The 57,671-nt window shown below is 49.0% G+C and carries 57 protein-coding genes and 5 pseudogenes (1 of these 62 running past the window's edge); 52 read left to right on the forward strand and 10 right to left on the reverse strand.

From position 1 onward, the window contains the following. The first annotated feature begins 171 nt into the window (after positions 1-171). The 3 genes from J0X21_RS11300 (at position 172) to J0X21_RS11310 (ending at position 1,880) form a co-directional block, all read left to right on the forward strand. The gene (locus J0X21_RS11300; protein WP_206812317.1) at positions 172-927 is read left to right on the forward strand and encodes a class I SAM-dependent methyltransferase; all 756 of its coding nucleotides are present in this window, start codon (positions 172-174) and stop codon (positions 925-927) included. 269 nt (positions 928-1,196) lie between these two features. Then, complete coding sequence (locus J0X21_RS11305; protein ID WP_206812318.1) at positions 1,197-1,487, forward strand: hypothetical protein; 291 nt, start codon at positions 1,197-1,199, stop codon at positions 1,485-1,487. A 57-nt stretch (positions 1,488-1,544) separates the two neighbouring features. Beyond that, the gene (locus J0X21_RS11310) at positions 1,545-1,880 is read left to right on the forward strand and encodes a molybdopterin biosynthesis protein (RefSeq protein WP_206812319.1); all 336 of its coding nucleotides are present in this window, start codon (positions 1,545-1,547) and stop codon (positions 1,878-1,880) included. A 210-nt stretch (positions 1,881-2,090) separates the two neighbouring features. Here J0X21_RS11310 and J0X21_RS11315 read toward each other — a convergent pair whose 3' ends face one another. Further along, positions 2,091-2,681, reverse strand: a complete 591-nt coding sequence (locus J0X21_RS11315) for a poly-gamma-glutamate hydrolase family protein (RefSeq protein ID WP_206812320.1) — start codon at positions 2,679-2,681, stop codon at positions 2,091-2,093. A gap of 112 nt (positions 2,682-2,793) precedes the next feature. Between J0X21_RS11315 and mutT the strand changes: the two genes are divergently transcribed. The 6 genes and pseudogenes from mutT (at position 2,794) to J0X21_RS11345 (ending at position 6,691) form a co-directional block, all read left to right on the forward strand. Continuing rightward, complete coding sequence (gene mutT / locus J0X21_RS11320) at positions 2,794-3,210, forward strand: 8-oxo-dGTP diphosphatase MutT (protein ID WP_209011402.1); 417 nt, start codon at positions 2,794-2,796, stop codon at positions 3,208-3,210. Positions 3,211-3,484: 274 nt separating this feature from the next. Next, positions 3,485-3,607: a hypothetical protein gene (locus J0X21_RS15945; RefSeq protein WP_268939397.1), complete on the forward strand. Its 123-nt coding sequence runs from the start codon at positions 3,485-3,487 to the stop codon at positions 3,605-3,607. Then, positions 3,594-4,093: pseudogene (locus tag J0X21_RS15750) on the forward strand (plasmid pRiA4b ORF-3 family protein). The gene J0X21_RS15945 and the pseudogene J0X21_RS15750 overlap by 14 nt, the downstream one beginning before the upstream one ends. A gap of 38 nt (positions 4,094-4,131) precedes the next feature. After that, entirely contained in the window at positions 4,132-4,500 is a 369-nt protein-coding gene (locus J0X21_RS11335; RefSeq protein WP_206812323.1) for an ASCH domain-containing protein, read from the forward strand. A 291-nt stretch (positions 4,501-4,791) separates the two neighbouring features. Further along, positions 4,792-5,298, forward strand: coding sequence for a DUF3102 domain-containing protein (locus J0X21_RS11340; RefSeq protein ID WP_206812324.1), 507 nt, complete (start codon positions 4,792-4,794; stop codon positions 5,296-5,298). 208 nt (positions 5,299-5,506) lie between these two features. Continuing rightward, positions 5,507-6,691, forward strand: a complete 1,185-nt coding sequence (locus tag J0X21_RS11345; RefSeq protein WP_206812325.1) for a pyridoxal phosphate-dependent aminotransferase — start codon at positions 5,507-5,509, stop codon at positions 6,689-6,691. 309 nt (positions 6,692-7,000) lie between these two features. Here J0X21_RS11345 and J0X21_RS11350 read toward each other — a convergent pair whose 3' ends face one another. Continuing rightward, positions 7,001-8,137 carry an aldo/keto reductase gene (locus tag J0X21_RS11350; protein ID WP_206812326.1) on the reverse strand — a complete coding sequence of 379 codons (1,137 nt, stop codon included), beginning with the start codon at positions 8,135-8,137 and terminating at the stop codon, positions 7,001-7,003. 226 nt (positions 8,138-8,363) lie between these two features. Between J0X21_RS11350 and J0X21_RS11355 the strand changes: the two genes are divergently transcribed. Genes J0X21_RS11355 through J0X21_RS11365 form a run of 3 tightly spaced genes read left to right on the forward strand, consistent with a single transcriptional unit; the run spans position 8,364 to position 9,354 of the window. Further along, positions 8,364-8,702 carry a hypothetical protein gene (locus tag J0X21_RS11355; protein ID WP_206812327.1) on the forward strand — a complete coding sequence of 113 codons (339 nt, stop codon included), beginning with the start codon at positions 8,364-8,366 and terminating at the stop codon, positions 8,700-8,702. Positions 8,703-8,749: 47 nt separating this feature from the next. Then, positions 8,750-9,031, forward strand: coding sequence for a type II toxin-antitoxin system Phd/YefM family antitoxin (locus tag J0X21_RS11360; RefSeq protein ID WP_206812328.1), 282 nt, complete (start codon positions 8,750-8,752; stop codon positions 9,029-9,031). Then, entirely contained in the window at positions 9,028-9,354 is a 327-nt protein-coding gene (locus J0X21_RS11365) for a type II toxin-antitoxin system RelE/ParE family toxin (protein WP_206812329.1), read from the forward strand. The genes J0X21_RS11360 and J0X21_RS11365 overlap by 4 nt, the downstream gene beginning before the upstream one ends. A gap of 73 nt (positions 9,355-9,427) precedes the next feature. Here the strand turns inward: J0X21_RS11365 and J0X21_RS11370 are convergent, their stop codons facing one another. Next, complete coding sequence (locus J0X21_RS11370; protein WP_206812330.1) at positions 9,428-9,865, reverse strand: Hsp20/alpha crystallin family protein; 438 nt, start codon at positions 9,863-9,865, stop codon at positions 9,428-9,430. Positions 9,866-10,162: 297 nt separating this feature from the next. On the opposite strand from J0X21_RS11370, the pseudogene J0X21_RS11375 reads away from it, so the two are divergent. From J0X21_RS11375 to sfsA, 3 genes and pseudogenes are all read left to right on the forward strand, one after another. After that, positions 10,163-10,390 (forward strand): annotated as a pseudogene (locus tag J0X21_RS11375) (DEAD/DEAH box helicase family protein); the annotation flags it as partial. A 1-nt stretch (position 10,391) separates the two neighbouring features. After that, positions 10,392-10,620 (forward strand): annotated as a pseudogene (locus J0X21_RS16245) (IS1634 family transposase); the annotation flags it as partial. A gap of 191 nt (positions 10,621-10,811) precedes the next feature. After that, positions 10,812-11,549 carry a DNA/RNA nuclease SfsA gene (gene sfsA, locus J0X21_RS11380; RefSeq protein ID WP_328812825.1) on the forward strand — a complete coding sequence of 246 codons (738 nt, stop codon included), beginning with the start codon at positions 10,812-10,814 and terminating at the stop codon, positions 11,547-11,549. A 12-nt stretch (positions 11,550-11,561) separates the two neighbouring features. Here the strand turns inward: sfsA and J0X21_RS11385 are convergent, their stop codons facing one another. Next, positions 11,562-12,422, reverse strand: coding sequence for a patatin-like phospholipase family protein (locus J0X21_RS11385; protein WP_206812331.1), 861 nt, complete (start codon positions 12,420-12,422; stop codon positions 11,562-11,564). A gap of 224 nt (positions 12,423-12,646) precedes the next feature. Between J0X21_RS11385 and J0X21_RS11390 the strand changes: the two genes are divergently transcribed. Then, complete coding sequence (locus J0X21_RS11390) at positions 12,647-12,994, forward strand: cupin domain-containing protein (RefSeq protein WP_206812332.1); 348 nt, start codon at positions 12,647-12,649, stop codon at positions 12,992-12,994. Positions 12,995-13,122: 128 nt separating this feature from the next. Next, the gene (locus J0X21_RS11395) at positions 13,123-14,247 is read left to right on the forward strand and encodes a hypothetical protein (protein ID WP_206812333.1); all 1,125 of its coding nucleotides are present in this window, start codon (positions 13,123-13,125) and stop codon (positions 14,245-14,247) included. Positions 14,248-14,307: 60 nt separating this feature from the next. Here J0X21_RS11395 and hepT read toward each other — a convergent pair whose 3' ends face one another. Together hepT and mntA are read right to left on the reverse strand one after the other, a co-directional pair. Then, entirely contained in the window at positions 14,308-14,718 is a 411-nt protein-coding gene (gene hepT, locus J0X21_RS11400; protein WP_206812334.1) for a type VII toxin-antitoxin system HepT family RNase toxin, read from the reverse strand. After that, entirely contained in the window at positions 14,711-15,172 is a 462-nt protein-coding gene (mntA, locus tag J0X21_RS11405; protein WP_206812335.1) for a type VII toxin-antitoxin system MntA family adenylyltransferase antitoxin, read from the reverse strand. Before mntA ends, hepT begins: the two co-directional genes overlap by 8 nt. A gap of 213 nt (positions 15,173-15,385) precedes the next feature. Here mntA and J0X21_RS15755 point away from each other — a divergent pair. From J0X21_RS15755 to J0X21_RS11440, 7 genes and pseudogenes are all read left to right on the forward strand, one after another. Further along, a pseudogene (locus J0X21_RS15755) lies at positions 15,386-15,658 on the forward strand (toprim domain-containing protein); the annotation flags it as partial. 607 nt (positions 15,659-16,265) lie between these two features. Continuing rightward, positions 16,266-18,032 (forward strand): annotated as a pseudogene (gene recQ, locus J0X21_RS11415) (DNA helicase RecQ); the annotation flags it as partial. A 402-nt stretch (positions 18,033-18,434) separates the two neighbouring features. Next, positions 18,435-19,802 carry an ammonium transporter gene (locus J0X21_RS11420; RefSeq protein WP_407947649.1) on the forward strand — a complete coding sequence of 456 codons (1,368 nt, stop codon included), beginning with the start codon at positions 18,435-18,437 and terminating at the stop codon, positions 19,800-19,802. Positions 19,803-19,820: 18 nt separating this feature from the next. Further along, positions 19,821-20,159, forward strand: a complete 339-nt coding sequence (locus J0X21_RS11425; RefSeq protein ID WP_206812339.1) for a P-II family nitrogen regulator — start codon at positions 19,821-19,823, stop codon at positions 20,157-20,159. A gap of 209 nt (positions 20,160-20,368) precedes the next feature. After that, positions 20,369-20,539 carry a hypothetical protein gene (locus tag J0X21_RS11430; protein ID WP_206812429.1) on the forward strand — a complete coding sequence of 57 codons (171 nt, stop codon included), beginning with the start codon at positions 20,369-20,371 and terminating at the stop codon, positions 20,537-20,539. A 6-nt stretch (positions 20,540-20,545) separates the two neighbouring features. Further along, on the forward strand, positions 20,546-21,649 hold the full coding sequence (locus J0X21_RS11435) for a hypothetical protein (protein WP_206812340.1): 1,104 nt from the start codon (positions 20,546-20,548) through the stop codon (positions 21,647-21,649). A gap of 106 nt (positions 21,650-21,755) precedes the next feature. Next, on the forward strand, positions 21,756-22,337 hold the full coding sequence (locus J0X21_RS11440) for a GDSL-type esterase/lipase family protein (RefSeq protein ID WP_206812341.1): 582 nt from the start codon (positions 21,756-21,758) through the stop codon (positions 22,335-22,337). Here the strand turns inward: J0X21_RS11440 and J0X21_RS11445 are convergent. Together J0X21_RS11445 and J0X21_RS11450 are read right to left on the reverse strand one after the other, a co-directional pair. Beyond that, entirely contained in the window at positions 22,278-23,096 is an 819-nt protein-coding gene (locus J0X21_RS11445) for an ABC transporter permease (protein ID WP_206812342.1), read from the reverse strand. The genes J0X21_RS11440 and J0X21_RS11445 overlap by 60 nt on opposite strands. Before the next feature lie 91 nt (positions 23,097-23,187). Continuing rightward, a complete protein-coding gene (locus tag J0X21_RS11450) occupies positions 23,188-24,168 on the reverse strand; it encodes an ABC transporter ATP-binding protein (RefSeq protein WP_206812343.1) in 981 nt (326 codons plus the stop codon). 341 nt (positions 24,169-24,509) lie between these two features. Here J0X21_RS11450 and J0X21_RS11455 point away from each other — a divergent pair, with 341 nt between their 5' ends. Both J0X21_RS11455 and J0X21_RS11460 read left to right on the forward strand, forming a co-directional pair. Beyond that, entirely contained in the window at positions 24,510-25,808 is a 1,299-nt protein-coding gene (locus J0X21_RS11455) for an aminotransferase class I/II-fold pyridoxal phosphate-dependent enzyme (protein WP_206812344.1), read from the forward strand. A 5-nt stretch (positions 25,809-25,813) separates the two neighbouring features. Next, positions 25,814-29,113, forward strand: coding sequence for a DEAD/DEAH box helicase (locus J0X21_RS11460; RefSeq protein WP_206812345.1), 3,300 nt, complete (start codon positions 25,814-25,816; stop codon positions 29,111-29,113). Between the two features lie 27 nt (positions 29,114-29,140). Here J0X21_RS11460 and J0X21_RS11465 read toward each other — a convergent pair whose 3' ends face one another. Continuing rightward, positions 29,141-29,548, reverse strand: a complete 408-nt coding sequence (locus J0X21_RS11465; protein WP_206812346.1) for a hemerythrin domain-containing protein — start codon at positions 29,546-29,548, stop codon at positions 29,141-29,143. Between the two features lie 317 nt (positions 29,549-29,865). On the opposite strand from J0X21_RS11465, the gene J0X21_RS11470 reads away from it, so the two are divergent. Further along, positions 29,866-30,621 (forward strand): N-acetylmuramoyl-L-alanine amidase, encoded by a 756-nt coding sequence (locus tag J0X21_RS11470; protein ID WP_206812347.1) that lies wholly within the window; start codon positions 29,866-29,868, stop codon positions 30,619-30,621. A gap of 139 nt (positions 30,622-30,760) precedes the next feature. Here the strand turns inward: J0X21_RS11470 and J0X21_RS11475 are convergent, their stop codons facing one another. Beyond that, positions 30,761-31,618 carry a zinc metalloprotease HtpX gene (locus J0X21_RS11475; protein WP_206812348.1) on the reverse strand — a complete coding sequence of 286 codons (858 nt, stop codon included), beginning with the start codon at positions 31,616-31,618 and terminating at the stop codon, positions 30,761-30,763. A 549-nt stretch (positions 31,619-32,167) separates the two neighbouring features. On the opposite strand from J0X21_RS11475, the gene J0X21_RS11480 reads away from it, so the two are divergent. From J0X21_RS11480 to J0X21_RS11600, 25 genes are all read left to right on the forward strand, one after another. After that, positions 32,168-32,923, forward strand: a complete 756-nt coding sequence (locus tag J0X21_RS11480) for a GntR family transcriptional regulator (protein ID WP_206812349.1) — start codon at positions 32,168-32,170, stop codon at positions 32,921-32,923. 288 nt (positions 32,924-33,211) lie between these two features. Beyond that, positions 33,212-34,822 carry an ABC transporter substrate-binding protein gene (locus J0X21_RS11485; protein ID WP_206812350.1) on the forward strand — a complete coding sequence of 537 codons (1,611 nt, stop codon included), beginning with the start codon at positions 33,212-33,214 and terminating at the stop codon, positions 34,820-34,822. Positions 34,823-34,922: 100 nt separating this feature from the next. Further along, positions 34,923-35,915 (forward strand): ABC transporter permease, encoded by a 993-nt coding sequence (locus tag J0X21_RS11490; RefSeq protein WP_328812827.1) that lies wholly within the window; start codon positions 34,923-34,925, stop codon positions 35,913-35,915. A 12-nt stretch (positions 35,916-35,927) separates the two neighbouring features. After that, complete coding sequence (locus J0X21_RS11495) at positions 35,928-36,863, forward strand: ABC transporter permease (protein WP_236006225.1); 936 nt, start codon at positions 35,928-35,930, stop codon at positions 36,861-36,863. Positions 36,864-36,881: 18 nt separating this feature from the next. Then, positions 36,882-37,874, forward strand: a complete 993-nt coding sequence (locus tag J0X21_RS11500; RefSeq protein ID WP_206812352.1) for an ABC transporter ATP-binding protein — start codon at positions 36,882-36,884, stop codon at positions 37,872-37,874. Positions 37,875-37,916: 42 nt separating this feature from the next. After that, the gene (locus tag J0X21_RS11505; protein WP_328812801.1) at positions 37,917-38,906 is read left to right on the forward strand and encodes an ABC transporter ATP-binding protein; all 990 of its coding nucleotides are present in this window, start codon (positions 37,917-37,919) and stop codon (positions 38,904-38,906) included. 55 nt (positions 38,907-38,961) lie between these two features. After that, positions 38,962-40,326: an acyclic terpene utilization AtuA family protein gene (locus tag J0X21_RS11510; RefSeq protein ID WP_206812353.1), complete on the forward strand. Its 1,365-nt coding sequence runs from the start codon at positions 38,962-38,964 to the stop codon at positions 40,324-40,326. A gap of 17 nt (positions 40,327-40,343) precedes the next feature. Beyond that, complete coding sequence (locus tag J0X21_RS11515) at positions 40,344-40,667, forward strand: DUF4387 domain-containing protein (protein WP_206812354.1); 324 nt, start codon at positions 40,344-40,346, stop codon at positions 40,665-40,667. Between the two features lie 30 nt (positions 40,668-40,697). Further along, the gene (locus J0X21_RS11520) at positions 40,698-41,426 is read left to right on the forward strand and encodes a gamma-glutamyl-gamma-aminobutyrate hydrolase family protein (RefSeq protein WP_206812355.1); all 729 of its coding nucleotides are present in this window, start codon (positions 40,698-40,700) and stop codon (positions 41,424-41,426) included. Further along, positions 41,356-42,306 (forward strand): DMT family transporter, encoded by a 951-nt coding sequence (locus J0X21_RS11525; protein ID WP_206812356.1) that lies wholly within the window; start codon positions 41,356-41,358, stop codon positions 42,304-42,306. Before J0X21_RS11520 ends, J0X21_RS11525 begins: the two co-directional genes overlap by 71 nt. Before the next feature lie 56 nt (positions 42,307-42,362). Next, positions 42,363-43,424 carry a 2,4-diaminopentanoate dehydrogenase gene (ord, locus tag J0X21_RS11530; protein WP_206812357.1) on the forward strand — a complete coding sequence of 354 codons (1,062 nt, stop codon included), beginning with the start codon at positions 42,363-42,365 and terminating at the stop codon, positions 43,422-43,424. A 2-nt stretch (positions 43,425-43,426) separates the two neighbouring features. Beyond that, a complete protein-coding gene (ortA, locus tag J0X21_RS11535; RefSeq protein WP_206812358.1) occupies positions 43,427-43,768 on the forward strand; it encodes a 2-amino-4-oxopentanoate thiolase subunit OrtA in 342 nt (113 codons plus the stop codon). 59 nt (positions 43,769-43,827) lie between these two features. After that, on the forward strand, positions 43,828-45,267 hold the full coding sequence (gene ortB / locus J0X21_RS11540) for a 2-amino-4-oxopentanoate thiolase subunit OrtB (protein WP_328812805.1): 1,440 nt from the start codon (positions 43,828-43,830) through the stop codon (positions 45,265-45,267). Beyond that, on the forward strand, positions 45,245-45,622 hold the full coding sequence (locus J0X21_RS11545; RefSeq protein ID WP_206812360.1) for an ornithine aminomutase subunit alpha: 378 nt from the start codon (positions 45,245-45,247) through the stop codon (positions 45,620-45,622). The genes ortB and J0X21_RS11545 overlap by 23 nt, the downstream gene beginning before the upstream one ends. Next, entirely contained in the window at positions 45,619-47,844 is a 2,226-nt protein-coding gene (gene oraE / locus J0X21_RS11550; protein WP_206812361.1) for a D-ornithine 4,5-aminomutase subunit OraE, read from the forward strand. The genes J0X21_RS11545 and oraE overlap by 4 nt, the downstream gene beginning before the upstream one ends. Positions 47,845-47,921: 77 nt before the next feature. Beyond that, entirely contained in the window at positions 47,922-49,283 is a 1,362-nt protein-coding gene (locus tag J0X21_RS11555; protein WP_206812362.1) for a glutamate mutase L, read from the forward strand. Between the two features lie 132 nt (positions 49,284-49,415). Continuing rightward, the gene (locus J0X21_RS11560) at positions 49,416-50,480 is read left to right on the forward strand and encodes an alanine/ornithine racemase family PLP-dependent enzyme (RefSeq protein WP_206812363.1); all 1,065 of its coding nucleotides are present in this window, start codon (positions 49,416-49,418) and stop codon (positions 50,478-50,480) included. A gap of 53 nt (positions 50,481-50,533) precedes the next feature. After that, positions 50,534-51,436 (forward strand): arginase, encoded by a 903-nt coding sequence (rocF, locus tag J0X21_RS11565; RefSeq protein ID WP_206812364.1) that lies wholly within the window; start codon positions 50,534-50,536, stop codon positions 51,434-51,436. Between the two features lie 275 nt (positions 51,437-51,711). Next, positions 51,712-52,287, forward strand: a complete 576-nt coding sequence (locus J0X21_RS11570) for an RNA polymerase sigma factor (RefSeq protein WP_206812365.1) — start codon at positions 51,712-51,714, stop codon at positions 52,285-52,287. Continuing rightward, positions 52,244-52,630: a hypothetical protein gene (locus J0X21_RS11575; RefSeq protein ID WP_206812366.1), complete on the forward strand. Its 387-nt coding sequence runs from the start codon at positions 52,244-52,246 to the stop codon at positions 52,628-52,630. The genes J0X21_RS11570 and J0X21_RS11575 overlap by 44 nt, the downstream gene beginning before the upstream one ends. 51 nt (positions 52,631-52,681) lie before the next feature. Continuing rightward, on the forward strand, positions 52,682-53,860 hold the full coding sequence (locus J0X21_RS11580) for a M20 family metallopeptidase (protein WP_206812367.1): 1,179 nt from the start codon (positions 52,682-52,684) through the stop codon (positions 53,858-53,860). A gap of 163 nt (positions 53,861-54,023) precedes the next feature. After that, the gene (argC, locus tag J0X21_RS11585; protein ID WP_206812368.1) at positions 54,024-55,052 is read left to right on the forward strand and encodes an N-acetyl-gamma-glutamyl-phosphate reductase; all 1,029 of its coding nucleotides are present in this window, start codon (positions 54,024-54,026) and stop codon (positions 55,050-55,052) included. Between the two features lie 43 nt (positions 55,053-55,095). Next, positions 55,096-56,382 carry a bifunctional glutamate N-acetyltransferase/amino-acid acetyltransferase ArgJ gene (gene argJ, locus J0X21_RS11590; RefSeq protein WP_206812369.1) on the forward strand — a complete coding sequence of 429 codons (1,287 nt, stop codon included), beginning with the start codon at positions 55,096-55,098 and terminating at the stop codon, positions 56,380-56,382. 21 nt (positions 56,383-56,403) lie between these two features. After that, the gene (gene argB, locus J0X21_RS11595; protein WP_206812370.1) at positions 56,404-57,297 is read left to right on the forward strand and encodes an acetylglutamate kinase; all 894 of its coding nucleotides are present in this window, start codon (positions 56,404-56,406) and stop codon (positions 57,295-57,297) included. Positions 57,298-57,352: 55 nt separating this feature from the next. Further along, positions 57,353-57,671, forward strand: the start of a protein-coding gene (locus J0X21_RS11600; RefSeq protein ID WP_407947650.1) for an acetylornithine transaminase. It continues 896 nt past the right edge of the window; 319 of the gene's 1,215 nt are visible here — the first part of the coding sequence; its start codon is at positions 57,353-57,355; its stop codon lies off the right edge, out of view.

A 57,671-nucleotide genomic window follows, 5' to 3' on the forward strand; every position in this document is an offset into this window, starting at 1 on the left:
GCATTAAAACAGATAACAAAATCTTTGGAAAATACGTTGTAGTGACAAAAATATTATTGATGTATGCCTCAAAGCCTTGCTACGACTGGTACTGGAAATTTTTTACGCCAAACTTGGGTTAATATATTACGCATTTTCTTCTTGATATCAAAGGGGGAGGGAAATTTTGGATTGGGTAATCAGGATGAGGTTCGGAAGAATTTTGGACAAAGAGCTTCAGAATACAGATTAAGTTCTACTCACGGCAATCGAACAGATCTGAAAAGGATGATCGGTCTTATTAATCCTTTTTCAGATGCGACTGCCTTAGATGTTGCCACAGGTGGGGGGCATACCGCTATCGCATTGGCCAAACACGTCAAACAGGTGGTCACGATTGATATTACTCCGGAAATGTTGGCAGAGGCGGAAAAGGCAGCAAGTCTGGAAGGTATCAAGAATATTACGTTTAGAGCGGAAGATGTACACAACTTAAATATTCCGGATTCCCAGTTTGACATTGTTGCATCCAGATTTGCAGCGCATCATTTTTCCGATATCAAACAAGCCCTTCGGGAAATGGGCAGGGTCTTGAAGCCTGGCGGGAAATTATATATTCTTGATTGTTCGGTTTGCGATGGGGAGGAGCCGGAAAGAGAAATGAACCGGATTGAGTTATTAAGAGACAGTTCACACCGGTGTTCCTACTCCTCGCGTTTATGGCATCAGTTATTAAATGAATTACCCTTAACCGTTAATCATACTTCTCTGTTAAAGGAACGGTATGAGCTGCCACAGTGGTTCGACAGGATGGGGACGAACCAAAATAATCGGGAAGAAATCTTTCGCATACTTAATGGATTATCTCAAGATTCTAAAATCCTTTATCCTTTCGGGGAAGATTACATAACAACTTACCGGTTTGAGCTTTTAGCAACTAAAATTTAAGTCATGGTTTATCGCATCAAATAAGACTGAACGCAGGGAATCAACAAAGCGTGACCGATAAGCTAAATCTCCATTTCGTCAGGGGAGATTTCGTCAGCCGGATTGTCAAAATATTTCTCCAGGAGCCGTAAATGGTTGAGATAATGTTGCAGGGTTTGAGGAGATAAACCGCGAAGTTTCATTTCGAACCTCATTTTTGGCTGAAAGAATGGGGTAACAATTGTAGACTACTTGAAACGTTTGCGAAATTGTTTTCTGGAGGTAGCGATTTGGAAAGTAATAATCGCAATCATTCAAAAGCCTTTATTATAAGAGTTTCAACTGCTGCGTTAGTTCTAGGATTAATATTGGGTGGATTTGCTGGTTTTTGCATAGGCTTTGTCGTATTATTTTTGCTCTTTGCTGATGGAACATCTTTTTATTTTCTTTTAAAAAGATATTTTCATGAACCTGAAACAGTAGTGTTGTTAGTGACAACAGTTTCTTTTGCATTAACGGTTGGAATCATAGCATTGATTAATTCTCTGCAAAGATTAAAATTTGATAGAAAACGTGTTTAACAAATGGTAATTTGATTTTTTTAATTGGTATTTAACTAAAACAGGAGTGTATTAGTTATGGTTAATGAAAAAATTAAAAAACCATCGCCGTCAATCGATGAATGGCTCAAAGAAGCAAAAACTGACCCGGCGGCTTTACAGGAAGGGATGTTTTTAGTTCATAACGGGGTTGTGCGCCAAACTCCCAAAACCAAGGTACGCCAAGGAATTGATGACGGTTCGATGGTAAAGGGAATGGAATTTGCTTATGATGCATCAAAGGTTGATGCGGCTGGCGACGATATAATGTATGTGCTGATAGGCGGGGACATCAGACCACATGTGGTTGATGCTCTGCAATTCCTGGTTGGAAAGATTAAAAGCGAATGTGTTACCGAAATTGAACAAAAATAGATATTTACTTTTAGGTTGCCGATTGTGACATCGGTTAAGTGAACTTGGGTGGTGATTTATAAGAATGACGGGAACTAATAGTTATCGAATTCTTTAGGGAATAATGCTTGTTTTCGGTGGATTGAACTGGCAACCTTTTGAGGAAAAGAATTATTCTTCTAGCAATATTTTTGGCTGTATTTAGTTCATCATGCGGCAATAAGGCATTGCTTACAAACTTCCTAATTCATCAAAGAAAACTAAACGCAAAGCATTAATAAAGCGCGAACGATAAGTTTCATCCCCAAATAAGTGCTTTCTCAATGCATAGGTGATTTCAAGCTGAACTCCCTTTTTCTTTATTCCCCGGTTGCAGATATTATTTGGATGTTTTCCGCTGTATTTAGCTTCACTTTTTCTGATTGCGAATCCGGCCTCAGTTAAAGCTGATTCAATTTTTTTGCAAAGCTCTAAATCTAATCCCCCGACCATAACGAACTCATCAACGGAATTGAGCAAGCCGTGGACAGTCAAAACCAGGTCCGCCTGGTTGAGTGCTTTTAGAGCCAGAGGTTCATCAAAATGATGACTTGTAATATGAAGGTCTTTAACATGATGATTTCTAATGCCCTCGAAAAGATATAATGAAAAATCCTCTCCGGCAATCCACTCGGAAATTTCAGACGTAAAGGGTTCAATCACCCCTCCATGCGGGGCCATGATTAAAACAGGGTATTTACCGGGAAAATAAGCTATTCTGTAATCACGACCCTCTTCTTCGGAGGCTTCCAACTCGCTAAAGTTAAGATAACGGTCTGTCATATGCATGCTCCTTAGATATCGGCTGACTGCATTCTTATTGATTTTAACATGGATTTAATTCGTAAGAGAAGGGAACTATAAAGTTTTAGAACCAGAGCAAAGGATTAAGATCATGAAAAAAGCGACAGCGGCAACCATAAAAGAAGTAACAGCAGCAATCATCCTAAAGGATAACCGTCTTCTGATAGCCCAACGGGCACCTGGGGACAAATTAGCAGGCAAATGGGAGTTCCCGGGCGGTAAAATCGAACCCGGGGAGACCCCGCAAGAGTGCTTGAAACGGGAGCTGAGAGAAGAATTAGATGTCGACGTCGAAGTGATGGATTTTTTTGGTCAAAGCATCTATGACTATACCAGCGGAACCATCAAATTGATGGCTTATCGGTGTCAATGGGTTTCCGGTGATATAACTTTGAAAGCGCACAGTGATATGGCATGGGTTAATCGCAATGAGTTGGATTTATACGAGTTTGCCCCGGCGGATATTCCATTGGTAGGGAAGTTGAAGAGTTTTCCGGCGTTTTTATAGTCATCAGTCGGTAAGCCTGGCGTAACGCCAAACAGCCGTTGAAATAGGCGAACTTGTTCCCATCACATGTATCAGGGTTATTTTGAGAGAGATTCTCGCAAAAATAAAATACGCTCTGTTTATTTTATGAAAAGGTATATTGAAGAACGAAGGGAAAGTAACTGCAGCCATTGCAAATTTTTGCCCTCAGCCAGGAAGAGGCGGAGTTCCAATGCACCCAGGCTTTCTCCTGCTGCGAGTTGGTCGATGAGGCCCACCGACTGGCGTTGATTCGGTGCATATTTTTCTGCTGCCTTTCATTAAGCCTGCTATGGTTCAGCCTCATTTTGCCGATCAGAGTACGGAGCCCTATGAGGATGCCGCCAAGGCGGTTGTTCAAAAATATGGAGATTACTAAGAAATGGCAACTACCCATTATCATCGTTTTTCAATGGCAGGACCATCACTTGCACGAATTTACCGTCTATAGCGGGAATAATCCTTTGGCGAGACTTTATTGCAGCCCGGAAGGCGATGACAATGGAGATGAAGTTCTCTTGATTCCTGAGACGGAAAAGCGTTTGACCGATTATATTCCGCAATCCTCCCGCATTATTTATGCCTATGATTTCGGCACTGGGAACACGAGATCATTGCGGAAAAAATGATTGATGCTTACGTTAAGAACTATCCCGAATGCCTTGAAGGGCTGGGCAATACGCCGCCGGAAGATGTCGGCGGGGAAGACGGGTATGATGAATTTCTGCAAGCAATATCCGACCCCTACCATCCGGAATACCAGGATATGCTCAGCTGGGGCAGGATGCAGCGCTATGAAAATTTCAACCTTGAATTCGTGAACAGACGGCTGAAAACAGTGCTGCGAGGGGTATGGGAGCGCTAAAGAGCCACGGGAAAAGGAGCTGGAGATGGGTGACATAGATGTGCAAAATGTTATTATCGATTAAGCCGGAGCATGTCGAAAACATATTCAATGGCAGTAAACAATTTGAGTACCGGAAAATTAAGTGTAAGCCTGACGTAGATAAGATTGTCATTTATTCAACCTCGCCGGTCATGCGTGTAGTTGGCGAAGTGGAAGTACTTGGAGTAATCGAAGATATCCCTGATAAGGTTTGGGATATAACGGCTGAATATTCAGGAATCACGAAAAGGTTTTATGATCAATATTTTGGGCATAAGCAAAAAGCTATCGCATACAGGTTAGGTAAGGTAAATAAATACCGGGAACCCTTAAAACTTTCGGATTTGGGGATCAGCTTTGCACCGCAGTCGTTTGTATATATTTGATAATTTGTTTGTTATAACCGCCTAATTTAGTATAGGAGCTAACCCTTGAAATTCCTACACATCGCCGACCTGCACATTGGTAAGCGCGTAAACGAATTCAGTATGCAGGAAGACCAAAGTTAAGCAATTAACGTGTAACCAAAAACTCTTTTAGCCCCTGCACCCGGCCCAGGCCTGTCCCGGATTCGAATGCGCCTTCGAATCCGGGACAGGCATTTTTATATAAGGTTTAGCACACTCGTGAGCCTGGCCACATATTCTGTGAATAAAGTAACAGAAAGGACAGGTAGTATGAATGAATTGATCACAGATCGCACGCCGCCCGTCATCGCGGCTGAAATAAACACGATTAAAGATCAGACCGGGAAAATTCTACTTGCCGGCGCTATTGAGATCTGCCGGCGCCTGAGGGAGGCCAAGGAGCTGTTTCCGTATGGGGAATGGGGCAAGTGGCTGGAGGAGTCGGTCAGCTATTCCCAGAAAACGGCCGAAAAACGGATGCGTATCTTCGATGCCTACGGGACTGGGCAGCCCGCCTCACTCGACGCCGGTGCGCAGGCGCAGGCGCTGCGGAATTTGAATTATACCCAGGCTTTTATCCTTTTAGGAGTTCCGGAGGAAGAGCGGGCTCAGTTCCTTGCGGAGATTAATGTTGAAAGCATGTCGACCCGTGAGTTGCAAAAGGCGGTTAAGGATCGGAACCAGGCCGTTAAGGAACGGGACCAGGCCCTTCAGGAACAAGCGGATCTCCAGAAGGCCCTGGATGACCAAGTGCCAAATAACCCTGCTGACCACTGAGCGCGACAACCTGGACTTGAGCATGTATGAAAAACTTGGAGTCACTGGAAGGAAAAGCGAGGAGTTGTGGCGAAAATAATAAGTTGTGGCCAAAATAATATAGGTAAAGTGTCTTATTCACAGATATTTTGTGAATAAATAAAGATGATGAATTTGGCTGGCAAGCCTTGGCTAAGCGGGAAAAGTTTTAATAGAAAGGTTGATCATCGTGATATCAAAACAAATGCAAAAGCAGGTCGAAGGAAGTTCCCTGATTCGGGCCATGTTTGAGGAAGGTAAAAAATTAGCGGCTATTTACGGAGCGGAAAATGTATATGACTTTAGCCTGGGAAATCCAAGTGTGGAACCTCCGGAAGAAGTAAAAGACGCCATCATCGAGATTCTCAATACGGAAGGTGCCATGGGTATTCACGGGTATATGAACAATTCGGGGTATGAAGATGTAAGAAAGACGATTGCAGACTCGATCAACGAAAAATTCGGGACTTCTTTTACCGACAAGAACATTATCATGACCGTGGGCGCAGCCGGCGGCTTAAACGTTCTTTTTAAAACTCTGCTTAACCCGGGGGATGAGGTAATGACCTTCGCTCCCTTTTTCGGAGAATACAGAGGGTATGTCTCCAACTATCTGGGCGAATTGGTGGTCGTTTCTCCTAACACCGTTGATTTCCAGCCTAATTTGGATGAATTTAAAACCAAGATTACCCCAAAAACCAAAGCGGTGATTATCAATTCCCCCAACAATCCAACAGGTGTCATTTATTCGGAAGAAACTATCATTAAACTCTCCGAAATTCTGAGGGAAAAGCAAAAGGAATTCGGGACCGACATCTATCTGATTTCGGATGAGCCGTACCGGGAGCTTGTTTATGACAATGCGGAGGTGCCTTATCTGACCAAGTATTATGCTAATACCATTGTCGGCTATTCCTTCAGCAAATCCCTATCCCTGCCCGGAGAAAGAATAGGCTACTTAGTGGTTCCGGATGAGGCGGCTGATTTTGAAAATCTGATTCTCGCAGCCAATATCGCGACTCGAATTCTGGGTTATGTCAATGCCCCTTCGTTATTTCAACGGGTTGTGGCTAAGTGCTTAACTGCTAAGGTGGATATCGAGACCTATAACCGGAACCGGGAACTCCTGTATAATGGGCTCACATCTTACGGTTATCAGTGTGTCAAGCCCGAAGGAGCCTTCTACATGTTTGTAAAGGCGCCGATCGCGGATGATGTGAAATTCTGCGACCAAGCGAAAGAGAAAAACATTTTGATTGTACCGGGTTCCGCTTTTGGCTGCCCCGGTTATGTCCGGATCGCCTATTGTGTGGCCCATAAGACCATTCAAGGCGCCTTGCCGGGCTTTAAGGCCTTGATTGAAGCAAGCAAATAAACTTTGGACTTGTATAATAACCAGGTTGCACGGAAAAATAACCACGGTACATTTAACGTACTGTGGTTATAGCTTTTTCGGGGGTTAATGAGCTTAAATCAGGCGGGTGTGGTTTTCATGAAGCAAAAACGTGCTCCGGTGTTGGCCGGAATTATGCTGGCTCCGGGGTGGAGGTGCTGAATTTCTACTGACCTCCAACTTATTGATTGAGCGTTAAGTCAATTAAAGAGCAAATTTAATATACAGTCTATCCGTTCGAAATCAAATTTTCTATCTTTTTTATCAACTGGATTCTTTTTTGCAATATTATTATCCACCAAAAGCCGAATGAACTGCTTTGAGGTGCTCGCGGATGCTTAAGTGCTGGGGACAGACATCCTCGCACTGCCCGCATTCCGTACAAGCCGAGGCGCGGCTGTTTTCCTGCAAGAATTGTTTATAGGCAAAGCGTGAAGCCCCAAAATCGTCGTAAATATGCGCGTCGTTATAGAGGGTAAAGTTGCGGGGAATTTCAACTCCTGAAGGACAGGGCTGGCAATAACCGCAAGCAGTGCAGTCGATTTTGGTTAAAGATTGGTACATGGATTTAACCTGCTCGATCAAGGACAGCTCAGCTTCCGTCAACGAGTTTGGCCTGGCTGTTCCGGCAGTGCGCAGGTTCTCTTCCACCTGGTCCATTGTGCTCATGCCGCTTAAGACCACGGATACTTCCGGGTGATTCCAGACCCAGCGCAAAGCCCATTCTGCCGGAGAATGTTTAACGGGTGACTTGTCCCAGAGCTTCTGGACGGCCGCCGGAGGATTTTTTGCCAGCTTGCCCCCTTTAATCGGTTCCATGATTACCACAGCCAAGCCTTTAGCGGCCGCATATTTTAATCCGGCCGTTCCGGCCTGAATCTGGGTATCCATGTAATTATACTGTATCTGGCAAAATGTCCAGGGATAAGCGTCCACAATCTCGGTGAAAACCGGGTACTCATCATGGAAGGAGAAACCGGGATAACGGATCCTGCCGTCGGCCAAGGCTTGCTCAAGGAATCGTTCAAAACCAAGCTTCCTGATATTATCCCAGGTGCGGCGGTTCAGACCGTGCATCAGATAAAAATCAATATAACCGGTATCTAGCTTCTGCAGCTGCTCGTTCAGGAGGCGGTCGAAGTCTTCATAAGTTTGCACTTTTCCGACGGGCATCTTGGTAGCAAGCTTTACCTTTTCCCGGTACCCGTCCTTAAGGGCCTTGCCGACTAAGATTTCACTCTGGCCGTTGTGATAGAAATAGGCCGTATCAATATAATTGACGCCTTGATCAATCGCATAACGAATCATATGTATTGCTTCGGCTTCGTTGATCTGACCCGGATCCTTGTTAAGAACGGGCAGGCGCATACAGCCAAAGCCGAGAGCGGATACCTGGAAATCGAGCGGGCCGAATTTACGGTAGAACATCTTTGCTTCTCCTTTCATCCGCGAATACGAAATGCATAGACGGGTATGAAACCCATAGGCTTACGAAACACTTGAGAATATTTTACTCCGTCTAAATCTTCTAATCAATTGTTCTTAGAGTTTATTTATTTCCTTGATTCTGAGATTGTTAACGTTGAGGTTAACCGCCCCCGGAGCGCAGTGAAGGGGGAATCAGGTATTATACTTCAGTATCTTGATTATTGGAATGGCTCAGCATTTGCCGGCGGCTATGTATCAAGGCCTTGTTCAGGCCGGAGTGCCTGCGGCGGCTGCGCAGGAGGTTTCCAATCTGCCGCCGACGGGAGCTTTATTTGCCGCTTTCTTAGGGTATAACCATATGGCACACCTCTTGCCTGCCCCGGTGCTGCAGCAGCTGCCCCAAGCCAGCCAGCAATTCATTTTAGGTAAAGTATTCTTTTCGGAACTAATCGCTCCGGCCGTGATGTCCAGTTTGCATAGCGCTTTTTATATTTCCGCGGCCTTATCCCTGATCGCGGCAGTGGCATCCTTTATGCGCGGCAAGAAGGCCGCGCCGGTCCATTGACGCGAAGGACTAAATTTGGTACTATATTTATACCGGTGGTGAGCGCGATGAATAGTAAAGAAGATATCAGACCTATTTCTTATGTTAAAGCCAACGCGGCTGAGATTTTAGAGCAAGTGAACGAAACCCGCAGGCCGGTTTATGTGACTCAGAACGGTGAGGCTAAGGCGGTGCTGCTTGATACTGAATCCTACGAAAAAATGAAGAAGGCCATAGGGTTATTAAAATTGCTGGCCCAAGGCGAACGCGATCTAGTGGAGGGAAAAGTTGTATCACAAGATGATTTATTCTCAGAACTGGATCAGCGTTTTGACGTGATCACACCATGACTTTAGCAGATTATGAGGTCTTCTGGACCCGGACAGCCCGGCAGGATTTAGAGAAAATCCTTGAGCATATCGCAGCCGATAGTCAAATTCGAGCTCGAAGAGTGTATCTCGACATTAAGGAAAAAGCAGCTGGCTTAAGACTATTCCCATTACAAGGAAGAATCGTTCCGGAATTAAGATATTATGGCATTGCACTCTACCGGGAATTAATCTGCGCGCCTTGGCGGATCATGTATAAAACTGAGGAAAATAGGGTCTGGGTGCTTGCGGTTATCGATGGCAGAAGAAATTCCGAAGATATCTTGCTTGATCGGTTTATATAATCGCGCTGTTGGCTCGGGAATTTGGTTATTAAAGAGCACACCGTCCGTTAAGGGCCCGGTGTGCTCTCTGTTTCTAAGAAATCTGAATGCGTTTGCCGCGGGCTGCGTTTTCGCTTTTGGGCAGGGTTACGTTTAGGACGCCGTTTTCATATTTTGCACTGATCTGGTCTTGGTTGACGTTTTCAAAGACAAAGGTTCTGGAAGTTGAGTAAAAGCGGCGTTCACGGTGCAGGTAATTGTCTTTGTCTGCTTTCAGCTCTTCGTTATGCTCGACCATGATGCTCAGGCGGCCGTCCTCGAACTCTAATTTAAGCTCATCCTTGTTGAGACCCGGGAGATCAGCTTCTAAGATATAGGCTTGCTCCGTATCCTTAATGTCCACTTTCATCGTTCCCACTTGCGGAAAAACCGAAGGCAGGAAAGAATCAGAAAAGAAATCCTCAAACAGACGTTCAATACCGAAAACAGGTTGTTGAATTGAATTTCTGCGATAGGGCGTTAAACCAAACATATCTCGCACCTCCGATAATATTTATTTTGGGTCAGAGGGTTACTGACCTTTTCTGACCTTAATATACCCTAGGTGGGTTTAAGATGCAAAGCTGGTTTTTGACCTTTTCTGACCTTCCTGATTTCTCAGTCCTGAATTCTGGCAAAAAGATCGCAAAATTGCCCTAAATCTTTAGTTTGGGGCTTCTTACTTATGGCGGGGTATTTTACTTAATAGTAGGAAGGTTTTGGCCAAAAAACAGAGAATAACTAAATACGATGTTACTTCTTTATGATGAATTTGAGATTGGATGATAATAAGATTATTGAGCTTAGAGAGCACCAGCAATCTGCTTTGTCAAGCCTGCAGAATATGCGTGACAATGGCGAAAGTATAGCTCTGCTTTATCATGCCACCGGAACCGGCAAAACGGTTACAGCTGTCAGTGATGCCAAAATACTGGGCCGCAGAACTTATAAGAAGATTCTGGGTTACTTTAAACCGGAATTTACCTTGGGCCTTACAGCCACTCCGGACCGGGCGGATGTTGGCTCTTCTTCTCGTCCGACTGACCGAAGTGAACAACGCGCCAAACGTGGCAAAACTTACGTTCGGAGCTGGAAGATTTGCACTTGATAGAATACGAATCGATTGACGGAAAAGTATGGCAGAGAACAGAATTAACCGAAGCGCAAAAGAGAATTCTTTTCTTGCTTGAAATCCCGGAACCCGCGAAAATATGGGATATTTCCATTTTGAAGGGGTCAAAAACGTAGATACACGACATGTTATCCACAATTGCATCTAGCCCTTGGCCCACCAGGTTTTGAGGCGATTTTTTTGCCTACAGACTGTCGAACCCGAGTACTATGAAATTGCTCAACTTTATGGTGTTAAGCGTGACAAGCGCTATTTCGTCTTATGAAAGGATGTTCCGTTTATTAATAATAACGAAGCGCGAGCGACAATACCTTTTTCTGAAGAACTATATAGAACACGCTTTATCGAGCGGCCCAATAAATTTCTTCTCCGGTGTTCACCGGATGATCCGACAAAACCTGAGCTGAAGGACCAGGTCGTCGAAGCGCACTTGCCTGACCCGGGCCGGTTGAAGGAGTTGTTGATCCCTGGATGCTATGTCTGGCTGCGCCGGGCAATAGGACACACACGCAAGACGCAGTGGTCTGCAGTATTGTGTCAGGTTCCTGACAGAAATGAGTTGGTATCTCTTGACACAACCATGGCGAACCGTTTGGTGGCCGAAGCACTGACGGAAGGAGCTTTGACAGAACTGGCCGGCTGGGCTTTACATAAGGCTGAATTTAGTCATGGGAATTCCCGCTGGGATTTCCTGCTGACTAATGCTAGGGGGCAAAAACTCTTTCTGGAAGTTAAGAGTGTTACTCTGGTTGTTGACAGGGTGGGGCTCTTTCCGGATGCGGTTACAGCCCGGGGGGCAAAGCATGTACGCGAATTAGCCGCCATAGCCGGCGGGAAAGAGACACAAGCGGCGGTTCTATTTCTTGCTCAACGCGGGGATGTTGACCTTATTCGGCCGGCCACAGCAATCGATCCGCTATTTGCCGCGGAGTTGGTGCGTGCTGCGCAAACAGGAGTTCAGATCATGGGACGCAAGTGTCTGGTCAGTACGGCGGAAATTGCCTTGGGGGAGCAAGTCCCCATTTGGTTGCCCCCGGGACCATGATTTATCACGGCGTCAATGTTCGCTATCAATCCACTCCAGAATTCTCCAGTGCGCCGAACTGGCATCCTGATAACCTAAAGCAAAGAGCTCATTAAGTTTTTGCACATTCTTTTCCAGGCGGTCCACTTGTATCGGTTTACTGGGGCGGAGGACGATGGCTTTGCCTTCTTGCTCAAGGTTCTCGATCAAGTCCAGTGTATTGTTATATATTTGATGCCGGTTAACCATGGCTTGAACCAAACCGTCGTATTTTCTATATACTTTTTGGGCCAGCCATTTCTGTTTGAAGGCAGTTTTCCGGTAATCCCTCGGCCTTGTCAAAACGATGAGATGCTTCTCGTTTCCGTCAGCCATCGATCTTTTTATGGGAATAGGGTCTGTGATGCCCCCGTCCAGAAGATCGAGTCCATTGATGTTAACAATAGGAGAGACAAACGGCAAACTGCTTGAAGCCATGAGAACTTTGAGTATGAGATCTGGCCCGCATTCTTCTTTATTAAAGTAAACCGGTTCACCTGTTTGACAGTTTGTCGTCCCGATGACATACCTTTGCGGAGATTGATAAAAGGTGTTGTAATCAAAGGGAACGAGTTTGTTTGGGATTTCATTGAAGATGAAATCCATACCGAAGAGGCTGCGGGATTGTAAGAGATTGCGATAACTTAGATAGCGTGGATCCCGGATAAATCCTATGTTTACTTTCTTGTTGCGTCCATGTTGACGGGAAATATAAGAGGCTGCATGGCAGGCCCCTGCAGAGACACCAATGACATAAGGAAGATGAAACTCTTGTTCCAGAAAAAAATCAAGAACCCCGGCGGTGTATACTCCTCTCATTCCTCCGCCTTCAAGGACTAATCCTATCTTCTCCATTTAATCGATGAACCTTCTTTCTAAGCCTTGTGAGTCCAGCCTATGTGTTTTGCTTATACAAAATGTCCTTGTTCTTTTGATAATACTCCTAAAAGTTGACCTTTATCAAGTTGCATGGATTCACACGATGCTTGGGATTAATTCATTATCACATGGAAGGGAAAAGCGAGGAGCTTGGCGAAAAGAAAGATACATCTGAAATTGAGGTGCGGGAGGTAAAGAATATGATAGTAAGTCATGAACGGGACGTCTTAGGAACACGCATGGACAATGACCAAATCAAAAATGCCGTTAAGAAAGTGCTCATTTCCCCTGCGCATGGGTGGGAAGGCTATGTGATGCGTGAGTTTGAGCTAGGTGAGGGAGGTTATACTCCTCGCCACACTCACCCTTGGCCGCACATAAACTACATTCTGGAAGGCGAAGGGTCTTTGCATTTAGACGGCCAGGATTTTCTCTTGGAAGCAGGGTCGTTTGCTTTCGTACCCGGCAATAAGTTGCATCAGTTCACCAATACAGGCAAGGGTAGATTTGCTTTCATCTGTATTGTGCCTGAAGAAGGAGATAAATAGGATTTATCGTTTTTGACCTTCGAACCGCTCTCAATTAAGGTTGGGAGCGGTTCTTTGAATACTAAGGAAGGGTTTGAGTGGGAAATAGAGAATAACTAAGTTTAGGATGCCTGTTGGGGGGGAAGTTTTTGGTTAAAATCCGTGAGGTAGAATCACTAAGGGATCTGAAGAGATTCGTAAAATTTCCTTTTGACTTATTCGCCGGTGATCCCAGGTGGGTTCCTCCCCTAATCCTGGATGAACTGAATACCCTGCGCCGGGACAAAAACCCGGCTTTCACTTATTGTGAAGCCAAGTATTGGCTGGCTTACAAAGACGGTAAGCTGGCCGGACGGGTGGCGGGCATCATCAATCACAGCTATCTTGAAAAATGGCAGCGTCCCTTGGCTCGCTTTGGCTGGCTTGATTTCATCGATGACTTTGAGGTGTGCGAGACTCTCTTAGCTGCTGTAGAAACGTGGGCCAAACAAAACGGCCTCAGGGGTGTGCACGGGCCGCTGGGATTCTGTGACCTGGATAAAGAAGGAATGCTCGTTGACGGTTTTGACGAACGCGGTACGATTATTACCATTTATAATTATCCGTATTACCCGCAATACCTTGAGCGCTGCGGCTACCGCAAAGACGCGGACTGGGTGGAGATTGAATTTCAAGTGCCGCCGGCCGTTCCGCCTAAAGTGGCCAAAATCGCCGCCCTTGCAGCTGAAGCCGGCCGGCTGCGAGTCGTCAATGCCCGCAAGGCCAAGGATTTGCTTCCCTACGGCAGGGGTATTTTTGACCTGCTGAATGAGACTTACCGGGATTTGTACGGAGTCGTCACCTTGACGGAGGCCCAGATTGACAGCTATGTGAAGCAGTACATAGGGTTTGTTAATCCCCGCTATGTGCGGGTCTTGGTAGATGACCAGGACAAAGTTGCGGCTTTTGGGATTGCCATGCCTTCCTTGACTACTGCCTTTCAGAAAGCCAAAGGCCGGTTGCTGCCTTTTGGCTGGCTGCACATTTTACGGGCGATTAAGCAGAATGACCGTCTGGATCTGTATTTGGTGGCGGTGCGCCCAGGCCTGCGGGCACAGGGGGTAATTGCCTGGATTCTGCGGGATATCCATGAGGCTGCCGCTGCGGATGGGATTAAGATTGCAGAAGCGACGCCGATGCTTCAGTCGAACCTTAAGGTAACGAGTTTGTGGAAGCATTACGGGATGCGGGTTCACCGGCGGCGCCGGTGCTTTTATAAAGAAGTTGCGCCGTAGACCGAATCTAGTTCGAAAAAGGATTCAAAAAACAGGAATATCTTGGTTTGTGCCGAAAAGCTATAGCAATTTATATACACTTGATGCAAACTCCTTGAAATCATCCAAATGTTTCAAATTGGAATAAACAATCTTGTTATCGATTTCAAGATAATCGTGGACCAGAATATTTCGGAAACCGGCAACCATTTTCATCTTGTCAGCTAACCTGCCGGAAAGGATTCCTTCCTCAGCCAAAACTGAAAAACTTTCTGCATATCCCTGGGGAGTACGATAACCTCTGTCAGCAATAATATGGTTGGCTATATCAATGCAGGCTTGAGCCGCGACCTGGAGGTTGCGTTCCGCTCTGTCCCTGAGCGCCTCACTTTGGCAATATTCTTCCCAAGATTGTAAGGCTATTTCCTTAAGCTTGCGCAGCGCTTGCTCTAGTTTTACCAGCCTTTGTTCGATTTTCTCTCTATCAACCACCAAAACCACCCTCCTCTATGCGTCTGGCCAGACCCTCGGAAAATATCTTCTGTGCCGGTTGATAATCGAAATACCGGTCAAGTGTTTTCACCTTGAAATTTACAATCTGACTGTCTGCATTATTTCCGGCAAATAATAATTTGCCGTCTCTTAGCACTCGGTAGCCAAGGCTAGGAGGTGCCTCATTCAGCACGATCAGTTCAACGTTGTCTCTACCTAGCATACTCGATAGTTCCGCCAATAAGCGCAGCCGTTCTGGCAGGAACAATTCTTGAGCAACAGATTTGTCAAACAAGACGGCCAGGTCAATATCGCTTAAGAGCGTTGGCCGATTGGCGGCATACGAACCAAAAAGGTATAAAGCAACTATGTCTTGTCTATGCTTAATCCGTTCTATGAAACTTTGAAGTCGTTGATTTAATTCTGCCTTTGTAAAGATATCGTGATGAGCCACAAAAACACCCCCGCGAAACTCTAATTTTATTATACCTCGTTTTAGTTATTTTTCCCAGTTAATTCCTTGGCTGCTGCAATAAATAACATTAACCCCAAAGATTATGCAGATCTCTAGCACATTGACTTTTAAAAGCTCAAGAAGAAGAAACAGGCTGAATTGGACTGGGCTTAATAAATCGAAGGGCTGAGCAGCAAGAAAGAGGGGCCTGGCATGGGAAGAACATTGATTATCGCCGAAAAACCGGCTCAAGCCCGGGAATATGCCCGGAGCCTGGGAGTAAAGGATAAAAGGGACGGTTATCAGCGCTTACCGGTGCTGCCCGGCTTGCGGGAATTCCGCAGGACGGTGAAACCTGAGACCCGCAAACAGTACCAGGTCATTCAAAAATGGCTGAAGTCAAAAGAAATTGAGCAGGTGATTTGCGGTACAGATGCCGATCGGGAAGGACAATTGCTCTTTCAAGAGGTTTACGGATCGGAAGAAGATGAGGCAGGTTCCGCAAAAGACAGGAAGCCGGGAACTGAGAGGGAGCCGGAGTCGGCTAAAGACAGGGAGCTGACAAAAGATACGGAACAGGCTGATGGAGAGGACATAACTCTCCCGCCCTTGCAATTTGGAGAGAATGTACGGACGAACCGGGTCTTTGTCGAAGAAAAGGTGACCAAACCCCCGAAACATTCATGCTGAGTGTGGCCGAGGCCATTAAACGGATCATTGAGGAACTGCGTTCATTCGAACGGGCTTACGGAAAATCACCTTTAGCCCTTGCACCTTCCATGTCAGCCCGAAGGACTGGAAATATCCCAAAGGTAAGGAAGAGCCGCAAAAAGAGCGAAGGCCCGAAAGAATCCTCGAAGTCGAACCTCGTGTCCCGAACCTCGAACCTCGAGCTGGGTGTCTGTCCCAGCTGCGGGGGGATGGTGGTGGAAGGGAAGAAAGGGTATGGGTGTGCTAATTGAGCGGCAAAACATTCTCAGCTTATCTGACCTGGGAAGACCGAGAAAACGGGGCTTTGAAATTTGAGTTTACTTAATGAATTAACAATTGGTTGTCAGGACAAAGCAAGGTAAGAAAGGAAGGAGTTTAATCCATGATGGACAAGGCTCTCCGGGTGTTGCAGAAATATTTCGGGTACTCCCAGCTGCGGGAGGGCCAGGAAAAAGTAATCACGAGCTTGCTTCAAGGCTCGGACACGTTAGCCATCATGCCGACCGGAGCAGGGAAATCCTTGTCTTACCAGATCCCAGCCTTATTGTTCGAAGGGGTTACCCTTGTGATTTCTCCCCTGATATCACTGATGAAAGATCAAGTGGATGCGCTCAAAGAATTTGGAGTGTCTTCGACATTTATTAATAGTTCCCTAACTCTGCGGGAAACCCGCAGCCGGATCGAGCAGGCGGGCCGGGGGGAATACAAGCTGGTGTACGTCGCGCCGGAACGTCTTGAAACAGAGAGCTTCGGTGAGTTATTAGAATCCTTGCACATCTCCTTTGTGGCGATTGATGAAGCCCATTGCGTATCGCAATGGGGCCATGATTTCCGCCCGAGCTATCTGCGCTTGGGGCCGTTTATCCAGGGACTTCCCCGGCGGCCTTTGGTCGGGGCTTTTACAGCTACGGCGACTGAGGGAGTCAAACAGGATATCATCCGCCATCTGCGGCTGCATAACCCCAAGATCTTTGTCACCGGTTTTGACCGGCCGAATCTGACGTTTTCCAGCTTGCGCGGGGAGAACAAAAAGGTGTTTCTCTTAGAATACGTGCAGGCGCATCCGGAACAATGCGGGATTGTTTACGCAGCTACGCGCAAAGAGGTGGACGCGCTGCAGGCATTTTTGACCGGCAAAGGAATAAAAGCGGGCAGGTACCATGCCGGAATGAATGACATGGAACGGCAAGAGAGTCAAGAGGATTTTCTGTATGACCGAACTCCGGTGATTGTGGCTACCAATGCCTTTGGCATGGGAATTGACAAATCCAATGTGCGCTATGTCATCCATTTTAATATGCCGAAGACGATGGAAGCGTATTACCAGGAGGCCGGCCGGGCAGGGAGGGACGGCGAACCGGCGGAGTGCATCCTGTTGTTTTCTCCGCAGGATGTTGTCTTGCAACGGCACATGATTGAGCAGACAACCTTGCACCCGGAACGCAAGGTTAATGAACTGAAAAAGCTCCAGGAGATGGTGGACTATTGCCATACAACCCGGTGCTTGCGCAAAACGATCCTGGAGTATTTCGGGGAAAATGATGTTCCTGAAGAATGCGGCAACTGCGGTAACTGCAAGGATGACCGCGAAACAGTGGATATCACGGTGGAGGCGCAGAAGATTTTTTCCTGCATCTACCGCATGCGCGAACGCTTTGGCATGAATTTGGTGGCTGAAGTTTTGAAAGGTTCACGCGCCAAAAAGGTGCTTGACCTGAAATTTGATCAGCTCTCGACCTATGGCATCATGCGGCAGGCGGCAGTTCAGGATATCAAGGACTGCATGAACTACTTGATTACGGAAAACTACTTGCGCCTAACAGCCGGGGAATATCCCCTGATCAAGCTTGAGCCTAAAGTGGTGCCGGTGCTTAAGGGAGAAGCCAAGGTTTTCCGTAAGGTTGCCCGCAAAATAGAAAAGAAAAACATTGACCCGCAGAGCTTGTTTGAACGCCTGCGGGCCTTGCGCCGGACTATTGCGGCGCGGGAAAAGCTGCCTCCGTACATGATCTTTGCGGATAATACCCTGCGGGAGATGGCGGAAACCTGCCCGGGCGAGCGTACGGCCCTTCTCCGCATTAACGGCGTCGGGGAGAGAAAGCTTGAGAAGTACGGGCGGGAGTTTCTGGCCGAAATACAGGCGTATGTACAGGGACATTAAATTAGAATACAATATTCATGATGAAAACTATCTTGTAGTTTCTCAAAATTAGTGCTAAACTAACGTCAAGTATTTGAGGCCAAAGATGTCCTCAGGGATAACCTGAGGGCATTTTATTTTTATACCGCCGGAAAGTATAAATCTCTGGTGGCATAAGTGCAACTAGGTCTCCGCCTGCGCCTAAGGGCTCGGCGAAGACGAGTTTTCTATAAGGGGCAAAGGTGCCTATGAGAGCTTGTTCGGCTCTTGTAGGCACCTTCTGCTGTTGGCAATGGCGCCTGCGAAAGTGCAGCTAGTCTGCTCTGATCGTAGGCGCCTCTTTGTTTTTGAAAGGAGTGGTGCCTAAAAAAATGATTAAACATCAGCCGCAAATATCCATAATGAAAGGGGATGTCGAAAATGAAAAAAGGGTTAGTGCGTAAAATAATTTCTGGGGGGGCATTGACCTGTCTGCTTCTCTCAATTCCCACAGTGGCCTTAGCAGCTGATCCAACAGCTGAAAGTAATGCCATCGCGATTGACACAGTGTGGACTCTTATCACCGGATTCCTCGTCTTCTTTATGCAAGCGGGCTTTGCCATGGTGGAGACAGGGTTTACCCGGGCTAAAAATGCCGGCAACATTATTATGAAAAACTTGATGGATTTTGCAGTGGGGTCATTAATCTACTGGCTGGTAGGCTTTGCCATTATGTTTGGCGCGGATAAAGCGGGGCTGTTCGGAACCACAGGCTTTGGAACTACAGGAAGTTTCGAGCATTTGGGATTGTCAATCCCCCTGTGGGCGTTCCTTATGTTCCAAACCGTTTTTGCCGCCACATCAGCTACCATTGTCTCGGGGGCCATGGCAGAAAGAACCAAGTTTATTTCTTATATTATTTATAGTGTTGTAATTAGCGCTCTTATCTATCCTGTAGTCGGCCATTGGGTTTGGGGCGGAGGCTGGCTTGCGCAGCGTGGCTTTATCGACTTTGCAGGGTCGACTGTGGTCCACTCGGTTGGGGGTTGGGCAGCTCTTATTGGGGCACTACTCGTTGGGCCGCGCATCGGTAAATATGGCAAAGACGGTAAATCCCATGCCATTCCCGGACATAGCCTTACCCTGGGCGCTCTTGGCGTATTCATTCTTTGGTTTGGCTGGTTCGGTTTTAATCCCGGAAGCACCTTATCCGGAACCAACCCTGATATCGGCAGGATTGCGGTCACGACAAACTTGGCTGCAGCCGCCGGAGCGACCATGACCATGATTTTTACCTGGATTAAATACAAAAAGCCTGATGTATCCTTAACTTTGAACGGCGCTTTAGCGGGGCTCGTGGCTATCACTGCCGGTACAGCCGCGGTTAGTCCGGGCGGTGCGGCTATCATCGGCTTGGGGGCAGGAATCTTGATCGTGCTTGCGGTTGAATTCTTTGACAAAGTTGTCAAAATCGACGATCCCGTCGGAGCAATATCCGTACATGGTGTTTGTGGGGCCTATGGAACAGCTATGGTTGGACTCTTCGCCATGGATGGCGGCCTCTTCTACGGAGGTGGAACTCAGTTGCTGATTACTCAGCTGATAGGTGTTGGAGCTGTTTTCGCTTGGACAGTCTTGACCTCGTTGGTCCTGTTTGGAATCGTGAAAGCAACTATTGGGCTGCGTGTCAGCAAAGATGAGGAAGAGCTTGGTTTGGATATCGGCGAGCATGGCATTGATGCCTATCCCGGATTTGCCATGAAACCCGGTCAGTCAGTTGTACAGTATGGAGGCAAATAATGATTGGAGGAATTGTTTATGAAGAAAATTGAAGCGGTCATTCGACCGGGCAAGCTTGACAGTGTCAAAGATGCCCTTGACAAATTCGGAGTGAATGGTCTCACCGTAAGCCAAGTTATCGGCTGCGGGAATCAGAGGGGACATACCCAGGTGTACAGGGGTGTAGAGTATTCCGTATACTTGCTGCCTAAAGTAAAAATTGAAGTGGTCATCCCGGACAAGGCCGTGGAAGAGGTCATCAAGATTATCTCTGAAACGGCGCGAACCGGCGAAATCGGAGACGGAAAAATATTCATTTCACAGGTAGAAGACGCAGTGAAGATCAGAACAGGGGAAACGGGAGAAAATGCTCTGTAAAGAAAGAATTTTTCACGGATAATGAGGAGATAACCTGAGAACCTGGGTAACCGGGTTCTCTTTGTTTTTGCGGAGAACGTAGGCAAATAACACGCTCGCTGGGAGAATTCGAGACAAAAATCAAGGAGATTGGGCATTCGTGCAGAATTAATATACTTATGCTGTAAGCACAGCTAGTGTGGGATAATGTAGCAACAAAGATCCTTAGGATGCTAGAATATAGGCAGCCTGCGGCTACGGCGACCGAGGAGGTCAAACAGGATATCATCCGGCTTCTGCGGTTAAAGAATCCTAAGATCTTTGTTACTGGTTTTGACCGGCCGAATCTGACGTTTTCTACCTTGCGCGGGGAAAACAAAGGTGTTTCTCCCGGAATCTGATGAAAGATGCCTGCCTGGAGTCTGGAGCCGGATCGGGAAATGCGCTTGGTTTGTGCCGGAGGATGCCGGACGTCCCACGACTGGGACGAGATGACATTAATTGACCTGAAGGAGCATTTTACCATGAAAATTCAAGAAGTGCGTACTCTGGTAGCGGGATATTCCGATGAAACCCTCCGTCAATTAGTGAGTGAAATTTACAAGCGCCTTCCCAAGAAGGTTATTGAAGAAAAACAGATTGACAGTCTGCTCCAGAACCCCCAAGACATGGCGGCAAAAAACCGCTTGGTCAGGCAGAAGGAACTGCCGGATTTAGATGAGGTGTGCTGGGAAACGGAAAAATTCATCCGCGATGCCCGGGAACAGTATTATTCTGTTCCCAATCAAGTCATACATAAGAGTCAACGCCCGAAATGGCGTTTCGTGGCAAAACGCTTGTACAAGAGTCTGATAGACCTCAGCCAAGACACCGAAAATGTGCTGGAAACGAGCCGCCTTTTAACGGAACTCTATAAAGTGCTGTGCGAAGCCTACAGGGTATACCTTTTTAATACGACCAATCCATTTGCTTCCGTTGGGATAGAAAAATCGGAGTTTTACAGTAATGTTGTGTCTGTGATAGCCCAAACAGCTCTGCCTGAGCAATGGATTAAAGAGGCTTTAATGCTCACCCTTGAACCAACCGTAACGTTGGATCACTCTATAGGGGTTGCTCTGATAGAAAAGTTAAAGACCGCTCCCTTAAAAGAAATGGCGATTGCGATATCTGAACAACTACGAAAGCAAAATACCGTGCCAACCCTTTATCGCTCGAACCGAAGATACTACTTGGAACAACGTAATAACACTCTGACCGAGCTGATCTTCATGCTGCACATGGCCCTCAGCGAAAAAGAAGCGGCAATTGGAGATTTCAAGAGTCATTATAAAGACTCAGCGGCTGAAACTATTCTTTATGTGCTGTTGAGGCAATTATTTAACTACAGGGAAAAAGAGCTGTGGTTAAGGGAATATGAGTTGGGCTTACAGCAAATGCTGCAGCCGCATCACAACCTCGTCGCGATCTATACTCATTTGAAGGAAACAGGGGATTTCCCGCAGTATTTCTGATTAAGCTGCAATCCCTGCTAATTCCCCGCCGGGTCACTTTCCCCAGGCTTTGCGGGGCTGCCTCTTTTAGTGCCTGAGCAGTGGACCGGGAAGGGCGTGTAAAGATATGAAACTAGTTGCGATCGGGGATTCGATTACGGAAGGATATCCTTATAGCAATAGAGAATCCTGGGTGGAATATCTGGCCCAGGAGCTGAAACTCGATATATTGAATCAGGGAATCTGCGGAGACCTTACCCACGGCATGCGGGCACGTTTTCCGCAGGATGTGCTGGCCCACATCCCGACTCATGTGATCATTCTCGGAGGGGCTAATGATGCATATGCCGGCTATTCTTTAGCTGAGGTGAGCGCAAATATCGAGACGATGGTCAACATGAGCCGCGAGCATGGTGTTCAGCCCATTCTAGGGTTGCCGACTCCTTCTCTCTTGGCATCAGAAGAGAAACTCCTGATGCAATACCGTACTTGGCTTAAGGACTACGCAGCCGGTGAAGGTATTGTGTGGGTTGATTTTTACACCCCGTTTGTGGCGGTGATTAACCAAGGGCAAGCGAATAGGATTTTCGTAGATGAGGTACATCCGAGCCTAGAAGGGTATCGATTGATGGGAGAAACAGCAGTGCGCTTACTTAATCAGCTTATTCTTTACCATTACCAGCGGCAAACGGATCGTGACCAAAGTTAAAGCAACCAGCCACGCCAAATGAATGAGCATTCCCCAGTATACCTTACCCAGGATAAGCGGGCGGATGACTTCGACGGCGTGATAGAGCGGGGTCATGGCGGGAAGAAATTGAATCGCGGGCGGGAGGTTGTCAATCGGGAAGAAGATGCCTGCGAACAGAAACATGGGAGAGATAAAAAGGGTAAAGAAATAGCCGAAAGAGTCATAATTGGGGGCAATCGCGGTCCAGACCAGGGAGATGATCGAGAAGACGGCTGACATAAAGAAGAGAGGGATAATAGCCAGGAGAGCCAATGGGGATTTGGCAATGCCAAATAAAACCACCACGGTGAAAAAGACGAAGCCGTAGAGCAGACCTTTAAAAGTACCGTACAGGATTTCGCCCATAAGGACGTCGTCCATGCTTACGGGTGTCGCCACCATGCCGTGAAACACTTTCTGATGGCCCATGCGGGTAAAACTCCCATAAGTCATTTCGTAAGTGGTGGCAAACATAGCCGAGGATGCGATCAGGCCGGGAGCGAGAAAATCCAGATAAGACAAGCCTTGAATCTGGGTCACATACACCCCGAGCCCAAAGCCCATCGCCCAGAGATAAAGCAAGGGTTCCACGAAGTTGAACATGATCGTGGCCACCCAGGTTTTGCTGAATACCTTGAGATTACGCAAAAAGACACTGAAGACCAGGGGCCAGGATAGATCCGGTTTTTGACTGATGCCGTGCAGCAGGGACAGCCTGCTTGGCTGGGTGTTCTGCATGCTTTGCTACTCCTTTTCTCCAATTGCCGGTGCATTTTTCTCAGCTCATCTCTTTTCTTCCGTATGCTCATTCCTTTTCTTCTGTACTGATTTATTCCAGTTCTCTTCCTTTGCCATCCGGTGCATCCAGGTACTCGCCGGTCAGCTTCAGGAATACATCCTCAAGCGTGGCGGGGCGAAGATTCTGGTAAGCCAAAGGAATTTTGGCGACGGCAGCCTGTTTTCTCAGCTTCGCGGACAAAAATTCCCCCTGTTGGGTAAAGATGATGAGATCAGTTCCCAACACCTGGTGGGATTTAACTAAAGGGCCTCCCCAATTAAGAAACCTATTAACTAATTCGGCAGGTATTTTTTGTTTTTGGGTAAATCCAATTTCCACGGCATCGCGCCCGACATGCTTTTGCACCAGTTCAGCCGGGGTCCCCTGCTCCAGGATTTCCCCGTGGTGCATAATAATCAGCCGGTCACACAGCTGGCTGGCTTCCTCCAGATAGTGGGTCGTAAGGAGCATCGTTGTGCCCTCCTCTTTAAGCTGGCGCAGGCGCTGCCAGACAAGGCGGCGGGCATGAGGGTCCAAGCCGGTGGTGGGTTCGTCTAAAATCAGAATGCCGGGATCATTGATCAACGCCCGGCCTATGGTCAAGCGGCGCTTAAGCCCTCCGGAAAGGTTTTCCACCACGTCATTGGCCTTGTCTTCCAGCCCCATGAAGGAGAGAATCTCATCCGCCCGGGTACGCGCCGTTTTGCGGTCCAAACGGAAATAGCCGGCATAGACCAGCAGGTTTTCCCTCACGGTCAGTTCAGGGTCCAGGTTGTCCTCTTGCGACACAATCCCCAACAAAGACTTGGCATCACGGGCGTTGGTCATGATATCCATGCCCAAAACCTCAAGCTTGCCCGAGGTAACCGGAGAAAATCCATAGATCATTTTGACAGTTGAGGTCTTGCCGGCACCATTCGGGCCCAGTAATCCGAAACATTCCCCGTACTTCACGGAAAAGTCTATTTCGTTGACGGCAGTAAAATGGCCGAAACGTTTTGTTAATTTCTTGGCTTCAATGGCAAATTCCATAAGACGATGCCGCTCCTCCAAAGCCGGTGGTTAAATAGCCGACAAATTGAGTATAACCTAAATCTGGAAATGGGACAAGCAGATTATTCACTGGTTCAGGAAGATTGCTAAAGTAGTTTTTTCATTTGGACACTAACTTGGTAATTTAGTTCTTTCTCCGTCTTTCATATTCCTGCAAAAGGCGTCATCCTGGCTTCCGACCTTCAGAAGAGCGAATCCTTGCATACAGAAGAATACCTGCTTGGCGGAGTGCGTGAATCAGACGTAATCCCGGATAGACCGGCCCTGGTTTTTTTGGTAAACTAAGCAGAGAAAACATACCGGAAGGTGGAATCTTATCCATGAACCCTCTAGCCCAACAGCTTAATCAGGAACTTCAGGCCGCCAATCCTTACATTTATGACATGCTGTCTGATTTAGGAAAAAGCCTTTACTTTCCCAAGGGTATCCTGACCCAGTCTGCGGAAGCGAGACAAAAGGCCCACCGCTTCAATGCCACCATCGGGATTGCCACGGAAGAGGACGAACCATTATATTTGCCGGTGATTCAAGAAACCCTGACGGCGTATAAGCCCCAGGACATCTATACTTACGCCCCTCCGGCAGGCAAGGCGGAACTGAGGAAGGCCTGGCGTGCCAAAATGCTCCAGGAAAACCCCTCCCTTCAAGGGAAGAATTTCAGCAATCCGATTGTGACTAATGCCCTAACCCATGGCTTAAGCATTGTGGCGGATATGTTTATCGAGGAAAATGACGCCTTGATTTTGCCGGACAAAATCTGGGGCAACTATAACCTGATCTTCGGTGTGCGCCGGGGAGCGAAAACCGTTACCTATCCTTTTTTTACAGATCAAGGGAAATTTAATGCCAAAGGAATGAAAGAAGCCTTGCTTTCCCAAAAGGAGCAGGGCAAGGCGCTCTTGCTTTTAAACTTCCCGAACAATCCCACTGGCTACACCCCTACGGAAGCGGAAGCCGCCGAAATTGTACTGGCCGTAAAAGAGGCGGCAGACCAGGGCGTAAATGTGGTTGCTGTGACGGATGATGCCTACTTCGGCTTATTCTATGAAGACTCAATCACGGAATCGTTGTTCGGCAGGCTGGCCGGTATTCACCCGCGAGTCTTGGCGGTTAAAGTGGATGGGGCCACCAAGGAAGAGTATGTATGGGGTTTCCGGGTTGGGTTTATCACCTTCGCCGCAGGTACCGCGGTGCTTAATGCTTTAGAAAACAAAGCGCTGGGCCTTATTCGCGGCGTCATCTCCAGCGTCACCCACCCCTCTCAGACCTTTATTTTGCACGCCTTGCAAGCTCCTGAGTTTGCGGCGCAAAAGCGCGCGAAGTATGAAGTCCTCAAACGACGCGCCGTAAAAGTTAAAGAGGTGCTTGACAGCGGTAAGTATAATGACGTGTGGGAGTACTATCCTTTTAATTCCGGCTATTTTATGTGCTTAAAGCTCAAGCGCGTGCATGCGGAAAAGCTGCGCCTGCATTTGCTCGAACACTATGGGGTCGGGGTCATTTCCTTGGGCGAAAAGGATGTGCGCATTGCTTTTTCCTGTGTTGAGGAAAGGGATCTCGCAGAACTATTTGAGCTTATCCATAGAGGGGTTAAGGATTTAGAAGCTAAAGGAGTATAATTTCCATGTCCCCATTAGAGATCAGCAACAATGAAATCATGGCTATTGCCACCAATAAAGCGGTCTATAGCCATGGGTTGGCGTATTATATGGCTCAGAGGGTAAAGGATTTTGTGTTCGACCCGGAGACAGGTGTTGCCAGCGCGACGGTTAAGGGGTCGGAGCTTTATCGTGTCCTCGTGGGTTTGAACAAAAACAGCACAATCAGACAGTATCAATGTACCTGCCCGGCTTACAATCTCTACCCCGGGGCATGCAAACATATCGTGGCAGTGCTTAAAACCCTTCAACTGCGAATGAACCCGGCGAAAATCAAACGTGAAGCCAAGGAGCGCGCAACCAGTGAATTGTTGTCATTTTTTGCTGCTCAACGCCAGGACCTGCCTAAGGAAGAGATCAATTTAAGTGTGGAACTGGATATTGTACGTATGTCCGGTAAAGCTGCGGGACGCTTGCAGCTGAAAGTGGGGCAGCAACGCCTGTATGTAGTGAAGAGCATTGGGGAGTTTCTGAGACGTATCAGAGACGGAAGATCTTTGGAATTCGGCAAGCAATTCCACTATGACCCGTCCAGACATACCTTCAGAGAAGAAGACCGTCCTTTGATTGCCATGTTGCTGGAAATCCTTGAACAATATGAAGCGCTGGAGGAAATGAGCAGTTTCTATTACCAGGAAAGGATTTTTAACCAGAGGGATTTATGGTTAAAAGGGTCTAATCTGAAAAGGCTGCTGGATGCTCTGGGAGACAAAGAGTACTCCCAGGGAAACAATACCGGCTCCCCAGGCTCCAATTCCAGCCGGACTGCTACAATCAGCCGGGAGGGGCTGCCCCTGGAGTTTTCACTGCGCACAGAAGCTCAGGATCTGGCCTTGGTCTTGGAAACGGATGAATGGCCGCTCCAACTGACGCCGGACGGTAGTTATTACCTATATAAGGACCGGATCTACCAGGCCTCTCCGGCCCAAAAAGAGAGTTTGCCTTCACTCCTTAAGGCTTACGAGCAGGGATTCAGCAACGACATTCTCCTGCCGGCGGCACGCAAGGAGTTTTTCGTGTCTGAGGCTTTGCCCCGCATTGAAAAAGTGGGTAAGGTCAAAATTGAACCCGAGCTTGCCCGGAAATTTAGGCGCCAGGATCTGGTTTCTAAAATTTACTTTGACCGTTCAGACACGGACGGAATCAGAGCGCGGGTGGAATTTCACTACGGAGAAACGGTCATCAATCCGTTCGCGGGCACCATGGCCTCCGCCATGGCCTCCGCCTCGGCTGCCGGCACCTCTACCCAAGCAACAGGTGAGATAATTCTGATTCGGGCGGTAGAGCAGGAACGCAAGATTTTAAGCATCCTGGAGCAGGCGGAGTTCAGTGTCCATCAGGGCCGGATTCACCTGGAAGACGATGAGCAAATATATGACTTTATTATGTCCTATTTGACACCGCTCCAGGAATTAGCCGAACTTTACTATTCGGATGAGTTTAAGCTGACCGTCCGCTCGTCGACCTCTTTTTCCGGGCGGGTGCGTTTGGATGAGAATTTGGACCTTCTGGAAGTATCGTTTGAGTACAGCGATATTGATCAGGGGGAACTGGGAGATATTTTTAGATCCCTGAGACTGAAGAAAAAATATTACCGCCTCCGCGACGGTTCATTTCTGAACCTGGAGCAGCCTGAATTGGAGCAATTCGCCAAACTCGCGGATACCTTGAACCTCAAGGCGGATGATCTAAATCAGAAGGTGTTCAAGCTCCCGAAATACCGGGCGCTGTATATCGATAATTTCCTGCGCCAGGCCAGCCTTCCGGGGATTCAGCGCAACAAGGCTTTTAAGCATCTGGTGCAAAGTATCCTAGAACCCCAGGATGCGGAGTATGAAGTGCCGTCTATACTGCAGACCGTGCTCAGGGAGTATCAGAGGACCGGTTTCAAATGGCTTAAAACTCTGGCGGCCTATGGCCTGGGCGGGATACTTGCGGACGACATGGGCCTGGGTAAGACCCTGCAGGTTCTGGCCTTTATCCAGTCCGAGAAAGAAGCTTCCCCCGGTTCCCTTTCCGCGCCTGCCCTGGTGATTGCCCCGACCTCGCTTGTGTATAACTGGCAGGAGGAAGCCAAGAAGTTTGTGCCCGGCCTGAAAGTGCTGGTGGTTGACGGCAAGCCCCAGATGCGCCAGGAGCTGCTGGCCGGGTGCAGGGATTGGGATCTGGTGGTTACTTCTTATCCGATGCTGCGGCGCGACATTGAACATTATGCCAAGCTTGAGTTTTCCTGCTGCTTTCTGGATGAGGCCCAGCACATCAAGAATCCGGGTACAATCAACGCCAAATCCGTGCAGCGGCTGCAGGCCAAAGGGTATTTCGCTTTGACCGGTACCCCCATTGAAAACTCCCTGTCCGAACTCTGGTCTATCTTTAACTTCACCATGCCGGGATACCTGCTCTCACACCAGGAGTTTCAGAAAAAATATGAACTGCCCATTGTCAAGGGAACGGATGCTGAACCCCTAATTGAATTAAGCCGGCAGGTTAACCCCTTCATCTTGCGCCGCCTGAAAAAGGATGTCTTAAAGGAACTTCCGGATAAGATCGAGACCAAACTGCAGGCCCAGATGACGACTGAGCAAAGCAAGATTTACCTGTCGTTTTGGCAGGAGGCCCGTAAAAACCTGGCTCAGGAAATCAAAACAGCGGGTTTTGAAAAAAGCCAGATCAAGATTTTGGCGGCACTCACCCGGCTTCGGCAAATCTGCTCCCATCCGGGCATGTTTGTGGAAGGATACACCGGAGAGAGCGGCAAAATGCAACTCTTTCAAGAGATCCTGGCGGATGCCCTGGACGGGGGTCACCGGATTTTGGTGTTTTCGCAGTTCACCTCCATGCTGGATATTATCCAGCACCATTTGGATGCGGAAAAGATTGAGCATTTTTATCTCCGCGGCTCCACCAAAGCCTCGGAACGGGCGGAAATGGTACAAGCCTTCAATGCCGGAGCGGGGAAGGTGTTTCTGATTTCTTTAAAAGCGGGAGGCACCGGCTTAAATCTGACCGGTGCCGACATGGTGATTCATTATGACCCTTGGTGGAATCCGGCGGTCGAGGAACAGGCTACCGACCGCGCTCACCGCATCGGCCAGAAGAAGGCGGTGCAGGTGATTAAACTGGTGACCCAGGGAACGATCGAGGAAAAGGTATATGCCCTGCAGGAGAAGAAAAAGGAACTGATCGAGGCCGTGATTCAGCCGGGGGAGACGATGCTCTCCAAATTAACGGAAGAGGAATTGCGCGAGCTGTTTGAGATGAGGTAACTAAGAAACTATTTTCGAACGCCGCAACTACTTTAATAATGGATAAAGAATTTTGTCTTCATTGCTCACGCGCTTTTTTAAGGCTTTCAGGATATCAGTCGTGTCTTTGATAAATTTAGCAGGGTTTGCCTTAATCCCTGAAACAATGCGGTAATTATTTTTGTAGTCGGTGAAAGCCTGGGCGATACCCCCCATTTCCTGGCTGAACTGTTCGGCGATCTTTCTTACTTTTTCATCTGATTGGGCCTTAAGTTTAGGGTAGAGGTGGTCATCCTCGGTTTTCAGGTGAATACTGATGAGCCCAGCCAGGCGGCTAATTTTCATGGATAAGTCAAAAGCGTTATTGGTTGAGTTTTCCGGAGTTAAAGCCAGCTCGATTTCTTTAACCTGGGCTCTGATTTCTTGGTGCTGCCGGTTTAAAGTGGTCAAATCCATACATGGCATCCCCTTTCTTTTTCAGGTTAATGCGTGGCGGATTTTATGATTGCCTATGTACCCTGCCTTTGAACTTATATTACTAGGTCTGAAGCGAGTGAGGTGTGATTCAGGTCATACTTCTATGGTGCTTTGTGTTCTAGACTGACATTATTAGAAAATAGTAAAGCCTGGCTATAGCCAGGCTTTTATTCTTCGTTATTTTTATTAACTGGTAGGAGGTTCTTTCTTCTTTCGGTTTTGGCAGTTTGTCCGATGACATATTCCATAGTCCATTCCCATATGGTAAAGCGAAAGCGTGAAATAGGGGGATGGGCATGAAAGCATATAGATGGAAGCCAAGAAAGAGAAGGAACCTCCTTTATCTGGGGCTCTTGGTCACAGCGCTTTTTGTCATTGGAGTGTTCTGGCGGGCCGAGCATCAGGATGCTGAGATCTGGAACTGGACTCTGGGGGACAAGGTTGTGGTTATTGATGCCGGGCACGGCGGGGTTGATCCCGGTGCGGTGGGCAAAAACCAAACCTTGGAAAAGGACATTACCCTAGCAGTGGCCAAGCGCCTCCAGCTTTTGATTGAGCAGGGAGGCGGCAAAGCGGTCATGGTGCGTACGGAAGATAACGACTTGGGAACTTCGCAGGGACTGCTTAAGCGCAAACGGGAAGATTTGGCCCAGCGCCTGCAACTGGCGATGGACTCTCAGGCAGATGTCTATCTCAGTATTCATGCCAATAGTTTTCCCAATGAGAAGCTAAGCGGGGCCCAAGTTTTCTATTTTGCCGATCACCCGGAGAGCAAAAACCTGGCCGTAGCCGTGCAGCAGAGCTTAAACTCAGCCATTAACGGCAAAAGAGTGGCCAAAGGAAATAAAGATTTGTTTATTTTGAAAAAGGCGAACCGGACTGCAATTACGGTAGAGGTCGGCTTTGTCTCCAATCCTACGGAGGAGCAGATGCTGAAAGACCCCGGGTACCAGCAGAAATTGGCGCTGGCGATTTATGAAGGGTTGGGGAATTATTTAAGCAAGGCCCAGAGCATCAAACCGGATGCCAACAATGCCAACAGTGCGAAGTAGATATATAGGATATATATAGCTAGATTGAGAATCAGTCAAGGCTTATGTAATAAATACGGATTAATAGATATGGTTGGGGCAAATAAAGGAGCTGCTCTTGATTGCGGTGAATACGCACACAAGGCAGCTCTTTTTATGCCTAACGCAGGTTCATGCTTTGCAGCCGCTTAATCCGCTCGCCAATTGGCGGGTGGGTGCTGAACAATGATACGAGTCTTTGCCCATTCAAAGGATTCACGATAAAGAGATGGCTGGCAGCCGGATTGACCTGCATGGGCATGATGCTAGATGCCCGCTCCAGCTTGGCCAGGGCGCTGGCTAAGCCATAAGGCTGGCCGGCAATCTCGGCGCCGGTGGAATCGGCCAGGTACTCACGGGAACGGGAAATGGCCATTTGCACCAGCATGGCGGCGAGCGGGCCCAGGATAATCAAAGGCAGGGCTGCCAGGCCGGAGCCGCCTTCATCATCATTGCTGCCGAAGCCGCCGAACATCAAGGCCCATTGGGCCCAGTTGGCTATGGTGGTGATCACCCCGGCCATGACGGCAGCCATGGTGCTGATAAGCACGTCCCGGTTTCTGATGTGGGCGAGTTCGTGCGCCAGAACCCCTTCCAATTCCTCGCGGCTGAGCATCTGCAGCAACCCTTGGGTTACAGCAACGGCGGAATGGGCAGGATCGCGCCCGGTGGCAAACGCATTGGGCTGGCCGGAGGGAATTCCATACACTCTCGGCATCGGCAGCCCCGCTTGATAAGAGAGCCTTTCAATAATCTCAAAAAGGTAAGGATTCTCTTCCCGACTCAGCGGCACAGCGCGGGTCATGGTGAGAGCAATTTTATCGCTGAACCAATAGCTCCCTCCGTTCATGATCAAGGCAAAGATAAAGGCCATGACCATCCCTTGTTGCCCGCCCAGGGCTCTGCCGATAAGGACGACCAGAATCGTCAGGATACTCATTAAGGTAATAGTTTTCAGTTGGTTGCCGAATCCGTTCATTTTACTTTCATCTCCCCTCAAATTTTGTATATTTTCGAATTTAGAAGATGGTATTGTTAGATTGAGGTTCACTCCTTTGCATACAGAGGTTCTTCTATATAATTTACCCTATTTTCGATATAAAAAGACCTTTACCTGGAAGAGGTAAAGGTCTTGCCTACAACATTTCGTTGCCAACAAAGCCGGGGTTTCTTCGACCCGTACTGACGACTTTGCTGTGAGGGCTACTCCCCTTTAACATATGTTACTTTTATTTTATGCGAAAAGGACAACTGCGTCAAGGGATTTAACTCATATTATGATCGGCGTCTCCACCGTTCGGTGTAGACTTATGACTATTTAGCACTGAATAAATACCTTTGGAGCCTAAAGTACTTATTTTATTTAAGCTTAATGGTATTATACTCACAACTAACTGGTAGTAACATGTTAAGCCAGGAGGTGCTGTAAATGAACAATTAACGACAAATAGTCATAACATGATACATCAAGTTGCTTTGGGAGCCTTTATTCGCATTAAGTTAATCCTACAGAAAGAAGGTTACTTAATTGATTCAGTATGACGGTTCTACTCCTTTTTATCAACAATTGAAGGAACATATCCTGGAAATGATAAAACAAGGATCACTAAAGGCTCACCAACAATTGGCGTCGGAACGAGAATTATGTGAACAGTTCAATTTAAGTAGAACAACAATTAGATTAGCTTTAGCTGAATTAGAAAAAGACGGTTTGGTTTACAAGGTTCACGGCAAGGGAACGTTCGTATCCGAACCTAAGATTGTTCAGGGATTATCTACAATTAATAGTTTTGAGGATACGATTCTTTCCAAAGGACTAAACCCAAAAATTTCCGTGTTGTCTGTAGAAGTTTTACCTGCTGATTTAACGATCAACACAATTCTTCAATTGGGAATGGATGAAGAGATCACGAAATTGATTTACTTGGGATGTGCCAATGAAGACGTTGTGGTGCATTATGAAGCCTATTTAAGCAGTAAAATTGGCCAAGCGGTAGCGAAAGAGGCGCTGAAACGAGTTGAGAGGGGGGAATCTTTTTCTACCTTTGAATTGTACCGTGACTGTTGCGGAGTTATTCCGGCAGTTACGAATCAGACATTTGAGGCTACTGCGGCTGAACATCATATTGCGGATTCTCTGCAAGTTAGCGAAGGTGCACCGGTTTTCCTGATTACATCTATTGTTTACACGGACAACAATACACCAATTGAATATAAGAGAGCTCATTACCGGGGTGATAAGTTCAAATTCCATATCAGTCGAAAACATTTATCCGATGGCTAACCGCCACTAAGACTCCCACTTCTTAAAGTACAAAAGCATCCAGTGGATGCTTTTGCCGAACCGCAAACTCTACAGAACGACTTAGCGGTGAGGATGAGATCAGTGGCGCTAAGCCCCTGGATAAGTTCAACTAAACTTCAGGTAACAAGTGCGATCATCCTTCACGGATGATCGGGGTTAAAACCCATCTGAAGTAAGTTTCCTTTATGAGTTTCAGCAGTTTAGCACCGGAAGTGCTAGACTGCTGAAAGAAGATTCCCAATATTTTGTTAAATAGGAGGGCAATCTATGAGAAAAAAAAGTAAGAGTATTGCTTCGCTTCTACTGGTTTTTATGTTGGTCCTGTTAGCCGGATGCGGGTCTCAGGAAACGTCATCCAATTCTTCCGGCAGCGCACAACCTGCAGGCAAAGACTTAAACGGAAGCAAAGTAGATCCTAATGCTACGCTTGTTGTGGGACTGAAAGGCCCTGTTGTTACATTGGATCCGGCAAATTACAGGGATCTGGTAACAGAGTCGGTTTTGCGTAATATTTTTGATGGTCTGGTAGGTACAACACCGGATGGCAAAGTTGTTCCGGAAATTGCCGAATCATGGAAGGCAATAAGCCCGACAGTGTATGAGTTTAAAATTCGTAAGGGTGTTACTTTCCAGGATGGAAGCCCGTTGACAGTAGATGATGTCAAATTCACTTTTGACAGGTTGATTAATGAAGGGGCTATGGATGGAAAAACATCACCACGGAAAAGCCTTTTAGGTCCGCTTAAAAAAATTGACATAGTTGATGACAGTACAGTACGTTTTGAATTTTCTTCTCCCTGGTCAATCTTTATGACAATGCTTCCTCACCAGCAAATTGTCCCTAAGGCTTATCTGGAGAAAGTGGGGGGAGCAGAATTTGCCAAAAAGCCTATCGGTGCGGGGCCATTCAAATTTGTTGAAGGCAAATTGGATGACAAAATTACGTTGGAACGGTATGAAGGTTACTATGGCGGCTCTCCCGATGTTCCTCCTGCTGCGCCGGCCCAGGTTAAAACTTTGATTTTCCGCGTGATCGCGGAGAATTCCACGAGAATGGCATCACTAATGTCGGGCGATATTCAGATCGCGCAAGAGATTCCTACCGATATGGTGCCTCAACTGCAAGCGAACAATAATACCGATGTCAAAATGACGGAAAGCACCCGGATGCATATGTTCGAGATGAATGTCAAGAAAGCTCCTTTTGACAAAGTTGAAGTACGTCAGGCGATGAACTATGCCATTAATATGCAGCAAATCGTGGATAAAGTGCTTAACGGATATGCGGTAAGGCCGGCCGGTCCGGTGCTGACAACCAGTCCTGCACTCAACAAGGATTTGAAGCCTTATCCCTATGATCCGGAAAAAGCTAAACAGCTTCTGGCCGCGGCAGGTTATGCCAACGGTTTTCCGTTGGTAATCGATACGGAAGCGGTCAGTAAGTCCATAGCCGAGGCGGCGGCGGCTGACTTACGGAAAATTGGGATTGATGCCAGTGTCAGAGTTTGGGATTGGGGAGTTTTGAGTCCCCTCCTGAAAAAAGGCGAAAGAGAAATGGTCCTCACTGATTGGGGCAATTCAACTCAGGATCCTTCCGACTTGCTTGGACCAACTTTAAGAGGCGGTGACCGGGGAAATTACAGTTTCTATGACAATAAAGAAGTTAATGATTTGTTAAACAACGCGGATACCAGTGTCAATGACAAAGATAGATATGACATGTATAAAAAAGCTCAACAGATTATTTATGAAGAAGCTCCCTGGGTTTTTGGCTATGTTACTAAGAATATTGAAGGTACAACCAAAAATGTTGTCAACTATGAGCCAAGTATGGATGGAATGCTTACCATGACAGATGTGGGGATTAAGGCTAAATAGCTTTGTATCTGACGTAGTCAGGGTAAAAGGAAACTTTTACCCTGGCATGCGTTAGTTTACCTGATGAAAGAGGTGAGGGAGCCTGAGAACAGCAAAGATCATAGAAAGAATATTGATGACACTCCCTATCATGTTTGGGGTGGTCGTCTTAGTTTTTGTTTTTATGCGTTTTACGCCTGGCGATCCTGTCGATTTAATGATGGGTAAAGCAGGAAATGTAACTCAAGAGCAAATTGACGCTTTGCGGGCTCAGTTTAATTTGGATGCTCCAATTTATGTACAACTCTATGATTACCTCAAGGATGCCGTCCATGGTGATTTAGGGGATTCTTTCAAAGAACAAAGACCTGTGACAGAATTAATTAATCAGACAATGCCGGCAACGATTGAGTTGTCAGTAATGGCGGTATTGTTTGCCTTAGTTATCGCCATACCGATTGGGGTATATTCAGCGGTGAAACAGAATTCGCTCATCGACAGGCTGAGTATGGGAGTTTCTTTTCTGGGAGTTTCCATGCCCGCTTTTTGGTTGGGAATATTACTTATACTCATTTTTTCGGTAAAACTCGGAATAGCACCGCCACAAGGCCGAATTGGCAATGGTACTGGGTTAGTTCATGTCACAGGATTTTATATATTGGATAGTCTGATTACCGGAAACTGGGCAGCTTTAAAAAGTTCACTGAGTCATCTCATTTTGCCCGGTGTCACGTTGGGCGCGACTATGGCTGCCATTGTAGCCCGGGTTATGCGTTCAAGCATGTTGGAGGTCTTGTGCCAGGACTATGTTGTCCTGGCCAGAGCCAAAGGATTACGAGAATTCACTGTTATTGCCAAACATGCCTTGCGCAACGGCTTGATTCCTGCTGTAACCGTGGTGGGAATGGAAATTGGTGCGCTGCTTGGAGGAAATATGATCGTAGAGACAGTTTTCGGCTGGCCGGGGCTTGGCCGCTTGGCTGTCAATGCGATATTCAACAGGGATTATCCTTTGGTTCAGGGTGTCGTGATGTTCTATGCTTTCGTTTTTGTCATGGCGAACTTGATTGTTGATGTTTTATACACATTTATTAACCCCAAGATTACGATATAGGGATGTGAAAGCATGGACAAAATGAACAGTTCACAGGTTTTATTAAATAACGGAAATAACCTTAATTTAATAAGCCTCAAACTTTTTTTGCGAAACCAAATTGCTTTCTTTTCTGAACTAAAAGGACATCCATCAGCCTTGATTGGATTTATCATATTAATCCTTTATATTTTGATGGCCATTTTGGCGCCGTTAATTGCTCCTCACTCTCCAACCACTACTGATCTGGATAATAGGCTGCTGCCGCCTTTTTGGCTGGAAGGCGGCAAATCGACCTTTCTTTTAGGGACAGACGTTTTAGGCATGGATCTGTTATCACGCATTATCTATGGTGCTCAGATCTCATTGATTGTAGGATTTTTGGCTGTAGGCATTTCCATTCTAATCGGCGGCACTTTGGGAATGATAGCCGGTTATTATCGTGGGATTTTTGATCAGATTATTTCGCGTTTGGCCGATCTTCTGCTTGCTTTCCCTTTCCTCATTTTTGCCATCGGCATGATGGCTTTTATGGGTCCGGGGTTTTTAAATCTAATCTTAGCGCTTACCTTTAAAGGGTGGGTAGAATTTTTTCGCCTGGTCAGAGGTGAGGTCATGTCTGAGAAAACGAAAGAATATGTGGAAGCGGCCAATGCTCTTGGTATAAGCAAATTAAAAATTATGGTCGTAGAAATATTGCCGAATATAATTCATTCGATTACGGTCTTAGGAACACTTCGTCTAGGCTATATGATTATCATGGAAGCTTCCTTAAGCTTTTTAGGACTGGGTATTCAACCCCCAACTCCTGCCTGGGGATCAATGATTAACGACGGCAGGGATTATGTGATGAATGCCTGGTGGATATCTACCCTGCCCGGAATCGCTTTATTGATCCTTGTCCTCAGTATAAACCTTTTCGGAGAAGGCTTGAGAGATCTAACCGATCCCAGGCTAAAACGCAGTTAAGGTGGATAGGAGTAAAAGATGTTAGAAATTAGCAATCTTACAATGGCTTATGCAACGAAACGAGGAAATGTTAAGGCCGTCAATGGAGTCAATCTTAGCTTAGGAAAAGGTGAAATTCTCGGTCTTGTGGGTGAATCCGGATGTGGGAAGAGTGCTACATTACTTACACTGCTGGGGTTGGTGCCTTATCCGGGCAAAGTGATCAATGGATCGATAAAGTTTCAAGGTGAAGATTTATTAGAGAAAAAGCCGGCTGAGATGAGAAAAATCCGGGGAAAAGATATTGCGATGATCTTTCAGGATCCGATGACAACGCTCAATCCTGTATTCAAAGTCGGTGAACAAATCAGAGAATCCATGCGAGTGCATGGTTTCATGGAAACTAAGGAGGGGAATTGGTGGCAGCGAAGAGAAAAGAACAAAATAAATGAAACCGAACGAGTTTTACAATTAATGAGGGAAGTCGGAATATCCTCACCTGAAAGACGGTATTTTGAATATCCTCATCAATTTAGCGGCGGTATGCAGCAACGGGCAATTATCGCGATTGCTTTGGCTTGTTCTGCCAAACTATTGCTGGCTGACGAGCCGACAACGGCCTTAGATGTAACAATCCAAGCCCAAATTTTAGAGCTGCTTGCCCAGATCAATCAAGAGCGGGAGACCGCTATTATTCTTGTTACGCATAATTTGGGCATGGCGGCAGAATTTTGCCACAAAATTGCTGTAATGTATGCCGGAGAAATAGTCGAGCAAGGTCCAACCGATGAGGTTATGGAGAATCCCAAACACCCTTATACCCAAGGCCTATTGCGCTCAATACCTAAGATTGGCAAGGTAAGACAGAAGATCGAACCTATTCCCGGAACAGTCCCTGATCTCGCTCTGCTGGACGAAACTTGCCCGTTTTATCCGCGCTGCAACCAGGCAAACGAAGCCTGCAGCCGGCAACGATACAGTCTCCGGGATATCGGTGCGGGTCACCTAGTTAAGTGTGCCATATACGGCTAGAGCAATATAGCAGTCAGGACAAGAACAGAGGAGGGAGATAGCGTGGCAACGGCACCTCTTGTCGATCTTCGCGGGGTAAAAAAACATTATGTAATTAAGAGAAGCATTCTTGAAAAAATGGTCGCGGGTCAGGAACAAACCGTCAGAGCAGTTGATGGCGTAGATCTGCAGATTTTTAACGGAGAGACACTGGGGCTGGTGGGGGAAAGCGGTTGTGGCAAATCTACCTTAGGCAGAACTATCCTCAAACTGCACGAGGCAACTTCCGGGGAAATATACTTTGACGGAAAATCAGTTAACGATCTTAATGGTCAGAATCTGCAGAACTTTCGTCGCAAGGCCCAAATCATTTTTCAGAACCCATACTCCTCTCTAAATCCCAGAAAAACAGTCAGGCAGATTCTCACGCTCGCTCTTCGGGCTCGAGGTTTACACGATTTGCGGCAGCAGGATGAAGAGATTGGCAGTCTTTTGCACAGGGTAGGTTTATCGAAAATGCATATTGACCGGTATCCTCATCAATTCAGCGGCGGACAACGGCAGCGCATAGGAATTGCGCGCGCTCTGGCACTGAAACCCCGCTTTATTGTAGCGGATGAACCGGTTTCAGCCCTGGACGTTTCTGTTCAAGCCCAGATTATTAATTTACTGGAAGAATTGCAGGAGGAGTTTAAACTCACCTATCTTTTTGTTGCCCATGATTTAAGTGTGATTCACTATATCAGTGACAGGGTGGCGGTAATGTACTTGGGGAAGATTGTTGAAATTGCGGAGACGGACGAATTATTTAACAATCCGCAGCATCCGTATACCCAGGCCTTGATTTCTGCGATACCAAAAGTGGATAAGAAGGCAAGGACAGACAGAATCATTTTGGAAGGGAATGTGCCTTCTCCCTTAAATCCTCCGCCGGGGTGCGCTTTTCATACCCGCTGCTCCAAGAAACGCGGACCGGTATGTGAAACGGAAGCCCCGCTGTTAACCTTTGATTCGAACAATCATGGGGTAGCGTGCCACAATTTCTGGATCTAATATTTTAAGCAACTTGTTACTACCAGTTGCTCTAAGCAGAAAGGGGACACTAAAAGTGAAAAAAGAATTAAAGTTTTTATGTCCTAATGGTCATCTTGGATTCGCACCGACTAAAGAAGGAAGTTTTTACCTGGGGGTTAAGGAAAATCCCGACTATATACTCTGTGATTCCGGCAGCGATGATATCGGACCGGGCCCTCTAGGGGCAGACATCTGTGCCAGTCCTAAAGAATGGCAAATCCATGATCTGGAGTTAATGCTCGTGGAAGCGCGTAAAGCAGGTGTTCCCATGATTATCGGTTCGGCAGGAGATACCGGTACCAACAGCAGAGTTGACATGTATGTTGACATTATAAAAGAGCTTGCCCAAAAACATCACCTGGGTAAATTTAAACTTGGCTATTTTTACTCGGAAGTCGACAAAACATATTTGCGGGCCAAAATGGAACAAGGCGAGGTACTCGAAGGACTGGATGGCCGTAAAAATCTGACCTTTGAGGAATTGGAAAAAAGTGATCGCATTGTTGCGGTTGCCGGAGTCCATCCTTACATCAAATTGTTGGAGATGGGTGCTGATGTGATTATCGGCGGCCGTTCCAGTGACTGTGCCATCTTTGCTGCCCCGGCGATACTGTCCGGTTTCTCGGAAGATTTATCTTACTATTTGGGCAAGGTCTTGGAATGTGCATCGTTTAATGCTGAACCCTACGGAGGAAAGGAATCAGTCCTGGGAACGATTACTGAGGAAGATGTCAAGGTCAAAGCCATGCACCCGGAACAGCGTTGTACAGTTGCCTCGGTAGCCGGCCATGCTATGTACGAAAGGACGAATCCGTTTTTTGAGTATGTGGCCGGCGGAGCGTTAAATATGACCAATTGCCATTATGAGCAATATGATGAGAAGACTTGCCGGATAACCGGACCGAAATTTGAGCCTATTGAAGGAAAGATCAAGGTCAAGCTGGAGGGCTCGGGCAAAGTGGGGGAACGTTATGTTGGCATAGCCGGTATACGCGATCCCTATACCATCAAAAATATCGACAAAGTGATTGAATGGGCTAGAAATCAAGTTGAAGAAAAGTATGGCAAAACCGGTTATGAGCTGCATTATAATGTCTTCGGCAAGAACGGGGTCATGGGTCAATTGGAGCCTGTGAAAGAGATAAAATCACACGAACTGGGCATCATTGTTCAAGGTGTAGCGCCAACCAAAGAAATGGCTGAAGAAATAACCATGATCGGAACGCGCCAGCTCTTTTATGCCCGCCTGCCTGAAGTAAAGGGTACCGCAGGGGGAGCAGCATTTATGTTGGACGAAGTCCTTCCGGCCACTCCCGGTTATATCTGGACTATGAACCACACAGTAACTGTTGATGATCCCATGGAACTTTTTCCTGTCCATATGGTCGAAGTTGGCTAAAAAGAGGAGGAACTGGCATGCAGACATACAAATTAATTGACTTGGCTAAAACGATCCGAAGCAAAAATGCGGGTACCGATAAAATTACTTTTGATATTATTTTCCGAGAAAAAGAAAAATATGACTTGGTGAAAAACAGCGGTGTGCTAAACCGGAAGCTTATTTGCCAATTATACGATATCCGCGATGATGAAATTGCTGATTTTGTGGAATTCGATCCGGCTTATGCCATTAAATTTACAATATACCGCCGCAGGCCCAGTGGCAGCCCGGGCGAGTCCGATGTATTCGGCTGTCAGCAATACGCCCCTCTTCTTGATATAGAAATTCCAGCCGATTAATTTAGGAACTTTGGAGTGGAGGGTGAGGCCGTGAAACCACTGATCGGGATCAACTGTGTTTTTGAAGATATCAATGACATCTTTAACGACAAACTTGCGATCGCACATATTTATATCCAAGCGATCGAAAAAATGGGTGGAGTTCCTCTCTTGCTTCCCATCGTTGAAAAAGAGGATTTAATTGAAATGATGATCGATCAAGTTGATGGGTTGCTGATGAGTGGAGGCGGCAATTTGTCGACTGAATTCAGCGATCCCTCTAAACTGCCGGGACTAGCCGAGCAAAGCCCCATTCGGCACAGGTTTGATGTCCGGATTGCCAAGCTGGCATTAGAACGGGATATGCCGGTTCTGGGTATATGCCGCGGTCATCAGACCATTAATGAAGTAGCCGGTGGAACTTTACATCATTCCATTACAGAATTGACCAAACATGATCATAGACAAGCTATTCCTGATGACCGGTATAGTCATCAAATCAAGCTTGAAGCAAATTCCCGGCTGGCATCTTTATTAGGTACGAAAGAAATTGGCGTCAACAGTTTTCACCGCCAGGCTGTAAATAATTTGGCACCGGGTTTCCGTGCCGCAGCCTGGGCTGCTGATAATATTTTGGAAGCTTTCGAGAGTGACAAACATACTTTCGTCATGGGCTGCCAGTTTCATCCTGAATCTCTGATGGTCAGCGATGCTCGTTTTGCCAATATTTATGGCGCTTTTGTCAGGGCCGCTGCCGCATATCACGAACGTGCGCATTAATCTCAACAGCCGCTGGAGTGCTGATGCCGGACTGGTGCTTGCCGCTTTATCCTGGGGATTCAATGGGAATTTAATCAAGCTGACTGTTGCCGCATTTCCCCCTTTATACTATCTTGGTATCCGCTTTCTGTTGGCCGGAGTCATTATGACAGCTTTATTTTGGCATAAGATTCTTCAGATGCCTAAGAAAGCCTGGCTATGGGCCGTATGGGCGGGGGCAATGCTATTCGGAGGCTTTTCTTTGCAGACCGTGGGATTGCAGTATACCAGTCCCGGCATTTCGGCATTTTTGACGATGACATCGTTTATTTTCGTACCGATATTTAAAGCCTTGATATCCCGCGAACTCCCTGAAGGGATGTTGGTCATTGCGGTAGTACTGGAAGCCTTAGGCATGGGGCTCCTCTTTTCCGGGAATTCATTTGTTTTCGGCTGGGGGGAAATGCTGACGCTTTTATCCGCCATTATGTTTGCTGTGCATATATTGGTTGTGGATAAAGCCGTCAGGCTGACAGGGACGGCAGCCCTTGCGTCAGTTCAAGTCAGCGTTACAGGTTGTCTAAGCCTATTGGCGGCCCTATTCCTTGAACAATATCCGGGAGAATTTCCCATGATATCAGTGATTGCGATCAGTTATGGCGTGATTTTTGGCAGCATCGGCGCTTACATGGTTCAGACCTGGGCGCAAAGGCTGACGCCGCCCTCTCATGCCGGGATCCTGTTAAGTCTTGAAGCTATTTTCGCCCTGATGTTTTCTTTATTCTTTGGCATGGACGTCTTGACAAGGAACGGCGTGATGGGATTGGCCTTGGTGTTCCTTGGCACCCTGGTGGCAGAATGGCCGCTCAACTCAAAGAAACAAGGGTGTTCAAGAAGCTAAGAATAGGAATATGGCAATTCGAAAATGCTAGGTTTGGTTAGACAGGAGGAATGTCAATGCCGACGGAGATTGGAATTGTACTTTGGGGTCTGGGCGCGATGGGAAGTGGAATCGCCAGCCTGTTGCTGCAAAAACAAGGTATTCGGATTGTCGCCGCCTATGATAGGGATCCCGCTAAAAGGGGCAAAGACCTGGGCCAATTACTGAGATCAGAACCTAACGGAGTGGAAGTAGAGTTTCCTGTGGCGGACGGAGGCAATTGGAGACAAAAAGCCGAAGTGATGATTCTGGCAACTTCCTCATTTACGCGGGAGGTTGCACAGGAAATTAAGGCCGGAGTCGGGCAGGGGTTAAATGTGATGACAATCGCTGAGGAAATGTCTTATCCTTGGGTTCAGGAACCGGAGTTGGCGCAGGAGATTGACAGGCTGGCAAAAACTCAGGGGGTAAGCGTGCTTGGGACCGGGATTAATCCAGGCTTTGTGCTTGATACCCTAATCTTGGCGCTGACCGGTCCGTGTCAGGATGTCAGGCGGATCAAGGCCACCAGAATCAACGATCTTTCTCCGTTTGGTCCGACAGTGATGAGGACTCAAGGGGTTGGGACCAGTGTTGAAGAGTTTGAACGCGGGCTTGCCAACGGGGAAATTGTCGGGCATGTAGGGTTTCAGGAGTCCATTCACATGATTGCCAGGGCTTTGGGCTGGGAAATTGAGAGAATTGAGGAAACACGCCGTCCTATTGTCTCGAAAGTAAGGCGAGAAACCGAACATGTAAAGGTTGAGCCGGGAGAGGTTGCGGGTTGTCATCATACCGCCGTCGGTTATGTGGCTGGGGCGGCCCGCATTGAACTAATTCACCCGCAGCAAATTTTACCCCGGCTTGAAGGGATTGAGACGGGGGATTACATAGAGATTGAAGGTATTCCCCCAATTAAACTGGCGATTCAACCGGAAATTCCCGGGGGTTTGGGAACGATGGCCATGGCGGTAAACATGATTCCCCAGGTGATCGCGGCCCGGCCGGGGCTGCTCACAATGGCTGAGGTGCCCGTTCCGGCCGCAGTTCTGGGGGATTTAAGAGAGCTTACGCTTTGGAGAAAGGGTGGAGTAAGATAGTTATGCAAGAAATTGCAAGCCTCCAAGGACAGGATAATAGCGGTGAGTATGCCCATAAGGATGATTGGGTTGAAATCTGGCAGGAGATTTTGACGTCTGGAGAGCGCGCGCCCCAGATCCCCTCAGATACCCAGGCTGTGCCTTTGGAGATGCGGGTACGGGGTTTTTTGCTGGAGGAGCGGGCCCAAGCCGGAGAGAAGGTTAGGATTAAAACCCGCATCGGCCGTGAGGTGAAAGGGCGTTTAGTGGATTTATCACCAAGCTATGCCCATTCGTTTGGCCGGCCGCAGCTTGAACTTCTACAGATTCGGGAAGAAATGCGCACCCTGCTGCGGGATCAATGACCTGAATTGAAAACCCGGACAAAGTGATGCGAGTATGGATTTGATGGTGGTGATCTAGAGTGACTTCTCATCATAGTTACACGGAGGTAATGGCCCGTAAAGGGGAGATCCTCCATAAATCAAGCGGAATTGATTATTCCCGCTTTGAACGGGGTACATTGGCTTTCGCTTATGAAGAAATGATGCAAAGCGCGGCTTATTCTTTAGAAGAGACGCGCCGCATTCAAAAGGCGACCGGGGTCGGAGATACCCCGCTGCTGGAGCTTCAGCGCCTGACCGCTCTGGCCCGCAGTTTAGCACCCGCCGGAAAAGGCGCCCGCATTTTTATTAAGGATGAGGCAGCCAATCCCTCCGGGAGCTTTAAAGCCAGGCGGGCTGCTCTTTCGGTCTATGAAGCCCGGAAACGTGGGTATAAAGGGGTTATGGCCGCCACTTCCGGCAATTACGGGGCGGCCGTTGCCTCCCAGGCAGCGATGCGCGGGCTGGACTGCATCATCGTGCAGGAGGTCTTTGATTCCAAGGGCCGGGGGCAGCCGGAAATCATTGAAAAAAGCAGGGCCTGTGAAGCCTATGGGGCGGAAGTCATCCAGCTGTCCGTGGGGCCGGAGCTTTTTTACGTCTTTCTGCGGTTATTGGAGGAAACCGGGTTTTTTAATGCCTCCCTCTACACTCCGTTTGGAATCGCCGGGGTGGAAACTTTGGGCTGGGAGCTGGTTGAGCAAACCCGAAGGCTGACCGGGCGTGAGCCGGATGTGGTCGTGGTCACCCATGCCGGGGGCGGAAATGTAACCGGAACCGCCCGCGGGCTGCGTCAGGCCGGATGTCAGGCCCAGGTGATCGGGGCCAGCATTGATCTCACCGGACTGCATATGGCCAGTGACCGTGATTTTAACCGCAAATCTTTCACCACCGGGCATACCGGTTTTGGCCTGCCGTTTGCGGTATGGCCGGACCGGGCGGATGTTCCGCGCAATGCGGCCAGGCCGTTAAGATACTTAGACCGCTATGTCACAGTAACGCAAGGGGAGGCATTCTATATTACGGAGGCCCTGGCCGTGCTCGAAGGGCTGGAGCGGGGTCCGGCCGGGAATACTTCCCTGGCGGCCGCCTTTGCCCTGGCCCAAACCCTGGACCGGGAGCAAATTATCGTGGTCCAGGAAACGGAGTATACGGGGGCGGGCAAACACCCGCATGCCCAGCTTACCTTCGCCCGGGAAAACGGGATAGAAGTGAAGCGCGGGGATCCGCGCACCGGGGTGCCCGGGAAGAGCATTGTCATTCCGGAGCACCCGGGTCAGATTCGGGTGGTGGAGCTGGAACTGGATCAAATCCGCCACAGCTACTTTAAGAATGCTTTGGCGCGGGCCGGGGCCGGGAATCTGAGCGGGGAAGATCTTGATTTTTTGGCGGAGGAAACACGTTGGGACCGTTCACGGGTGGAAAAGGAAATTAGCCTAATGAAAGGGGGAACTATCGATGGCACAGGCTCGGGCAGATGATTATGCAGAAAGACGCCGTCATTTGGCAAACCTAAGTGAACAAGAATTGGAACAGCGCTTTTGGGAGCTGGCCCAAGAGGTTGTCCGGCCATTATTGGATTTGGCCCGGACGCATACCACGCCTTCCTTGGAACGTTCGGTGCTTTTGCGTATGGGGCTCGATAGCCCCACGGCCCAAGGGGTGGTCAAGCAGGCTCAGGCCCATGGTTTATTAGGAAAGGGTGCGGGTCATTGCGTTTGGCGCTACGCCCGGATAAAGGGCATCACCATTGACCAGGCGGCATCAGAGCTGGCGCGTGGGGAGGGCTGGACAGAGCTTAATCTGTTTTTCGGCAAAGTGGGGGCTTCCGTATGACTGAAGAAGACAAGTTCGAACCATCCGCCAGGCATGAGCTCTCCCTCCATAACAAGCTTGATCCCGAAGAGATACTGAACGGCTTGGAACATTACCGTCCCCGGCGGCGCGGTTGGAGCTGGCGCCAACCGGTGCCTGAGAAAACAGAAGGCGCTTTTACCTATCTCCAGGTTTCCAAGGGGTTAAGGGAGAGCCAGGGTCTCCCGGCGGCCGGATATTTCGGCGGGATTGACCCTCAGCCTGAGTGTACCATTACCACGGAGATTGCTTCCGGGCGCTTTGAGGATGATCTGAGACGGATGCGCATGGCGGTCTTTAACGGGGCGGACCATATCATGGTGATCCGCACAGCGGGCCAGAGTCATTTCGACGGCTTGATCGAGGGCACACCGGAGGGAGTGGGCGGGGTCCCGATCAGCCGCAAGCAGCTGAGGGCCACCCGCAAGGCCCTGGATCTGATGGAGGATGAAGTGGGGCGCCCGGTTAACCTTCATTCTTATGTGAGCGGGATGGCGGGGCCGGAAGTTGCCGTGCTTTTTGCCGAAGAAGGGGTAAACGGAGCCCACCAGGATCCCCAGTATAATGTGCTTTACCGCAATATCAACATGGTGCGCTCGTTTGTGGATGCCGCCGAGGCCAAGAAAGTCATGAACTGGGGGGGAATGGTCCAGATTGACGGAGCGCATAATGCCAACGCGACTGCGCGCGAGGCCTGGAAAGTGATGCCCGAGCTTTTGGCGCAGCATGCTCTCAACTGCGCCTATTCGACTGCGTTGGGGATGCCCAAGGACCGGATCGCCCTCTCGACCGTGCCTCCGACCGCTCCCCCGGCTCCGGCGCTGCGAATGGACCTGCCCTATGCCGTGGCTTTGAGGGAGCTGTTTCAAGGGTATCGCATGCGGGCCCAGATGAATACCAAGTATATTAGTTCCGATATGCGGGAGGCCACAGTCACGCATACTTTGAACGTCCTTTTGTCCAGGCTGACCTCAGCCGATATCCAAAGTACGATCACCCCGGATGAGGGACGGAATGTCCCCTGGCATTTTCATTCCATTCACGCCATTAATACCGCCAAACAAGCCCTCCTGGGGCTGGACGGGTTAAGAGAGTTTGTGGATATAAAACGCGATGGGGAGCTCGGGGCCAAGGTCAGGGAACTGAAAGAAAGAGCGGTGCTCTTTCTGGAAGAGATCCTGGCGGTGGGGGGATATTTCGAAGCCGTGAGCGGGGGTTTCTTTGTCGATTCCGGTTTTTATCCCGAGCGCAACGGGGACGGCATCGCCCGGGATGCCAAAGGAGGAATCGGGTTTGAGGTGGTGCAGCGGGCAGGAGATTACTTTGCTCCGGTCTGCGCCCACTATGGGGAGAACCATGTCCCGCCGGAATACCGCCGGCCCTGTGATGCCATCGTGGGCTGCACGATATGCATGCCGGAGAAAATTAAGTTTATCCCTGAGCTGGACCCGGAGGATAACGCTGAAAAGAGATTGGAACGGAGCCGCCCCTTCCGGAAAGATTTCCTTAGGCCGGAAGTGGAATGGGCGGGGGACGGGATGGTCAGTGTGACCCTGTTTTTACCGGCGGATGAGCGCACAGCCCATTTTGCATCTTTGGAAATTGCCAAAAACATGAACCTGCAGGATGCGGAGGTGATTCATAAACAGACCCTGCATCCGGCGGAAGGAACATTGATTGAACTGAAGGGCCGGATCGAGGTTAAGATTGATCCGAAGGGTTTACAGATCCCGGAAGCGGAAGAGGTCTTGAATGAAGACGAAATCCGGGCAAGAGTGGCAGAGGAGCCGATGCAGGTGGTGGCGGCCACGGTCGGGGAGGATGAACACTCGGTAGGACTGAGGGAGATTCTCGATATCAAGCACGGCGGGATCGAGAAGTTCGGGATTAAGTATCATTATCTGGGCACATCCGTGCCGGTAAGTAAGGTAGTGGACGCCGCAATGGAAGCGGGGGCGGATGCCATTTTAATCAGCACCATTATTACCCATGGGGAAGTGCATCGCCTGAACATGGAACGCCTGCACCAGCTCTGCATTGAGCGTGGGGTGCGCGAACGCTTCATCCTGGTCGGAGGCGGCACGCAAGTAAAGCCGGAATTGGCCAAAGCCTGGGGCATGGACGGTGGGTTTGGCCGCGGCGCCAAGGGCATTGATGTGGCCAGCTTCTTAGTGAAAGCGCGGGATCAAAAACGCAAGCGGTAGTGCTTAAGGATTCCCCAGCAAAATCGAACGTCGAACATTGAACATCGAACCACGAATATCGAAATAGGGGTGAGAAAGTGGAAAAGGTTCTGGTGGCGGAAATCGGGAGTACAACCACGTTAGTGAATGCTTTTATAGGCTTAGATACAGAAAACCCGGAATTTTTGGCGCAGGGTTTCGCTTCGACGACGGCGGCTGACGGGGATGTGGGCCTCGGTTTGCGCCGGGCGGTTCAGGATTTGGAGGATAAGATCGGTCCCGTGGGAGAATTGGAAAGCGTTCCGTTTTACGCCACCAGCTCGGCTGCCGGCGGGCTGAAGATGACTGTTCACGGGCTGGTGCCGGAGATGACAGCAAGGGCAGCCCGGGAAGCGGCTCTGGGAGCAGGGGCTGTGGTGCGCTTTCAGACGGCCGGGGAAATGACGGGGGAGGATTGGGAAGAAATCGAAAGGATTCGCCCTAATATTATGCTCTTGGCGGGCGGAGTGGAGCACGGGGACCGCAGGGTTGTGACGGAAAATGCCGGGCGCCTGGCTGAGTGGTTCCGGGAAGTGGAGTGGCGGGTTCCGGTTATTTATGCGGGGAACAGCAGCGCTGCCAAAAGCGTTTCTTCGACGTTGGGCGCCGCCGGCCTAAATGTAAGAGTAGTGCCTAATGTCTACCCGGATATTGACCGGCTTCACATTGAGCCCACGAGAAAAGCAATACAGGAAGTGTTTGAAGCCCATATCACAGAGGCTCCGGGGATGCAGGGGATCCGGCAGATCATTAACAAGCAGCTGCGTCCGACGCCTGGGGCCGTGATGGAAGCGGCCCAACTGGTATATGAGGAAGTAGGGGATGTTCTTGTCTTTGATGTCGGCGGGGCGACCACGGATGTCCATTCCGTCACGGCAGGCAGTGAAGAAAACCAGAAGCTGGCCTTGGCCCCGGAACCCCTGGCCAAACGCACGGTCGAAGGGGATTTGGGGGTTTATGTCAATGCCCGGCAGGTGGCGAAGTTGATCGGGGAAGAGGTCATAATCAAGCATCATGGGCCGGACTGGAGCAAGCGTCTTAAGCCCCTGCCCGAGACGGCGGAGGAAATCGCCTTAAGCCGGGAGTTGGCGGCTTTTGCTGTCCGAACTGCGCTCTTGCGGCACTGCGGGCGTTGGCGCCATTATTACGGCAGCAGCGGCCGTATCACCCGGGTCGAGGGGCGTGACCTAACCCGGGTGCGCTGGGTCATCGGCACGGGCGGGGCTTTAACCCGTCTGCCTAACGGCCTAGAGCTATTAAGCTCAAGCCTGGAAGGGCCTCAGGACTATCTCCTGCCGCGGGGAAATCCCGCCTTTTTCCTCGACCGTAATTATATCATGGCTTCCCTGGGGGCTCTTGTCCGGGATTACCGCGCCGGGGCCTGGAAGCTGCTGCAGGAATCGATCGGGATCGAGAATTAATAATAGGAGTCAGACTTCCATGCTGCTACGCAGCACCACTGATGAATGTAACAGGCAAGGTAGCTTGCCTGTTACAGGGCAGAAGGTTAAGTGTTAGCCTTAGAAGATTGAACATCGTATGGGGTGTGTCTTATGTTGCCGGAAATCGTTATTGACCTGGATAAAATTGAGCACAATACTAAGGTCGTCTTAGACCTGGCCCGGCAGGCCGGGGTCGAAGTGGTGGCGGTGACCAAGGCTTTTCTGGCGGAGCCCCAGATTGCGGGGGCAATGCTGCGGGCCGGGATTAAAATGCTGGCTGATGCCAGGATCGAGAACCTGGAAATACTGCACCGGCATTTTCCGGATGTTCCTTTAATGCTCCTGCGCCTGCCCGGTCTGTCCCAGGTAAAAGACACGGTGCGCTTAGCCGCTGTCAGTTTGAATTCGGAGCTTAAGGTTTTAAGGGCTTTAAGCGAGGAGGCCCGGCGCCAGGGCAAGAAGCACCGGGTGATTCTGATGGTAGACCTGGGGGATTTGCGCGAGGGAATCTGGGCGGAAAATCTGCCGGAAGTAGCCGCAGAAGCCATGAACATGGATGGATTGGTTATGGATGGATTGGGCGTCAATCTGGCTTGCTACGGTGGGATTATTCCGAATGGAGATAATTTAGGCCAGCTCGTATCCTTGGCTCAAGATTTGGAGACAAGCAGCGGGCAGAAACTCAAAGTAATCTCCGGCGGGAATTCAGCCAGCCTCCCCTTGCTTTTAACCGGGGAGCTGCCAAGCGGGATCAATCAATTGCGGATCGGGGAAGGGATCCTCTTGGGCCGGGAGACGGTTAAGCGCCGGCTTTTGCCCGGGGCGGCTGCCGATGCCTTCGTTTTAAGGGCGGAAGTTCTCGAATCCCAGGACAAGCCGACGGTGCCAATTGGGAACGTAGGTCAGGATGCCTTCGGAGAAACCCCGCAATTTGAGGATAAGGGGTGGCGCAGGCGGGCTATTCTGGCACTAGGGAGGCAGGATGTCCCCCCGGAAGGAATCAGTCCCCTGGATGAACGGGTAAAAATATTCGGAGCTAGCTCGGACCATTTAATTGTTGATATCACGGACGCTCCTGAAGTGGGGGTGGGATCAGTGCTTGAGTTTAATGTGCGCTATGCCGGGCTCCTGGGCTCGATGACTTCTCCCTATGTCCATAAGAGGTTTGTAAAGTAACCATAATTAGATGGGGAGTCAGAATTCAGAATACTGAATTGGGGGTTGGTGTCATGACTCAGAAGAAAATCAGAATTATCGGGGTGCCGATTGATCTGGGCGCAGACCGGCGCGGAGTGGATATGGGCCCGAGTGCCATCCGCTATGCGGGGTTGAATGCCCGTTTGCAGCGTCTGGGTTGGGAAGTGGAAGATATGGGCAATCTTTATGTCCCGGTGCCTGAGGCACGGGAGATTAAAGATAAGCACCTCAAATACCTGCCGGAAATAGTAAAAGTAAGCGAAGAACTGCAAGCGGCAGTGGCCAAGGCTTTGAAGGATGGAACCGTGCCCTTGGTGCTGGGAGGAGACCATAGTATTGAAATCGGATCTTTGGCCGGAGTTGCCGCAGGCGGGCGCTGTTTTGGAGTCATCTGGTTTGACACGCACGGAGATTATAATTCCCCGGAAACCACCACCAGCGGGAATATTCACGGCATGCCTCTGGCCGTGGCCAATGGGATTGGAGCCCGCGAACTGACCAAAATCGGCGGGGAGCACCGCAAAATCCGGGAGCAGAATACGGTCATTATCGGGGCCCGCGAAATTGACAATGAAGAACGGGAGGCACTGCACCGCTCACAAATCACGGTTTTTACCATGAGTGATATCGATCAATTGGGGATGAAGGAGGTTGTCTCCCGCGGCCTCAAGATTGCAGGGGATGGGACCGAGGGCATTCACATAAGCTTTGATCTGGATGTCATCGATCCCACAGAAGCACCGGGTGTGGGCACTCCGGTCAAAGGCGGAATCAACTACCGGGAGGCCCATTTAGCCATGGAGTTAGTGGCCGAGTCCGGGCTATTACTCAGTATGGATGTGGCCGAAGTGAACCCCATCTTGGATATTCAGAACAAGACGGCGGAATTGGCGGTGGGTCTCATCAGTTCGGCATTCGGTAAACGCATTTATTAAAGAAAACTTGGTAAGTGTTTTCCGCAAAAGAAATAGAGATCTTTAAGCACAAAGTGATCCGACGGGTTGCGGTTTAATATAGAATTGGGCTACAATTAGATAAAGGAAAAGTAAAACTACTTAAAATATTTTTAACTAAATTAGGTATTCAGTCACAGGTGCTATTGCTTTGTCGTGAAACATTTTCAGGCAAATTAGCGTACTAAGAGTATAAATATTAATTACTTGTAACCATAAGCTTTTTCTAAAGCATGACTGATGGGAGCGGCCTGCCATTGGAAGATGTGGACATTATTCGCCAGGTGCTTGCGGGGGATCACGAGCGCTTTGCTGTACTGGTGAAGCGATACCAGGAGCCCTTATGGCAGTTTCTGCGCCGGATTTTGCCTTCAGAGCAGGATGTGTTTGACTGTGCCCAGGAGGCACTGATTGCTGCTTACCGCAATTTGTGGAGGTATTCGGACAAGTATACGTTTCGGTCCTGGCTCTATACCATTGCCCGCAACAAGGCAATGGACAGCCTGCGCCAAAGGCAGCGGGCCCAAACCGGCGATATTTCCGAGGAAATAATTGTTGATACTGAGCCGGGTCCTGAGGAGGTCCTGTTGGCGCGTGAACAAAAGATAAGGGTCCAGGAGGCGTTAAGCCGCCTGCCTGATCCTTATCGTCAAGCCCTCTACCTCCGGTATCATCAGGAATTGGCCTATGAGGAAATTGCCCAGGTGCTGCAAATTCCGGTCAGCAGTGTGAAGACCTACCTGCACCGGGGAAAAGAGAAACTTCGAAAAATCTTGGAGGAGGGATATCATGACCCAGCCGGACAATCTGTGGACCCGAGTGTTTCAAGATAAAGATATCCCCGGTCATTTGTTGGATAAATTGCAGAGCAATGTGATGTCCCAGATCTTAGCTAAGCCGGTGAATTTTGAAGAAGCGCTTCTTTTGGCCCGGCGCCGTCGTTGGGGCTTGCTGCTGGGAGGGAGTATTTTGATGGCCGGGCTGATCTTTCTCGGAGTGCTCGTCCTCGTGGGAGCCGGAGCTTTATGGCAATGGCTTTCCTTGACGCGTGATTTGTTGATTACGGCGGTTAAAGGGATGGGGCTGATTTGGCAGGAGTACTCCTGGTCCATGCAGGGAGTAACGGTGATCCTCCTCCTTTGCCTGACTGAGGTTAGAACTCCCTCGGCGGACTAGATTATTGGCAATTGAGCCCAGACAACAAAGAGAGAGATGGGATAGAAACCAATGGATGCAATTAAGGGGTTTTTTAAGGACCAGGCGCAAAATCTGCGCCGGGAGATTTGGGAAGTGGCCAAAAGCATCGGGGATCATCCGGAACTTGGCTACCAGGAGTTTTTAGCGGTCGATTTGCTGAGCAAGTTTTTAACCAAACACGGGTTTCATGTTGAGCGAGGGCTTGGGGGGATGGAGACTGCATTTATTGCTTCCTATAAAGGAAAGCGCCCCGGTCCTCGCCTTGCCTTTCTGGCAGAGTATGATGCTTTGCCGGAGGTTGGGCATGGCTGTGGGCATAATCTGATTGGGGCCGGTTCTGCGGGAGCTGCGGTGGTACTCAGCAAAAGCATTGAACTCCCGGGTGAAGTTCTGGTTATCGGGACCCCGGCTGAAGAAACCAGCGGTGCCAAGGTGACTCTGGTGGAAAAAGGGGTTTTTAATGACATCGATGCGGCTATGATGTTTCACCCCGGCAGCCAGAATGTCGCTGAAATCTCTTCCTTGGCCCTGGATGCGCTGGAATTCACGTTTGTAGGCAGGGCGGCGCATGCGGTCGCTGCAACATACTATGGAATTAATGCCTTAGATGCCTTGATCAATTTCTATATCTCCGTGCGTGAACTGAAAGAGAAACTTCCGGATGACGTGAGGATTAATGGCATTATCACGGAAGGCGGGGTTGCGCCCAATATTATCCCGGAAAAAGCCGTGGCCCGCTTTTACTTAAGAGCGCCGCGGCGGAAAGACTTAGACGTTCTGACGGAAAAAGTGGTGCGCTGTGCGAAAGAGGCGGCTGCTCAAGTCTCTGCCGAACTGAACTGGCGTAAATTTGAGTTTTCCTATGATGAACTCTGGACCAATAAGGAGCTGGCTGATTGCTTCAGCGCCAATCTGCGCGAGCTGGGCGTGCGCAAGATTGCTCCCCCGCAGACGGCTATGGGGTCGGTCGATTTGGGCAATGTCAGCCGGGTGGTGCCTGCGATCCATCCATACTTAGTGCTGGGCACAGGTACGGAAATCCCGCACACCCGCAGCTTCGCCCGGGCCGTCACCTCGGAAGAAGGGGAGAGCCTGATGATGCTGGCCGTGCAAGCCTTGGCTTTTACAGGCTGGGACGTTTTAACGGATGTCAAACTTTTGCAAAAAGTAAAACGGGAATTTGATCGCCGAAAGCGCGGTCAGGGGTAAAGAAAAGTGACTGTCTGGAAGCTCATAGAGCTTATAGGACAGTCACTTTCACTATGCAGAATAGCTGGCAAGAAAACATTTTAGGAAAGTCATTGAATGTTTATACGGTAGAATGTATAATTATAAAAGCAAAGACTGAACAGGCTGGAGGAAATGATTTGAAATGAAAATTGGGATTTTAGGAGCGACAGGATATACCGGTCAGGAACTGGTGCGCTTATTGAAACAACACCCGGAGGCGGAGCTTGTATATTTAGGCACCTCCAGCGCAGCCGGCCAGGCCTATACCGAAATCTATCCTCATTTATATGGACAGTTGCCTCTCGTCTTGGAAGATGAAAAAGAAGTACCGGATCTGGATGTCCTTTTCTGTGCCTTGCCCCACGGGCTGACCGCAGCCCGGACTCAGGAGTTTTTAGACCGCAAAATTAAAGTAATCGACCTGGGCGCGGATTTCCGGCTGCGCCAAGCTCAAATTTATACAGATTGGTATAAACTGACCCACCCGGCCCCCCATTTGATCGAACAGGCGGTTTACGGACTGCCGGAGCTGAAACGGGAACAAATCAAGGGGAAATCCTTGGTGGCCAATCCGGGATGCTACCCAACGGCAACCTTGCTCGCCTTGGTGCCGCTATTAAGGGCCAAGCTCCTGCGCCCGCAGAGCATTATTGTGGATGCTAAATCCGGTGTCTCGGGTGCAGGCAGGGGCGCCAACCTGGGGACGCATTTTTCGGAAGTGAATGAGAATATTAAAGCGTATGGAGTGGCTCAGCACCGCCATACCCCGGAAATTGAACAGGAGCTGTCTCAGGCGGCGGGCACGGAGGTTAAGATAAACTTTATTCCACATCTCGTGCCGATGATCCGGGGCATTCTGGCAACCATTTACGCGGAAGTGCAGCCGGGAGTGGAGGAAGCGGACCTGCGTGCCTGCTGGCAGCAAAGCTATGAAGGGGAACAATTTGTGCACCTGCTTCCGCCCGGAAGCTGGCCTCAGACGAAATTTGCCGCCGGAAGCAACCATGCTTTTCTCCAGCTCACTTTGGATCAGCGGACCGGAAGAGCGGTTTTGGTGTCGGCCATCGACAACCTGATCAAAGGAGCGTCCGGACAGGCGGTTCAGAATATGAATATTCTCTTCGGCCTGCCGGAGGAGATGGGGCTTGCGGGCACGGGAATCTGGCCCTAAAGCTTGTTCGGAATTAAGCTGAACAAGAGAGAGGATGTGTAAGATGTCGGAAACGGGAAATATTGGGAATTGGACCTGGATTGAGGGCGGGGTCGCCGCTCCGCGCGGGTTTTATGCCGCCGGAGTTCAGGCCGGGGTGAAATACAGGAATAAATATGATGTGGCGGTGCTCTTGTCAGAGGTACCCGCTGAGGCTGCGGGAGTTTTTACCCGCAGTCTGGTAAAAGCCCATCCTGTGCTTTTAAGTAAGGAGCGGGTACAAAAAGGAAGAGCCCAGGCCATCGTGATGAACAGCGGCAATGCCAATGCCTGCGTCGGTGAGGCGGGGGATAAGGCGGCCGAGGCCATGACTGCTAAGACGGCGGAGTGCCTGGGATTAGCTGTAGAAGACGTTTTGGTGGCCTCGACCGGGGTAATCGGAGTGGAGATGCCTTTGCCCACGGTGCTTGACGGGATTGAAGCAGCGGCTGCTGAAGCGGCTAAGATGCGGCAGTTAGCCCAGGGTCAGGAGCAGCCGAGCGGTACTGAAAATGCTGAAAAAGAGATTTTCGATAGTGCCCATAATGCGGCCTTGGCCATTATGACAACAGATACGACCGTGAAAGAATATGCCTGTGAACTAACATGTGCCGGCGGGGTCGTCCGGCTGGGAGCGATGGCCAAGGGTTCCGGGATGATTCATCCCAACATGGGCACCATGCTTGGCTTTATGACCACGGATGCCAAGGTGCCTGCAGCCAAGCTGCAAGCGTTGCTGCAGGAAGCGGTGGATGAGAGCTTTAACATGGTCACGGTTGATGGAGATACCAGCACCAACGACTGTGTGTTCCTGCTGGCCAATGGGGAATCCGGGATCGAGCCTACCGGCGCTGACTGGGATAATTTCCGGAATATGGTGCGATCCTTGGCGGTCAAATTAGCCCAGGTAATTGCCCGCGACGGGGAAGGAGCGAGCAAGTTCCTGGAAGTCAAGGTGACCGGTGCCAAGAGCAAGGAAGATGCGCGCAAGCTGGCCAAGAGCATCTGCGGTTCCAGCCTGGTAAAAACCGCCGTCTTTGGCGAAGACCCGAACTGGGGCCGGATCTTGGCGGCCATGGGCTATTCCGGGGCCGACTTCGACCCTTCGGAGGCAGACATTTATCTGGGACCGATCCAGGTAGCCCAAGGCGGGCGCGGGGTGGATTTCCCGTATGAGCAGGCCAAGCGGGTATTGGCTGAAAAAGATATCGTGATCGAAGCCAGGCTCCGGGGCGGGAATGCCCAAGCCACCGCTTGGGGCTGTGATTTGACTTATGAATACGTGAAGATTAATGGGAGCTATACGACGTAGTTTTTAGGGGAGGGTAAAGAGATGAGTGCGCGCGCTCAGGCGTTAGACCAGGCGAGGGTTCTGGTTGAAGCGTTGCCTTATATTCAGAAGTTTGCGGGCAAAACCATTGTCATCAAATACGGGGGGCATGCAATGGTTGACCCGGCCCTTAAAGAGTCGGTCATGCTGGATGTTCTGCTCTTGCGGTCGGTGGGTATCCGCCCGGTCTTAGTTCACGGCGGGGGGCCGGAGATCAATGCCATGCTGAAAAAGGTGGGGAAAGAAAGCCAGTTCATCCGGGGACTGAGGGTTACGGATGCGGAGACGATGGAGATTGCGGCCATGGTTCTCGTAGGCAAGCTGACCACGGAGATTGTTTCCCTCTTAAACCGGTTTGGGGGCAAGGCAGTTGGTTTGTCCGGGAAGGATGCCCAGCTCTTGCAGGCGGTGAAAAAGCCGATGCAGCTTCAGAATCAGGACGGGGAAATGGAAGAAATCGACCTCGGGTATGTGGGTGAGATCCAAAAAGTGTCCCCGGGGATTGTAGAAAGCCTGCTCGACCAGGGCTACATTCCGGTCATTTCCCCAGTGGCGGGAGGAGAGCAGGGAGAGACCTACAACATCAATGCGGATACGGCAGCCGGTAAGATTGCCGAAGCCCTCAAAGCTGATAAACTCCTCTTGCTCACGGATGTGAGCGGGGTATTGCGGGATATCAATGATCCGGAGTCCTTGATCTCGGTGATCCGGCGCGAGGAAGTCCCCGGTTTGACTGCTGAAGGGGTTCTAAGCGGCGGCATGCTGCCCAAAGTCGAGTGCTGTGTGGATGCGCTCACAGGCGGGGTCGGGAGTGTGCATATTTTGGACGGGCGGCTGGCGCATGCGATTTTACTGGAGTTGTTTACGGACGGCGGGATTGGGACCATGTTTGTGTAACGGTTCGCTTACGTTGCAGACTTAGATGTTAAAAAATGTAGGGGGAGTGAATAGCGTGTTAGAAAATATAGGGACCGAGGAACTTATCAGCCGTGGTCAGGCGGCAGTAATGAATACTTATGGCAGGCTGCCGATGGCGATTGCCCGCGGGGAAGGGGTCTGGGTCTGGGATGTGGACGGGAAGCGCTATCTTGACTTTCTTACCGGACTTGCGGTAAACTCTCTTGGGCACCGTCATCCGGTTATAGTAGAAGCGGTGCAAAAACAGGCAGAACTCATCCTTCATACCTCCAATCTATATTGGATACCGAGCCAAGTCGCACTGGCGGAAAAGCTTGTGCAAAATTCTTTTGCCGACAAAGTTTTTTTCTGCA

It is taken from the genome of Paradesulfitobacterium ferrireducens, assembly GCF_017310645.1.
Classification (GTDB): Bacteria; Bacillota; Desulfitobacteriia; order Desulfitobacteriales; family Desulfitobacteriaceae; genus Paradesulfitobacterium; species Paradesulfitobacterium ferrireducens.

Coding starts and splice junctions, on each gene's coding strand:
- J0X21_RS11435 (WP_206812340.1), top strand. CDS start 20,546: ATGCCTGCCTGGAGTCTGGAGCCGGATCGGGAAATGCGCTTGGTTTGT.
- J0X21_RS11350 (WP_206812326.1), bottom strand. CDS start 8,137: ATGTTCTACCGTAAATTCGGCCCGCTCGATTTCCAGGTATCCGCTCTC.
- J0X21_RS11525 (WP_206812356.1), top strand. CDS start 41,356: ATGCTCGTTTTGCCAATATTTATGGCGCTTTTGTCAGGGCCGCTGCCG.
- rocF (WP_206812364.1), top strand. CDS start 50,534: ATGACTCAGAAGAAAATCAGAATTATCGGGGTGCCGATTGATCTGGGC.
- J0X21_RS11500 (WP_206812352.1), top strand. CDS start 36,882: ATGTTAGAAATTAGCAATCTTACAATGGCTTATGCAACGAAACGAGGA.
- J0X21_RS11385 (WP_206812331.1), bottom strand. CDS start 12,422: ATGGAGAAGATAGGATTAGTCCTTGAAGGCGGAGGAATGAGAGGAGTA.
- J0X21_RS11575 (WP_206812366.1), top strand. CDS start 52,244: ATGACCCAGCCGGACAATCTGTGGACCCGAGTGTTTCAAGATAAAGAT.
- J0X21_RS11430 (WP_206812429.1), top strand. CDS start 20,369: ATGCTAGAATATAGGCAGCCTGCGGCTACGGCGACCGAGGAGGTCAAA.
- J0X21_RS11310 (WP_206812319.1), top strand. CDS start 1,545: ATGGTTAATGAAAAAATTAAAAAACCATCGCCGTCAATCGATGAATGG.
- J0X21_RS11315 (WP_206812320.1), bottom strand. CDS start 2,681: ATGACAGACCGTTATCTTAACTTTAGCGAGTTGGAAGCCTCCGAAGAA.
- J0X21_RS11560 (WP_206812363.1), top strand. CDS start 49,416: ATGTTGCCGGAAATCGTTATTGACCTGGATAAAATTGAGCACAATACT.
- J0X21_RS11580 (WP_206812367.1), top strand. CDS start 52,682: ATGGATGCAATTAAGGGGTTTTTTAAGGACCAGGCGCAAAATCTGCGC.
- J0X21_RS11445 (WP_206812342.1), bottom strand. CDS start 23,096: ATGCAGAACACCCAGCCAAGCAGGCTGTCCCTGCTGCACGGCATCAGT.
- J0X21_RS11365 (WP_206812329.1), top strand. CDS start 9,028: ATGACTTTAGCAGATTATGAGGTCTTCTGGACCCGGACAGCCCGGCAG.
- J0X21_RS11460 (WP_206812345.1), top strand. CDS start 25,814: ATGTCCCCATTAGAGATCAGCAACAATGAAATCATGGCTATTGCCACC.
- J0X21_RS11470 (WP_206812347.1), top strand. CDS start 29,866: ATGAAAGCATATAGATGGAAGCCAAGAAAGAGAAGGAACCTCCTTTAT.
- J0X21_RS11440 (WP_206812341.1), top strand. CDS start 21,756: ATGAAACTAGTTGCGATCGGGGATTCGATTACGGAAGGATATCCTTAT.
- argJ (WP_206812369.1), top strand. CDS start 55,096: ATGTCGGAAACGGGAAATATTGGGAATTGGACCTGGATTGAGGGCGGG.
- argC (WP_206812368.1), top strand. CDS start 54,024: ATGAAAATTGGGATTTTAGGAGCGACAGGATATACCGGTCAGGAACTG.
- J0X21_RS11465 (WP_206812346.1), bottom strand. CDS start 29,548: ATGGATTTGACCACTTTAAACCGGCAGCACCAAGAAATCAGAGCCCAG.
- J0X21_RS11545 (WP_206812360.1), top strand. CDS start 45,245: ATGGCACAGGCTCGGGCAGATGATTATGCAGAAAGACGCCGTCATTTG.
- J0X21_RS11370 (WP_206812330.1), bottom strand. CDS start 9,865: ATGTTTGGTTTAACGCCCTATCGCAGAAATTCAATTCAACAACCTGTT.
- J0X21_RS11475 (WP_206812348.1), bottom strand. CDS start 31,618: ATGAACGGATTCGGCAACCAACTGAAAACTATTACCTTAATGAGTATC.
- J0X21_RS11485 (WP_206812350.1), top strand. CDS start 33,212: ATGAGAAAAAAAAGTAAGAGTATTGCTTCGCTTCTACTGGTTTTTATG.
- J0X21_RS11390 (WP_206812332.1), top strand. CDS start 12,647: ATGATAGTAAGTCATGAACGGGACGTCTTAGGAACACGCATGGACAAT.
- J0X21_RS11420 (WP_407947649.1), top strand. CDS start 18,435: ATGTCGAAAATGAAAAAAGGGTTAGTGCGTAAAATAATTTCTGGGGGG.
- J0X21_RS11450 (WP_206812343.1), bottom strand. CDS start 24,168: ATGGAATTTGCCATTGAAGCCAAGAAATTAACAAAACGTTTCGGCCAT.
- J0X21_RS11455 (WP_206812344.1), top strand. CDS start 24,510: ATGAACCCTCTAGCCCAACAGCTTAATCAGGAACTTCAGGCCGCCAAT.
- J0X21_RS11495 (WP_236006225.1), top strand. CDS start 35,928: ATGGACAAAATGAACAGTTCACAGGTTTTATTAAATAACGGAAATAAC.
- J0X21_RS11360 (WP_206812328.1), top strand. CDS start 8,750: ATGAATAGTAAAGAAGATATCAGACCTATTTCTTATGTTAAAGCCAAC.
- argB (WP_206812370.1), top strand. CDS start 56,404: ATGAGTGCGCGCGCTCAGGCGTTAGACCAGGCGAGGGTTCTGGTTGAA.
- J0X21_RS11425 (WP_206812339.1), top strand. CDS start 19,821: ATGAAGAAAATTGAAGCGGTCATTCGACCGGGCAAGCTTGACAGTGTC.
- ord (WP_206812357.1), top strand. CDS start 42,363: ATGCCGACGGAGATTGGAATTGTACTTTGGGGTCTGGGCGCGATGGGA.
- J0X21_RS11340 (WP_206812324.1), top strand. CDS start 4,792: ATGAATGAATTGATCACAGATCGCACGCCGCCCGTCATCGCGGCTGAA.
- ortA (WP_206812358.1), top strand. CDS start 43,427: ATGCAAGAAATTGCAAGCCTCCAAGGACAGGATAATAGCGGTGAGTAT.
- J0X21_RS11515 (WP_206812354.1), top strand. CDS start 40,344: ATGCAGACATACAAATTAATTGACTTGGCTAAAACGATCCGAAGCAAA.
- J0X21_RS11335 (WP_206812323.1), top strand. CDS start 4,132: ATGTGCAAAATGTTATTATCGATTAAGCCGGAGCATGTCGAAAACATA.
- oraE (WP_206812361.1), top strand. CDS start 45,619: ATGACTGAAGAAGACAAGTTCGAACCATCCGCCAGGCATGAGCTCTCC.
- J0X21_RS11355 (WP_206812327.1), top strand. CDS start 8,364: ATGGCTCAGCATTTGCCGGCGGCTATGTATCAAGGCCTTGTTCAGGCC.
- mutT (WP_209011402.1), top strand. CDS start 2,794: ATGAAAAAAGCGACAGCGGCAACCATAAAAGAAGTAACAGCAGCAATC.